Annotated in this window: 53 protein-coding genes (1 of these 53 cut by a window edge); 19 read left to right on the forward strand and 34 right to left on the reverse strand. The window is 71.2% G+C overall.

The window, feature by feature from the left end; genetic code table 11:
- Positions 1-108: 108 nt before the first annotated feature.
- Positions 109-2,511, reverse strand: coding sequence for a transglycosylase domain-containing protein (locus ACF1A1_RS14850; RefSeq protein WP_391999955.1), 2,403 nt, complete (start codon positions 2,509-2,511; stop codon positions 109-111).
- A 275-nt stretch (positions 2,512-2,786) separates the two neighbouring features.
- Between ACF1A1_RS14850 and ACF1A1_RS14855 the strand changes: the two genes are divergently transcribed.
- The 5 genes from ACF1A1_RS14855 (at position 2,787) to ACF1A1_RS14875 (ending at position 7,697) form a co-directional block, all read left to right on the forward strand.
- Positions 2,787-3,767, forward strand: coding sequence for an SPFH domain-containing protein (locus tag ACF1A1_RS14855; RefSeq protein ID WP_391999957.1), 981 nt, complete (start codon positions 2,787-2,789; stop codon positions 3,765-3,767).
- Positions 3,764-4,009 (forward strand): hypothetical protein, encoded by a 246-nt coding sequence (locus tag ACF1A1_RS14860; RefSeq protein WP_391999958.1) that lies wholly within the window; start codon positions 3,764-3,766, stop codon positions 4,007-4,009. Before ACF1A1_RS14855 ends, ACF1A1_RS14860 begins: the two co-directional genes overlap by 4 nt.
- 105 nt (positions 4,010-4,114) lie before the next feature.
- On the forward strand, positions 4,115-4,639 hold the full coding sequence (locus ACF1A1_RS14865) for a PadR family transcriptional regulator (RefSeq protein ID WP_391999960.1): 525 nt from the start codon (positions 4,115-4,117) through the stop codon (positions 4,637-4,639).
- A complete protein-coding gene (locus ACF1A1_RS14870) occupies positions 4,636-5,325 on the forward strand; it encodes an ABC transporter ATP-binding protein (protein WP_391999962.1) in 690 nt (229 codons plus the stop codon). Before ACF1A1_RS14865 ends, ACF1A1_RS14870 begins: the two co-directional genes overlap by 4 nt.
- A 65-nt stretch (positions 5,326-5,390) precedes the next feature.
- Positions 5,391-7,697: an FtsX-like permease family protein gene (locus tag ACF1A1_RS14875; protein ID WP_391999963.1), complete on the forward strand. Its 2,307-nt coding sequence runs from the start codon at positions 5,391-5,393 to the stop codon at positions 7,695-7,697.
- A gap of 354 nt (positions 7,698-8,051) precedes the next feature.
- Here the strand turns inward: ACF1A1_RS14875 and ACF1A1_RS14880 are convergent, their stop codons facing one another.
- Entirely contained in the window at positions 8,052-9,047 is a 996-nt protein-coding gene (locus tag ACF1A1_RS14880) for a LysR substrate-binding domain-containing protein (protein ID WP_391999965.1), read from the reverse strand.
- A gap of 133 nt (positions 9,048-9,180) precedes the next feature.
- Between ACF1A1_RS14880 and ACF1A1_RS14885 the strand changes: the two genes are divergently transcribed.
- Both ACF1A1_RS14885 and ACF1A1_RS14890 read left to right on the forward strand, forming a co-directional pair.
- The gene (locus tag ACF1A1_RS14885) at positions 9,181-9,735 is read left to right on the forward strand and encodes a peroxiredoxin (protein WP_391999967.1); all 555 of its coding nucleotides are present in this window, start codon (positions 9,181-9,183) and stop codon (positions 9,733-9,735) included.
- Between the two features lie 6 nt (positions 9,736-9,741).
- Positions 9,742-10,275, forward strand: a complete 534-nt coding sequence (locus ACF1A1_RS14890; RefSeq protein WP_391999969.1) for an alkyl hydroperoxide reductase — start codon at positions 9,742-9,744, stop codon at positions 10,273-10,275.
- A gap of 77 nt (positions 10,276-10,352) precedes the next feature.
- Here ACF1A1_RS14890 and ACF1A1_RS14895 read toward each other — a convergent pair whose 3' ends face one another.
- The 7 genes from ACF1A1_RS14895 to ACF1A1_RS14925 form a co-directional block, all read right to left on the reverse strand.
- Entirely contained in the window at positions 10,353-11,741 is a 1,389-nt protein-coding gene (locus ACF1A1_RS14895; RefSeq protein WP_391999970.1) for an AI-2E family transporter, read from the reverse strand.
- A gap of 158 nt (positions 11,742-11,899) precedes the next feature.
- Positions 11,900-12,592, reverse strand: coding sequence for a transglycosylase SLT domain-containing protein (locus tag ACF1A1_RS14900; protein WP_391999971.1), 693 nt, complete (start codon positions 12,590-12,592; stop codon positions 11,900-11,902).
- A gap of 419 nt (positions 12,593-13,011) precedes the next feature.
- Positions 13,012-14,337 carry a PhoH family protein gene (locus tag ACF1A1_RS14905; RefSeq protein ID WP_391999973.1) on the reverse strand — a complete coding sequence of 442 codons (1,326 nt, stop codon included), beginning with the start codon at positions 14,335-14,337 and terminating at the stop codon, positions 13,012-13,014.
- Between the two features lie 396 nt (positions 14,338-14,733).
- Complete coding sequence (locus ACF1A1_RS14910; RefSeq protein WP_391999974.1) at positions 14,734-15,507, reverse strand: isoprenyl transferase; 774 nt, start codon at positions 15,505-15,507, stop codon at positions 14,734-14,736.
- 1,320 nt (positions 15,508-16,827) lie between these two features.
- Positions 16,828-17,619, reverse strand: coding sequence for a methyltransferase domain-containing protein (locus tag ACF1A1_RS14915; RefSeq protein ID WP_392000199.1), 792 nt, complete (start codon positions 17,617-17,619; stop codon positions 16,828-16,830).
- Between the two features lie 10 nt (positions 17,620-17,629).
- Entirely contained in the window at positions 17,630-18,508 is an 879-nt protein-coding gene (locus tag ACF1A1_RS14920) for an LLM class flavin-dependent oxidoreductase (protein WP_391999975.1), read from the reverse strand.
- 104 nt (positions 18,509-18,612) lie between these two features.
- The gene (locus ACF1A1_RS14925; protein ID WP_391999976.1) at positions 18,613-18,981 is read right to left on the reverse strand and encodes a DUF192 domain-containing protein; all 369 of its coding nucleotides are present in this window, start codon (positions 18,979-18,981) and stop codon (positions 18,613-18,615) included.
- Positions 18,982-19,063: 82 nt separating this feature from the next.
- On the opposite strand from ACF1A1_RS14925, the gene ACF1A1_RS14930 reads away from it, so the two are divergent.
- The 4 genes from ACF1A1_RS14930 (at position 19,064) to ACF1A1_RS14945 (ending at position 23,180) form a co-directional block, all read left to right on the forward strand.
- Positions 19,064-19,648 (forward strand): dihydrofolate reductase family protein, encoded by a 585-nt coding sequence (locus tag ACF1A1_RS14930; protein WP_391999977.1) that lies wholly within the window; start codon positions 19,064-19,066, stop codon positions 19,646-19,648.
- Between the two features lie 104 nt (positions 19,649-19,752).
- Positions 19,753-20,229, forward strand: coding sequence for a hypothetical protein (locus ACF1A1_RS14935; RefSeq protein ID WP_391999978.1), 477 nt, complete (start codon positions 19,753-19,755; stop codon positions 20,227-20,229).
- Positions 20,230-20,254: 25 nt separating this feature from the next.
- Positions 20,255-22,531 carry a hypothetical protein gene (locus tag ACF1A1_RS14940; protein WP_391999980.1) on the forward strand — a complete coding sequence of 759 codons (2,277 nt, stop codon included), beginning with the start codon at positions 20,255-20,257 and terminating at the stop codon, positions 22,529-22,531.
- Positions 22,532-22,571: 40 nt separating this feature from the next.
- Positions 22,572-23,180 (forward strand): hypothetical protein, encoded by a 609-nt coding sequence (locus ACF1A1_RS14945; RefSeq protein ID WP_391999981.1) that lies wholly within the window; start codon positions 22,572-22,574, stop codon positions 23,178-23,180.
- Positions 23,181-23,228: 48 nt separating this feature from the next.
- Here the strand turns inward: ACF1A1_RS14945 and ACF1A1_RS14950 are convergent, their stop codons facing one another.
- The 14 genes from ACF1A1_RS14950 to ACF1A1_RS15015 all read right to left on the reverse strand — a co-directional run bounded on the left by ACF1A1_RS14950 (position 23,229) and on the right by ACF1A1_RS15015 (position 35,229).
- The gene (locus ACF1A1_RS14950; protein ID WP_391999983.1) at positions 23,229-23,861 is read right to left on the reverse strand and encodes an OmpA family protein; all 633 of its coding nucleotides are present in this window, start codon (positions 23,859-23,861) and stop codon (positions 23,229-23,231) included.
- A 6-nt stretch (positions 23,862-23,867) separates the two neighbouring features.
- Complete coding sequence (locus tag ACF1A1_RS14955; RefSeq protein WP_391999985.1) at positions 23,868-24,449, reverse strand: hypothetical protein; 582 nt, start codon at positions 24,447-24,449, stop codon at positions 23,868-23,870.
- A gap of 34 nt (positions 24,450-24,483) precedes the next feature.
- Complete coding sequence (locus ACF1A1_RS14960) at positions 24,484-25,110, reverse strand: pilus assembly protein TadG-related protein (protein ID WP_391999987.1); 627 nt, start codon at positions 25,108-25,110, stop codon at positions 24,484-24,486.
- Positions 25,107-25,301 carry a hypothetical protein gene (locus tag ACF1A1_RS14965; protein WP_391999988.1) on the reverse strand — a complete coding sequence of 65 codons (195 nt, stop codon included), beginning with the start codon at positions 25,299-25,301 and terminating at the stop codon, positions 25,107-25,109. Before ACF1A1_RS14965 ends, ACF1A1_RS14960 begins: the two co-directional genes overlap by 4 nt.
- A 166-nt stretch (positions 25,302-25,467) precedes the next feature.
- Entirely contained in the window at positions 25,468-26,265 is a 798-nt protein-coding gene (locus ACF1A1_RS14970) for a response regulator (protein ID WP_391999989.1), read from the reverse strand.
- A 34-nt stretch (positions 26,266-26,299) separates the two neighbouring features.
- A complete protein-coding gene (locus ACF1A1_RS14975; RefSeq protein ID WP_391999991.1) occupies positions 26,300-27,790 on the reverse strand; it encodes a sensor histidine kinase in 1,491 nt (496 codons plus the stop codon).
- Between the two features lie 18 nt (positions 27,791-27,808).
- Positions 27,809-28,696, reverse strand: a complete 888-nt coding sequence (locus tag ACF1A1_RS14980) for a DUF5936 domain-containing protein (protein WP_391999993.1) — start codon at positions 28,694-28,696, stop codon at positions 27,809-27,811.
- A gap of 22 nt (positions 28,697-28,718) precedes the next feature.
- Positions 28,719-29,663 carry a type II secretion system F family protein gene (locus ACF1A1_RS14985; protein ID WP_391999995.1) on the reverse strand — a complete coding sequence of 315 codons (945 nt, stop codon included), beginning with the start codon at positions 29,661-29,663 and terminating at the stop codon, positions 28,719-28,721.
- Positions 29,664-29,919: 256 nt separating this feature from the next.
- On the reverse strand, positions 29,920-31,257 hold the full coding sequence (locus ACF1A1_RS14990; protein WP_391999996.1) for a CpaF family protein: 1,338 nt from the start codon (positions 31,255-31,257) through the stop codon (positions 29,920-29,922).
- Positions 31,258-31,282: 25 nt separating this feature from the next.
- Positions 31,283-31,666, reverse strand: a complete 384-nt coding sequence (locus ACF1A1_RS14995) for a TadE/TadG family type IV pilus assembly protein (RefSeq protein WP_391999998.1) — start codon at positions 31,664-31,666, stop codon at positions 31,283-31,285.
- 232 nt (positions 31,667-31,898) lie between these two features.
- A complete protein-coding gene (locus tag ACF1A1_RS15000) occupies positions 31,899-32,291 on the reverse strand; it encodes a TadE family protein (protein ID WP_392000000.1) in 393 nt (130 codons plus the stop codon).
- A 4-nt stretch (positions 32,292-32,295) separates the two neighbouring features.
- Entirely contained in the window at positions 32,296-33,546 is a 1,251-nt protein-coding gene (locus tag ACF1A1_RS15005; RefSeq protein WP_392000001.1) for a CpaE family protein, read from the reverse strand.
- A 13-nt stretch (positions 33,547-33,559) separates the two neighbouring features.
- The gene (gene cpaB, locus ACF1A1_RS15010) at positions 33,560-34,267 is read right to left on the reverse strand and encodes a Flp pilus assembly protein CpaB (protein WP_392000003.1); all 708 of its coding nucleotides are present in this window, start codon (positions 34,265-34,267) and stop codon (positions 33,560-33,562) included.
- A gap of 68 nt (positions 34,268-34,335) precedes the next feature.
- Positions 34,336-35,229 carry a hypothetical protein gene (locus ACF1A1_RS15015; RefSeq protein WP_392000004.1) on the reverse strand — a complete coding sequence of 298 codons (894 nt, stop codon included), beginning with the start codon at positions 35,227-35,229 and terminating at the stop codon, positions 34,336-34,338.
- A gap of 241 nt (positions 35,230-35,470) precedes the next feature.
- Here ACF1A1_RS15015 and ACF1A1_RS15020 point away from each other — a divergent pair, with 241 nt between their 5' ends.
- Positions 35,471-37,168 (forward strand): chitinase, encoded by a 1,698-nt coding sequence (locus ACF1A1_RS15020; protein WP_392000006.1) that lies wholly within the window; start codon positions 35,471-35,473, stop codon positions 37,166-37,168.
- 199 nt (positions 37,169-37,367) lie between these two features.
- On the forward strand, positions 37,368-37,556 hold the full coding sequence (locus tag ACF1A1_RS15025; protein ID WP_392000007.1) for a hypothetical protein: 189 nt from the start codon (positions 37,368-37,370) through the stop codon (positions 37,554-37,556).
- Between the two features lie 101 nt (positions 37,557-37,657).
- Here ACF1A1_RS15025 and ACF1A1_RS15030 read toward each other — a convergent pair whose 3' ends face one another.
- Together ACF1A1_RS15030 and ACF1A1_RS15035 are read right to left on the reverse strand one after the other, a co-directional pair.
- Positions 37,658-38,368, reverse strand: coding sequence for a hypothetical protein (locus ACF1A1_RS15030; RefSeq protein WP_392000008.1), 711 nt, complete (start codon positions 38,366-38,368; stop codon positions 37,658-37,660).
- A gap of 63 nt (positions 38,369-38,431) precedes the next feature.
- On the reverse strand, positions 38,432-38,857 hold the full coding sequence (locus ACF1A1_RS15035) for a hypothetical protein (protein ID WP_392000010.1): 426 nt from the start codon (positions 38,855-38,857) through the stop codon (positions 38,432-38,434).
- 132 nt (positions 38,858-38,989) lie between these two features.
- On the opposite strand from ACF1A1_RS15035, the gene ACF1A1_RS15040 reads away from it, so the two are divergent.
- Positions 38,990-39,502: a SigE family RNA polymerase sigma factor gene (locus ACF1A1_RS15040; protein WP_392000011.1), complete on the forward strand. Its 513-nt coding sequence runs from the start codon at positions 38,990-38,992 to the stop codon at positions 39,500-39,502.
- An 82-nt stretch (positions 39,503-39,584) separates the two neighbouring features.
- Positions 39,585-40,865, forward strand: coding sequence for a hypothetical protein (locus tag ACF1A1_RS15045; protein ID WP_392000012.1), 1,281 nt, complete (start codon positions 39,585-39,587; stop codon positions 40,863-40,865).
- A gap of 125 nt (positions 40,866-40,990) precedes the next feature.
- Here ACF1A1_RS15045 and ACF1A1_RS15050 read toward each other — a convergent pair whose 3' ends face one another.
- The 3 genes from ACF1A1_RS15050 to ACF1A1_RS15060 form a co-directional block, all read right to left on the reverse strand.
- On the reverse strand, positions 40,991-42,316 hold the full coding sequence (locus tag ACF1A1_RS15050) for an Nramp family divalent metal transporter (protein WP_392000013.1): 1,326 nt from the start codon (positions 42,314-42,316) through the stop codon (positions 40,991-40,993).
- A gap of 192 nt (positions 42,317-42,508) precedes the next feature.
- The gene (locus tag ACF1A1_RS15055; protein WP_392000014.1) at positions 42,509-42,982 is read right to left on the reverse strand and encodes an ATP-binding protein; all 474 of its coding nucleotides are present in this window, start codon (positions 42,980-42,982) and stop codon (positions 42,509-42,511) included.
- Positions 42,983-43,181: 199 nt separating this feature from the next.
- Entirely contained in the window at positions 43,182-46,049 is a 2,868-nt protein-coding gene (locus ACF1A1_RS15060; protein WP_392000016.1) for an ATP-binding protein, read from the reverse strand.
- 383 nt (positions 46,050-46,432) lie between these two features.
- Between ACF1A1_RS15060 and ACF1A1_RS15065 the strand changes: the two genes are divergently transcribed.
- Positions 46,433-47,821, forward strand: coding sequence for a M14 family metallopeptidase (locus tag ACF1A1_RS15065; RefSeq protein ID WP_392000017.1), 1,389 nt, complete (start codon positions 46,433-46,435; stop codon positions 47,819-47,821).
- 3 nt (positions 47,822-47,824) lie between these two features.
- On the opposite strand, the gene ACF1A1_RS15070 is transcribed toward ACF1A1_RS15065, so the two are convergent.
- The 4 genes from ACF1A1_RS15070 to ACF1A1_RS15085 form a co-directional block, all read right to left on the reverse strand.
- Positions 47,825-48,448 (reverse strand): hypothetical protein, encoded by a 624-nt coding sequence (locus tag ACF1A1_RS15070; RefSeq protein WP_392000019.1) that lies wholly within the window; start codon positions 48,446-48,448, stop codon positions 47,825-47,827.
- 159 nt (positions 48,449-48,607) lie between these two features.
- Positions 48,608-49,018 (reverse strand): RidA family protein, encoded by a 411-nt coding sequence (locus ACF1A1_RS15075; protein WP_392000020.1) that lies wholly within the window; start codon positions 49,016-49,018, stop codon positions 48,608-48,610.
- A gap of 19 nt (positions 49,019-49,037) precedes the next feature.
- Complete coding sequence (locus ACF1A1_RS15080) at positions 49,038-49,796, reverse strand: IclR family transcriptional regulator (protein ID WP_392000022.1); 759 nt, start codon at positions 49,794-49,796, stop codon at positions 49,038-49,040.
- Positions 49,793-50,872: a sugar kinase gene (locus ACF1A1_RS15085; RefSeq protein ID WP_392000024.1), complete on the reverse strand. Its 1,080-nt coding sequence runs from the start codon at positions 50,870-50,872 to the stop codon at positions 49,793-49,795. Before ACF1A1_RS15085 ends, ACF1A1_RS15080 begins: the two co-directional genes overlap by 4 nt.
- A 145-nt stretch (positions 50,873-51,017) precedes the next feature.
- Between ACF1A1_RS15085 and ACF1A1_RS15090 the strand changes: the two genes are divergently transcribed.
- Together ACF1A1_RS15090 and ACF1A1_RS15095 are read left to right on the forward strand one after the other, a co-directional pair.
- Positions 51,018-52,307 carry an amino acid deaminase gene (locus ACF1A1_RS15090; protein WP_392000026.1) on the forward strand — a complete coding sequence of 430 codons (1,290 nt, stop codon included), beginning with the start codon at positions 51,018-51,020 and terminating at the stop codon, positions 52,305-52,307.
- Positions 52,308-52,422: 115 nt separating this feature from the next.
- A complete protein-coding gene (locus ACF1A1_RS15095; RefSeq protein ID WP_392000027.1) occupies positions 52,423-54,030 on the forward strand; it encodes an amidohydrolase family protein in 1,608 nt (535 codons plus the stop codon).
- 13 nt (positions 54,031-54,043) lie between these two features.
- Here the strand turns inward: ACF1A1_RS15095 and ACF1A1_RS15100 are convergent, their stop codons facing one another.
- Entirely contained in the window at positions 54,044-54,961 is a 918-nt protein-coding gene (locus ACF1A1_RS15100) for a serine protease (protein WP_392000029.1), read from the reverse strand.
- Positions 54,962-55,242: 281 nt separating this feature from the next.
- Positions 55,243-55,887, reverse strand: a complete 645-nt coding sequence (locus ACF1A1_RS15105; RefSeq protein ID WP_392000031.1) for a hypothetical protein — start codon at positions 55,885-55,887, stop codon at positions 55,243-55,245.
- Between the two features lie 125 nt (positions 55,888-56,012).
- Here ACF1A1_RS15105 and ACF1A1_RS15110 point away from each other — a divergent pair, with 125 nt between their 5' ends.
- Positions 56,013-56,378: the start of a pyridoxal phosphate-dependent aminotransferase gene (locus tag ACF1A1_RS15110; RefSeq protein WP_392000033.1), read on the forward strand. 846 nt of this gene lie beyond the right edge of the window; 366 of the gene's 1,212 nt are visible here — the first part of the coding sequence; it begins with the start codon at positions 56,013-56,015; its stop codon lies beyond the right edge, outside the window.

The following is a 56,378-nucleotide window of genomic DNA, read 5'->3' on the forward strand; positions in this document are numbered from 1 at the left end:
CCCGGTATGGGGGTGTGTTGCGCGCGCGCGGGGGGGGGGGGGGCCCCCCGGGGCGGGGGGGGGGGCGCCGGGGGGGGGCGGGCCGCCCCTCCTCCGTGTCCGGTCCGGCTACTGGACCGTTTGCGGATCCAGCGGGTTCTCGGGCTCCGTCGACGGGACCTCCGTGCTCGGTTCCTCCGACGGTTCCTGCGTCGTGGGCGTCTGGGAGGGTTGCTGTGTGGTCGGCGTCTGGGACGGGGTCTGGGTCTTCGGAGGCGCGCTGGTCGTCGGAGCCTGGGTGCTCGGCTCCTCCGACGGCGACGGGGACGGCGACGGGGACGGGCTGGCCGTGACGGTCGGCTGGACCGCCGCGCCCTGGTCGGTCTCCAGGTCGAACCTGGTGACCTTGCCGGAGACCCCGAAGGTGTACGCCGCCCAGATCTGCGCCGGGTAGCCGCCGCCGTTGATGCGGCCCTTGCCGGGGATCAGGCCGGTCGCGCCGGTCAGGGTGACCTGGGGGTGCGGCGGCTTGGCGGACTCGCCGAACAGGCCGACCGAGGTGACCAGGTCGGGCGTGTAGGCGGTGAACCAGGCCGACTTGTTGTCGTCGGAGGTGCCCGTCTTGCCCGCGACCTTCTGGCCCTTGCGCAGGGGGTTGTCCCGCACGGACTTCTGGGCCGTACCGTCGTCGACCACGCCCGTCAGCACCGAGGTGACCGAGTCGGCGGCCTCGCGGCTGATGACCTGCCGGCCGATCGGTTCGGCCGGCTTCACCGCGTGGGCGCTGTTCTCCACCGACTTGATGAGGGTCGGGGTGACCTTCTTGCCGTGGTTGTCGAGGGTCGCGTAGACCCCGGCCATCTGCAGCGGGCTCGCGCCCATGGTGCCGAGGGTCTGCGCGGGCACCGCCTTGAGGTCCGCGGTGTCCATGCCGAGGTCGCCGGCGACGCCGAGCACCTTGTCCATGCCGACGTCGACGCCCATCTGCGCGAAGACGGAGTTGATGGACTTGTTCATCGCCGTCTGGACGGTGACGTCGCCGTAGTCGACGTCGTCCTCGTTCTCCGGGGCGAAGCCGATGTCGCTGCCGACGACCGGGCGCTTGCTGGTGCCGTCGTAGATCGTGTTCGCGGTGATCCTCTCGCCGTCCTGGGTCTCGGCGTCCTGGTCCAGGGCCGCTGCGAGGATCACCGGCTTGAAGGTGGAGGCGGGCTGGTAGTCGGTGCGGGTGGCGTTGTTCGTGTAGTGCTCGACGTAGTTCACGCCGCCGTACATCGCCACGACCGCGCCGGTCTTCGGGTTCACGGAGACCGCTCCGGCCTGGACGTCACCGTCGACCGAGCGCTTCTTCTTGTCCAGCTTGCTGGTCAGCTGCTCCTTGACGGACCGCTCCAGCGCCTTCTGCTTCTTCTTCTCGATGTTGAGCGTGATGTTCCAGCCGCCGGCGTTGACCATGGCCTCGGCCTGCTTGGTGTTCTCCGCGACGCCCTGGGCGATGAGCTGCCGCTCCAGCTCGTTGTTGGCGGCGTCCACCAGGTAGCCGACCTGGCCCTCCTGGCCGGGGGCGGCCTTGGGCCCCTTGGGTATCGGGAACTTCATGGCGTCCCGCTCCGCCTTGTCGAGCCACTTCTCCTCGACCATGTTGTTCAGGACGTAGTTCCAGCGGTTCTGGACCAGCTTCTTGCCGTTCTCCGAGGCGACGGCCCAGTCGTACTGGCTGGGGGCCTGGAGCAGCGCGGCGAGGTAGGCGCCCTGTTCGACGGTGAGCTTGTCGGCGTCGACGCGGTAGTAGGCCTGGGCGGCGGCCTGGATGCCGTAGGCGCCGCGGCCGTAGTAACTGGTGTTGATGTAGCCGGCGAGGATGTAGTCCTTGGACTTCTCCCGGTCCAGCTTCAGAGAGATGACCAGTTCCTTCAGCTTGCGCGTGACGGTCTGTTCCTGGGTCAGGTAGTAGTTCTTGACGTACTGCTGGGTGATCGTCGAACCGCCTTGCGCGCCCTTGCCCATGAGCGTGTTGAGCATGCCGCGGGCGGTGCCCCTGAGGTCGACGCCGGCGTCCCCGTAGAAGGTCTTGTTCTCGGCGGCGACGAAGGCGTGCTGGACGTCCTTCGGGACCTTCGCGAGGTCGACGTTCTCGCGGTTGAGTTTGCCGTCGCGGGTCAGGAGCGTGCCGTCGCTGTACTTGTAGACGTTGCTCTGCAGTTGGGCGTCGGCGTTCGCCGTGTCCGGGATCGGCGTCGTCATGTACAGCACGATGAAGGCGCCGATGGTGAGCACGCACAGGCCGAGGAAGGTGCCGAGCATCTTCTTCCAGGTGAAGAGCCGGCGTATGCGGCCCTTGTCGCCCTTGGCGCTCTTCCTGGCGCCCCTGCGGGCCGCGGCGCGTCCGGCGGGCGCGGAGCCCGTGGCGACCTCGGCCGTCGCCCCCTCCTCGTGGCGCGAGGGGGGAGCCGCCGCCCGCGACGAGCGGTTCCTGGGCGCCGCGCGGCGGCCACCGCGCTGTCGCGCTCGTCTCTCGTCCGCTCGTCCCATGAGTCCGCTCGCTCCGCTTCCTACTCGGCAGTCACACCAGTGCCCGGAGGCAGGTCAGCTCAGAAAGCTAACACCGCTCTCTGTGGCAAGGGGGTCTCGGTTCGGCCCTGTCCGGGCGTGAGAATCAGCACCTCGCTCGATGGAACCGGCACACCGTTCCACCGAAACCGACGTATGAGAGGGGCCGAGGGTTGCCATCCCGCCGTAAAGTGATATCACTTAGCTAGACCAAAGCTAACGCGTGCAGCAGTGCTCGCGAGAAACGGGGGACCCCTGTGTCCACGCACGACCCGCACGGACCGAACGACCCGCAGGCCCCGTCGGCCGCCGCCGAGGCGCCGGTGAGCGTCGACGCGCCCGAGATGCCCGCCCCGCGCGTGCACGAGTTCCCGGCGCACAGCGTGGGCGGCGGACTGGCGCTGCTGTCCGGCCTGGTCGGGCTGCTGGCCGGCGCCGGGATGATCGCGGTCGCCACGGTGGTGGCCGCGACCGGCGCCAAGGCCGCGCTGATCACCGGCGGCACAGCGATCGCCCTCGCCGCGTTCCTCTCGATGTGCGGGCTGAACACGGTGGCGCCGGGCGAGGCCCGCGTGGTCCAGCTCTTCGGGCGCTACCGCGGGACCATCCGCGAGGACGGCCTGCGCTGGGTGAACCCCTTCACCTCCCGGGAGAAGATCTCCACCCGCGTCCGCAACCACGAGACCGCGGTCCTGAAGGTCAACGACGCCTACGGCAACCCGATCGAGCTCGCCGCGGTCGTGGTGTGGAAGGTCAACGACACCGCGCAGGCCTCCTTCGAGGTGGACGACTTCGTGGAGTTCGTCTCCACCCAGACCGAGGCCGCCGTCCGGCACATCGCCATCGAGTACCCCTACGACGCCCATGACGAGGGCGGGCTCTCGCTGCGCGGCAACGCCGAGGAGATCACCGAGAAGCTCGCCGCCGAACTGCACGCGCGCGTGGAGGCGGCCGGCGTGCGGATCATCGAGTCCCGCTTCACGCACCTCGCCTACGCTCCGGAGATCGCCTCCGCGATGCTCCAGCGGCAGCAGGCGGGCGCGGTGGTCGCGGCGCGGCGGGAGATCGTGGACGGCGCGGTCGGCATGGTGGAGGCGGCGCTCGGCCGGATAGCCGAGCAGGGCATCGTGGAACTGGACGAGGAACGGAAGGCGGCGATGGTGTCCAACCTGATGGTGGTGCTGTGCGGGGACCGGGCGCCCCAGCCGGTGCTCAACACCGGGACGCTCTACCAGTGACGGATCCCGCCGGGGGCGGTGCCCCTCAGCGTCGGCCGCAGCAGCGCAAGCAGGTGCTGCTGCGGCTGGATCCGCTGGTGTACGACGCGCTGGCCCGCTGGGCCTCGGACGAGCTGCGGTCGGCGAACGCGCAGATCGAGTTCCTGCTGCGGAAGGCGTTGAAGGAGGCGGGGCGGCTGCCCGGCGAGGCGGGGCCCCTTCCGCGTCGCGGGCGCCCTCCGGGCAAGGACCAGGGCCTGTAGCGGAGCTGTGACAAACGGCCCCCACCTGCGCGGCCCCACACCCCGCCACGTCGCCCGCACTCCACGTATACACACCGCGTATACACCGTGTGTAGAGTCGCCCCCATGTCCATCGGTCACACCCTCCTGGGACTCCTGGAGTCCGGGCCCCGCCACGGCTACGACCTGAAGCGGGCCTTCGACGACAAGTTCGGTCACGACCGGCCGCTGCACTACGGCCAGGTCTACTCGACGATGTCCCGGCTGCTGAAGAACGGGCTCGTCGAAGTCGACGGCATCGAGGCCGGCGGCGGCCCGGAGCGGAAGCGGTACGCCATCACCGACGCCGGGATCACCGACGTGTCCCGCTGGCTCGCCACGCCCGAGAAGCCCGAGCCGTACCTCCAGTCGACGCTCTACACCAAGGTCGTCCTCGCGCTGCTGACCCACCGCGACGCGGCCGACATCCTCGACACGCAGCGCGCCGAACACCTGCGCGGCATGCGGATCCTGACCGACCGCAAACGCAAGGGCGACCTCGCCGACCAGCTGATCTGCGACCACGCCCTGTTCCACCTCGAGGCCGACCTGCGCTGGCTGGAGCTGACCGCCGCGCGCCTCGACAAGCTGCGAGAGGCGGTGACCGCGTGAGCGCTCCCGCGGGATCCCTGCTGGCCGCCGAGAACCTGCGCAAGGCGTACGGGCCCACCGTCGCGCTGGACGGCGCCGAGTTCTCCATCCACCCCGGCGAGGTCGTCGCCGTGATGGGCCCCTCCGGGTCCGGCAAGTCCACGCTGCTGCACTGTCTCGCCGGGATCGTGACGCCCGACTCGGGGTCGATCACGTACGACGGGCAGGAGCTGGCGACGATGAGCGACGCGCGGCGCAGTGCGCTGCGGCGCTCGGAGTTCGGGTTCGTGTTCCAGTTCGGGCAGCTCGTGCCGGAGCTGACCTGTGTGGAGAACGTGGCGCTGCCGCTCAGGCTGAACGGCACCCCGCGCAAGCGGGCCGAGCGGACCGCGCTGGCCTGGATGGAGCGGCTGGAGGTCGACGACCTGCGCGGGAAACGGCCCGGTGAGGTCTCCGGCGGGCAAGGGCAGCGGGTGGCCGTGGCCCGCTCGCTGGTCACCGGCCCGCGGGTGGTGTTCGCCGACGAGCCGACCGGCGCGCTGGACTCCCTCAACGGCGAACGCGTGATGAACCTGCTCACCGACGCCGCCCGGTCCACCAACGCGGCCGTCGTACTGGTCACCCACGAGGCGCGGGTGGCCGCCTACTCCGACCGCGAGATCGTCGTACGGGACGGGAAGTCCCGGGACATGGAGCGGATCGTATGAGCATGCCGACCGGGGACCTCCCGCGCGGGCGAAGCCGGGCGTGGGGCGGATCCAGGGATTTCGCCATGGGGTTCCGGTTCGCCTTCAGCGGCGGACGCGAGGGGTGGATCCGGGCCCTGCTCACGGCAGCCGGCGTGGGCCTCGGGGTGGCCCTGCTGCTGCTGACGACCGCGGTCCCGAACATCCTGGACGCCCGTGACGCGCGCGAGGCCGCCCGCCACGACTTCTCGCTGACACCCGAGGAGATACCGGCGGCCGACGACACGATCGTCGTCGCGCACGCCGGCTCCCTCTGGCACGAGCGGGCCATCCGGGGACGGCTGCTGCAACCGGAGGGCGCGCGGGCGCCGCTGCCGCCCGGGATCGCCAGGTTGCCCGCGCCGGGCGAGATGTACGTCTCCCCCGCGCTGGCCGACGTGCTGAAGTCGTCGGGCGGCGAGCTGCTGCGCGAGCGGCTGCCGGACAAGATCATCGGGACCATCGGGGAGAAGGGGCTGATCGGCCCGGCCGAACTCGCCTACTACGCGGGCGCGGACGACCTCGCGGAGCGGATCGGCCACCACTCGTCCGTCGGACGCATCGACCACTTCGGGGACGCCGACGACCAGGGCTCGGGGGCGTTGGACCCGATCCTGCTGCTGCTCGTCCTGCTCGTCTTCGTGGTGCTGCTGGCCCCGGTCGGCATCTTCGTCGCCACCGCCGTACGGTTCGGCGGCGAGCAGCGCGACCGCAGACTGGCGGCGCTGCGGCTGGTGGGCTGCGACGGCCGGATGACCCGGCGGATCGCGGCGGGCGAGGCGCTCGCGGGGGCCGTGCTGGGCCTGGTGCTCGGCACCGGCTTCTTCCTGATCGGCACCGAGATCGCGGGCACCGTCGAACTGTTCGGCGTCAGCGTGTTCCCGGACTACCTCACCCCGACGCCCGTCCTGGCGGCGCTGGTCGCCGTGGCGGTCCCGGCGGCGGCGGTGCTGGTCACCCTGTTCGCGCTGCGCCGGGTCGTCATCGAGCCGCTGGGCGTGATCCGTACGGCGAAGCCCGCGCGGCGCCGGCTGTGGTGGCGGCTGCTGCTGCCGCTGGGCGGCCTCGCGATGCTCTACCCGATGATCGGGCAGGGCAACGGCAACGGGGACTTCAACCAGTACCTGGTGACCGGCGGGGTCCTGCTCCTGCTCGTCGGCGTCACCGCGCTGCTGCCGTGGGTCGTCGAGGCGTCGGTCGCCCGCCTGGGCCGGGGCGCGGTCTCCTGGCAACTGGCCGTGCGCAGGCTCCAGTTGAGCAGCGGAACGGCGGCCCGGATGGTCAACGGCATCGCGGTGGCGGTGGCCGGGGCGATCGCGTTGCAGATGCTGTTCGCGGCGGTCCAGGAGAACTACACCAAGTCGACCGGCCGCGACCCCAGCCGGGTCCAGATGCAGGTCGAGCTGACGGACCACGTCGATGTCGCGGCGGCCGGGCGGAAGTTCGAGCAGACCAGGGGCGTGCGGGACGCGGTGGCGCTCGCCCGGACGTCGTTCAGCGAACGCCCCGAGGACCCGGAGTACACGCTGGAGATCACCGTCGGCGACTGCGCGGCCCTGCGCGAGGTGGCCAGGATCTCCTCCTGCCGCGAGGGCGACGTGTTCCTGGCCGAGTCCGCGGACTACGACGCGGTCTCGCGCCGGCTGATGGCGCCGGGCGCCACGGTGTGGGTCGACCCCTCCTACACGTACGGCGGGCCGGCGGCCGAGGCCCGCTGGACGCTGCCCGCCACGGTCCCCCCGGTGAGCATCCGCGAGGACTCCCTGCAACCCCACGTGACGGGCCTGCTGGTGACACCGTCCGCGCTGCCCGCGAAGGCCGAGCCGGCGCTCCGGGGCAGCGTGTACCTGCGGGTGGACGAGTCGGTGCCGGACGCCAGGGAGCGCGTACGCAACACCGCCGCCGCGATCGACCCGCTCGTCGACGCCTGGTCGTGGACGTCGACGCAGCGCTCCGAGGAGTACGAGACCATCCGCACCGGCCTGTTCGTCGGCGCGTCGGCCGTCCTGGTACTCATCGGGGCGAGCCTGCTGGTCTCGCAGCTGGAGCAGCTGCGCGAACGCAGGAAGCTGCTGTCGTCGCTGATCGCCTTCGGCACCCGGCGCCGTACGCTCACGCTGTCCGTGCTGTGGCAGACCGCGATCCCGATCACGCTGGGCCTGCTGCTCGCCATGGCGGTCGGTCTGGCGCTGGGGGCGATCCTGATGAAGATGGCCACCGTTCCGCTGAGCGTGGACTGGGCGAGCGTGCTGGCGATGACCGGCATCGGCGGGGCGGTCGTGCTGGTGGTGACGCTGCTGAGCCTGCCGCCACTGCTGCGTCTGATGCGCCCGGACGGACTGCGCACGGAGTGACCCGCCGGCCCCTCCCCCAACCGGGGAGGGGCCGCCCCACCGCCGCGACGAACCGGAGCCGGGCGGGCCCGTGCACCCGTGGGCGAGGAGCCCGGCGGCCGGGAAGGAGACGTCCCACCCTCGCGGCAACCCGGAGCCGGGCAACCCCGCGAACCCGCGGGCAAGGAGCCCGGCGGCCGGGGAGGAGACGTCCCGCCGTCGCGCGACCCGGAGGTACCGTGCGCGATTAGCCCTCGGCCGGTCGGCCGGGCAGGCTACCTCCAGCCGTCACAGCGACCCGGGCGGGCTCCCCCGTATACCCGTAGGCGACAAGCCCGGCGGTCGGCCGGCGCGCACCGCCGGACTCGGCGGGCCTCAGTCGTCGGCGCCGAGTACCCGTACCGGCAACGGCCGCAGCGCCTCCCGCAGGGCGGCCGCCAGTTCCGTGTACTCCGCTCCGCGCGCCGCGCCCGCACGCATGACGAGGGCGATCCGGCGACTGGGGGCGGGGTCGGCGAAGGAGCCGGTGAGGAGCTGGGTGCTCCGGCTGGTCTCGACCGTGACGGCGGTACGCGGCAGCAGGGTGCAGCCCAGGCCGCCGGCGACGAGCTGGACGAGTGTGGACAGCCCGGCGGCGGTCGTGGTCACCGGCGCGTCCTTCCTGCCGGCCTCCCGGCAGATGTCGAGGGCCTGGTCGCGCAGGCAGTGCCCCTCGTCGAGGAGAAGGAGGTTGAGCTCCCTGAGGACCTCGCGCGGGATGCCCTCCCGGCCGCCGAGCCGGTGGTCGAGCGGGGTGACGAGCACGAAGTCCTCGTCGAACAGGGGGACTTCGGCCACCCCCGGCATCCCGAGCGGCACGGCGAGCAGCAGCAGGTCGAGACGGCCGCTGTTCAGACCGTCGACGAGGTTGGCGGTCTGCTCCTCGTGGACCTGGAGGTCGAGGTGCGGATAGCGGTCGTGGACGAGGCGCAGGACGGTGGGCAGGAGGTAGGGCGCGACGGTGGGGATGACCCCGAGCCGCAGCGCCCCGGTGAAGGGCGCCCGCACCGCCTCGGCCTCCTCCATCAGTGCCCCCACCTCCGCGAGCACCGCCTTGGCCCGTACGGCGAGCCGCTCGCCGGCCGGGGAGAGCAGCACCTTGCGGGTCGTCCGCTCGAGGAGGGTCACGCCGAGCGTCTCCTCCAGCGCGGAGACGGCACCGGACAGGGCGGGCTGGCTCATGCCGATGGCGGCGGCCGCGTCCCGGAAGTGCAGGTGTTCGGCGACGGCCGCGAAGGCCCGCAGCTGCGCCAGACTGGGCTGCCGTCTCCGGGCCCCGACACCGGCCCCCACACCGCCCACACCCTTGACACCCGCATTACCCACAGTCACTGATAACGACCTCCGATCAACACAATCGAGTGTAACCATTTCCTGAATCAATGCACCATGTGCCACGATCGACTTCGTCCAACCCATGGGAAACGTCCGCGATCCGGACGCTTCTTCGCTGCAAGGAGAGCGTGTGCTCACTGTTGGTGACAAGTTCCCCGAGTTCGAACTGACCGCCTGCGTCTCGCTGGAGAAGGGCAAGGAGTTCGAGCAGATCCACCACAAGTCCTACGAGGGCAAGTGGCTCGTGGTCTTCGCGTGGCCGAAGGACTTCACCTTCGTGTGCCCGACCGAGATCGCCGCGTTCGGCAAGCTGAACGACGAGTTCGCCGACCGCGACGCGCAGATCCTCGGCTTCTCCGGCGACTCCGAGTTCGTCCACCACGCCTGGCGCAAGGACCACCCGGACCTGACCGACCTGCCGTTCCCGATGATGGCCGACTCCAGGCACGAGCTGATGCGCGACCTCGGCATCGAGGGCGAGGACGGCTTCGCGCAGCGCGCCGTGTTCGTCGTCGACCCGAACCGCGAGATCCAGTTCACGATGGTCACCGCGGGCTCCGTCGGCCGGAACCCCAAGGAGGTCCTGCGGGTCCTGGACGCCCTGCAGACCGACGAGCTGTGCCCCTGCAACTGGACCAAGGGCGAGGACACCCTCGACCCGGTCAAGCTGCTGGCCGGGGAGTGAGCTGACATGTCCCTCGACTCCCTGAAGTCCGCGATTCCGGACTACGCCAAGGACCTGAAGCTCAACCTCGGCTCCGTCATCGGCAACTCCGACCTGCCCGCGCAGCAGCTGTGGGGCACGGTCCTGGCGACCGCGATCGCCTCGCGCTCCCCGATCGTCCTGCGCGAGCTGGCGCCGGAGGCGAAGGCGAACCTCTCGCCGGAGGCGTACACGGCGGCGAAGTCGGCCGCCGCGATCATGGCGATGAACAACGTCTTCTACCGCACCCGTCACCTGCTGTCGGACCACGAGTACGGCAACCTGCGCGCGGGCCTGCGGATGAACGTCATCGGCAACCCCGGTGTCGACAAGGCCGACTTCGAGCTGTGGTCGTTCGCCGTCTCCGCCATCAACGGCTGCGGCATGTGCCTCGACTCGCACGAGCAGGTGCTGCGCAAGGCGGGCGTCGAGCGCGAGGTGATCCAGGAGGCGTTCAAGATCGCCTCGGTGATCCAGGCGGTCGGCGTGACGCTGGACACGGAGGCGGTTCTCTCCGAGTAGGCCGGCTGCTCCCCGGGCCCCGTTCACCTCTGGTGACGGGGCCCTCGGCGTTGGCGTCGCCGTCTCCTTGTCGCCGTCTACCGGGGGCTGCCGCCCCCGGAGCCCCGCTTCGGCTCCGAAGGGGCCTCGTCCTCGGTCGCCGGACGGCCCGGCTCGTCCTCCCCGGCATTCCCCGCCACCGGTGCCACATCCATCGCCGTGGCTCCCCGCGGCCGCGGCGCCTGCCGCAGCGCCGACTCCCGTGAGTACGCGTGCAGATAGCCCACCACGGTGTTCGACACCGCGACCAGCGGTACGGCGACCACCGCGCCGCCGATGCCGGCGACCATGCCGCCGGAGGCGACCGCCAGGACCACCGCCAGGGGGTGGACGCGCACCGCGCGGCCGAGGATGAACGGCTGGAGGATGTGCCCCTCGATCTGCTGGACGGCCAGGACGACCGCCAGGGTCATCACCGCGGTGAACACACCCTGGGTCACCAGCGCGACCACGACGGCCAGCGCACCCGAGGCGACCGCGCCGACCAGCGGGATGAAGGAGAACAGGAAGATGAAGACGGCGAGCGGGACGGCCATCGGCACGTCGAGGAAGTAGATGCCGAGACCGATGAAGATCGCGTCGATCAACGCGACCACCACCGTGCCCCGGACGTACGCCGTGAGCGTCGCCCAGGCGCGCGGACCCGCGCCCGCCACGCCGGGCCGGGCGGCGGCCGGGACCAGCTTGAGGGTCCACTGCCAGATGCGCTTGCCGTCGTAGAGCAGGAACAGCGTCGAGAAGAAGGCCAGCAGGATCCCGGTGAGGGCCTCGACGACGACGGTGACGCCCTCCAGGCCCGCCGAGGTGATCTCGTCGGTGTTGGCGCCGACCGCCTCCCGCAGGTTCTGCGCGATGGCGTTGATCTGCTTGTCGGTGACGTGGAAGGGGCTGTTGAGCAGCCAGCGGCGCAGGTCGTCGATGCCGTCCTGGACCTGGTCGGAGAGGTTGCCGATGTTCTCCATGACCTGCCAGGTCACGAACCAGCCCATCAGGCCGATGACGACGAACCCGAGGATCGCCGTCAGCGCGGTCGCGGGCCCCCGGGGCACGCCCAGGTGCTTGAGGCGGGCGACGGTGGGCTCCAGCAGGGCGGTCAGCAGCAGCGACACCACGAAGGCCAGGACGACGAGCTGGACGGCGCTGATGACCTTCATCAGCACCCAGACGGTCCCCGCGAGAACCAGCAGCCGCCAGCCCGCCTCGGCGGCGACCCGGACACCCCACGGCACGACCTGTGCGGGGTCGGGGCGGGGGGTGGGGGGCGGCAGTTCCTCGGAGGGCGCCCCAGGAGTGTCGGGCGGTGCCGCTTCGGGCCCGTCGTCCGGTCCGCTCTCCCGCCGGGCCTCGGCGCGGCGGGCGTCGAGCCTCTCCCCCATCTTGGTCAGACCGGCACCGAGCCGGCCGAGCCACCCTGGCACTCGCGACATGATCCGTCCTCTTCCCCCGTCTCTCCCCACCACTCCCCCTGGAGTCGTCGGCTCAACGACCGTACAGGGCGAAAGCCCCTCCCCCTAGGACGGGGAGGGGCTGCGCGGAGTTGAGCGGGCAGGCGCGGGCCCAGGGGCCGCACCGCGGTACCGGCGGTCTAGTACCAGTTGTTGGCCTGCCAGAACGACCAGGCGTCGCAGGGACTGCCGTACCGCTCGTTCATGTAGTTCAGGCCCCACTTGATCTGGGTGGCCGGGTTCGTCTGCCAGTCGGAACCGACGGACGACATCTTGGAACCGGGCAGGGCCTGGAAGAGACCGTAGGCGCCGGAGGAGGGGTTGACGGCCCGGTAGTTCCAGTCGGACTCGTGGTCCACGATGTTGCTGAAGCACTGCCACTGGCCGCCGGGAACCATCTGCTGCGCCATCGCCTGGATCTGCGCGATGGTGTAGGAGCCCTGGATCGGGAAGTCGGAGGAGCTGCGGCTCGCCGCGGCCTTGGCCTCGGCGCGTTCCTTGGCTTCCTTGGCCGCCTTGGCCGCCTTCTCGGCGGCTTCCTTCTTCGCGATCGCGGTCTCGGCGGCGGCCTTGCGGGCCGCTTCCTCGGCGTCCTTCTTGGCGCTCTCGTCCGCGGCGATCGCCTGGACGCTGGCCTGCTGCGTCAGGGACGCGGTCTGCACCTGGGCCTGCTGTCCGACAGGGATGTCCGCGAGGAGCGTCGAGTCGCTTGCCGTCGCCTCTGCGTCGTTGGTCTGCGCGGTGCTGCCCGAGGCAACGCCGACGACACTTCCGACAGCGGTGACCGCGGTGGCCGAGGCCACTGCGAGTCCCCGGACCGAGATCCGGCTCACACGGTTTTCCTTCCAGCATCGCCCGCTTCGGTGACCCTGGCGGACGCAATCGTGCCCCTGGCACTGGCCTCCCAACTGCGGGGTCACGGAGGCGCGGGCCCGGTGGGCAACTCCCGCGAGGGAGCGCCGCGTGGTGCTCGGGCGGCATACGACGAAGCTATGGAGTTGGCGGTGACGCTTTTTGTGGTGCCGTACCGCTGGGGGTACAGGTGTGTCGTATGCGGGGCCTGACAGGAGTGAGACTCTGCCGTAACCCGACACCGCAAGGCAATTCCCGGTTGCGTGTGAAAGCTCACATCCGGTTTGACCCCGGGTATTTCATCGTTCAGTCACACGTGAAGGCGCCGCCCGACTAGGCTCACAGCCTTTGTCGGACGGCGCCAACTACCGCGTAACCCCGGTGAACATGGGCAGGGTGGTTAAATCTGCCCGTCCTCCAGCATTTCGGTCACAAGGGCGGCGATCTGGGACCTCTCGGACCGGGTCAGGGTGACGTGCGCGAAGAGCGGATGCCCCTTCAGTTTCTCCACGACGGCGACCACACCGTCGTAGCGACCGACGCGGAGATTGTCCCTCTGCGCCACATCGTGGGTCAGAACGACCCGTGAATTGGCGCCGATCCGGGACAGAACGGTCAGCAGGACGTTCCGTTCCAGCGACTGGGCCTCGTCGACGATGACGAACGCGTCGTGGAGGGAGCGGCCGCGGATGTGGGTGAGGGGAAGCACTTCGAGCATTCCCCGTGCGGTGACCTCCTCGATGACCTCGCGGCTGGTGACCGCCGAAAGGGTGTCGAACACCGCCTGCGCCCAGGGGCTCATCTTCTCGGCCTCGGTGCCGGGCAGATAACCCAGCTCCTGCCCGCCCACCGCGTACAGCGGACGGAAGACCATGACCTTCTGGTGCTGGCGGCGCTCCAGGACCGCCTCCAGGCCCGCGCACAGCGCGAGCGCCGACTTGCCGGTGCCGGCCCGGCCGCCCATGGACATGATCCCGACGTCCGGGTCGAGCAGCAGGTCGAGCGCGATGCGCTGCTCGGCGCTGCGGCCCTTGATGCCGAAGGCCTCACGGTCCCCGCGGACCAGACGGACGGTGCCCTCGGGCGTCACCCGGCCGAGCGCCTTGCCGCGCTCGGACTGGATGGTCAGGCCGGTGTGCACGGGGAGGTCGGCGGCCTCCGGGACGTACACGTGTCCTTCCTCGAAGAGGATGTCCACCTGCTCGCCCGGCAGGGTGAGTTCGGACATCCCGGTCCAGCCGGAGGAGTCCGTGATGGCGAGCTCCGCCCGGTACTCCTCGGCGAGGAGCCCGACGGAGGACGCCTTGATCCTGAGCGGGAGGTCCTTCGATACGACGGTGACGTCGAACCCCTCGGCCTGCAGGTTGCGGGCGACCGCGAGGATGCGTGAGTCGTTGTCCCCCAGGCGGTAGCCGGTGGGCAGCACGCTGGGGTCCGAGTGGTTGAGCTCGACACGGACGGTCCCGCCCAGTTCCCCGATCGGGATGGGGGCGTCGAGGCGTCCGTACCTCACCCGGTAGTCGTCGAGCAGGCGCAGGGCCTGCCGGGCGAAGTAGCCGAGTTCCGGATGGTGCCGCTTGGCCTCCAGCTCCGTGACCACCACGATGGGGAGCACGACCTCGTGCTCCTCGAAGCGGGTCAGGGCGTTCGGGTCGGACAGCAGGACGCTGGTGTCGAGAACGTAGGTGCGCCGGTCGGGCTTGTGGCGCTTTGTGCTGGTCACCACGGAAGGACGTACCCCCTCGGATGAGGTCGGGGAGCGACGGAGTGGAGCTGGACCGGAAGTCGGCCGCCTGCACGGGCCGAAAACCGGCCCTCCGCTGCGTCCGTGCTGACCGCACGATCGGGCTGGTGCAAAGGGCCTCCCGGGCGGACGGCCCCGTGCCGTCCGCTGAGATACGACACCCGTGGTTCGGGCGTCGACCTGCTTGCCTTATGCCCTCGAACACGCGCCGCCATGCCACGGCATATGACGGCGCGCCGGTGAACTCCTTGTTACGTCCGCCCCCACATGGGGTACCCGGAAGCTTTTCCCGGGGGTGCTCACCCGCGCGGTGAGGCGTGTGGCCGCACGCGCGAGGCGGGTACGCGCGACGCGACGCGGCACGGCGCGTCGGGCGCGTCAGCCGCCGTAACGGCGGTGTCGGGCCGCGTAGTCGCGCAGGGCGCGCAGGAAGTCGACCTTGCGGAAGGCCGGCCAGAAGACCTCACAGAAGTAGTACTCCGAATGGGCCGTCTGCCACAGCATGAATCCGGACAGCCGCTGCTCACCGCTGGTGCGGATGACGAGGTCGGGGTCGGGCTGGGCGCCGGTGTAGAGGTGGCGGCCGATCATGTCGACGTCGACGGACTCGGCGAGGTCCTCCATCGAGACGCCCTTGTCCTGGGCGTCGAGGATCATCGAGCGCACCGCGTCGGCGATCTCCTGGCGGCCGCCGTAGCCGATGGCGACGTTGACCAGTATTCCGTCGATGTGGGCGGTGGTCTCCTCGGCCTCCTTCAGCGTGCGCTGCATGCCGGCCGGGAGGAGGTCGAGGGTGCCGACGTGGTGCACGCGCCAGCGGCCGTCGGCGGCGAGGGTGCGTACGACGTCCTCGATGATGCCGAGGAGGGGGACGAGCTCTTCCTTGGCGCGGTCGAAGTTGTCCGTGGACAGCAGCCAGAGGGTGACGACCTCGACGTCCGTCTCGGAGCACCAGCCGAGGAATTCCTCGATCTTCTCGGCGCCGGCCCGGTGACCGTGCACGGTGGTGGAGCCGGCGGCCTTCGCCCAGCGGCGGTTGCCGTCCATGATGACGCCGATGTGCTTGGGCACCTGAGCGTGGTCCAGGTGGCCTTCCACCCGGCGCGCGTACAGCCTCACCAACAGGCCGCGCAGCTTGTCGCGCAGGTTCACGTGAATGTCAGCCCCTCCGTGCGGATGCGGTCCCCGCGAGGCGGAAGCCTACCCCCGCGGGGCTTGAGCCGTGGCCGGTGGGTGTGTTGGGAACGCGCGGCCCCCCGCGGTCGGACCGGTCGGCTTCCCCCCACGAGTCACCCGGACGGGGACGAAAAAACGGGCCGGTCCGTGGGGGGGATACGGACCGGCCCGAGGGGGGGCTTCCACCATAACCCTTCGTAAGGGATGCTGCGTGCATTCGCGCGCCACAATTACTCTCCGGAATCATCCGGCAACGGGGCGCTGGTCACTGGAGCGGCACTTTCGGGCGATTCATGGCCGAAAGACAGCGGATTCACAGGCGAAACAGGTCGCAGAGCGTTGGAAGTGGAGGTATCGACGCCACTTCACCTCTGCCGGACGCCCGTACGGCCGTCCCCCCGACGGGCTACCGCAGACCTCCGTGCCGCCTTGACGCGACCGACACCGCGCAGCCCCCTCCACTGCGCGGTGACGCCCGCGCAGCTTTGCTCACGCGAATTGCCTGGCTTCGAACTTACGTGAGGCGAACGGGTGATACGAGCCGTTCGCGATAACGATGTGGAAACCGTGTGGAGATGGCGTGGCGTTCTGTAGGCGAGTGACCCGGAATGCCCTGTTCCAGAGCCGCACGTTCAGAACGGGTCGCGTCGTCCTCACGTCCCGACCTCACCGGCATGAGAGTGGCGATCGGTGCGAGGAAGGTTGGGAGCGACGGGAACGATGGGCTCGAGGTGAGTGCACGGCGGCTCGGACGACAGTTCCTGGCCAATCCCGCGGCGGGGGTCCAGGGGTTGCCCGCGGAGGCGGCCACCGCGACGCCGACGGCTGGGCGATGCGGACGGGTGCGCGGGGACCTCCGCGCGGCCCTGACCGCCCGTCGACTTCCCGCTCGCGAACTCCCGTGTGGCACCGCGGAGTTGTGGGTGACGGTGGACGACTCGGGCGGGGCGAGCAGGCCCCGCGCACCTTCGTACGGCGCTACCTCGCCGTCCACGGCCCGGCGAGGCTGCGGCACTTCACCAAGTGGGTCGCCGCTTCGGGGGTGGGTCGCCGCTTCGGGGGTGGGTCGCCGCTTCGGGGGTGGGTCGCCGCCGCGCTGTTGGGAGCCGGCGGACCTCGACCCGGACCTCGACCCGGTCCTCGGCCCTGGGCCCTCGGCCCTCCGCCCGGTCAACGGCCCTCGGTCAACGGCCCTGGGTCAACGGCCCTCGACGTCGCGGATGCGGCCGTGCGCGCCGGGCTACGCGCGCTGGACTACGCGCTCCGAGCCGCGCGCGCCGGGCCGCGCGGCCGCCGTCAGCGGCTCGGTTTGCGGGCCTCGAAGAGATGGCGGGTGCTGTGGGCGACGAAGGGCCCCTCGGACTCGATCCGCTCGTGCAGCGCCCGGAGCCGGGGCTCGTACGCCGCCACCGTGAAGCCCGGCACCATCCACACCACCTTGCGCAGGAAGTGGACGACGGCGGCGATGTCGTGGAACTCGACGCGGAGACGTTCCGCCCGCAGGTCGACGACCTCCAGCCCGGCCGCCTCGGCGTCGGCGCGTTCCCGGTCGGGGTGGCGGGCGCTGCTCACCTCCTCCGGCAGGGGCCCGAGGAAGTACTCGACGAGTTCGAAGACACTGCGCGGCCCCACGTGCTGGGCGAAGTACGTGCCGCCCGGCCGGAGGACGCGCGTGATCTCCTCCCACGGGGGCCGGACGGGGTGACGGCTGGAGACGAGGTCGAAGGTGTCGTCCGCGAAGGGCAGGGGCGCGTCCTCGGCCGAGGCGACGACCGCGATGCCGCGCGGGCGGAGCAGGGCGGTGGCCTTGGCGACGTTCGCCGGCCAGCCCTCGGTCGCGACGGTGAGGACGGGCGCCTTCGGGGCGGCCCGGCCGAGGGCGAAGTCCAGGACCTCCCCTCCCCCGGTCTGCACGTCCAGCGCGGCGCCCGCGCCGGCCAGACGCCCGGCGAGGGAGAGGGCGTAGCCCCAGGAGGGCCGCGCCTCGGTGGCCCGCCCCTCGAACCAGGAGAAGTCCCAGCCTTCGGTGGGCACGGCGGCGCCCTCGGCGACGAGGTCCTCGAAGGTGCGGTTGCCGTGGGCGCTCATCGCTGTCACGTCACTTCACCAGGGGGAGTACGCCGTCCCCGACGAACCGTACGAACCCCTCGGGGTCGGGCTCGTCGGCGGTGGGGAGGAGGACGACCGTGTCGGCGCCGGCGTCGGCGAAGCGCTGGACGGTCTCGGCGACCTGGGCGGCGTCGCCGGCGACACCGAGGCCGGAGACGTCGGTGAGGCCGGTCGCGGCCAGTTCCCGCTGGAGGCGGTCGGCGGCACCGGGCCCGGTGGCGGTGAAGACGTAGACGACGATCCTGTGCGGCCGCCCCGTGTCACGTCCGGCCGCCGCCCTGCCCTCGTCGATGGTCCGCCGGGCCTCGCGCACACCGTCCGGGGAGAAGACCTCGTTGAGAAGGGTGCCGTCCGCGACCTCGCCGGACAGCCGCAGGGTGCGCGGCCCGATGCCGCCGACCAGCACCTCGGCACCGCCCTCCGGGGGCCAGCCGAGGGCGACGTCGTCCAGCGTCACGTACCGCCCCTCGGTCGTGATCCGCTCCCCGTCCAGCAGGCCGCGCAGGGCGAGGGTGTACTCGCGCAGCAGGGTCAGCGGGGACGCGGCCCGGACGCCGACCTGGCCCATCCAGTCCTGGACGCCGTGGCCGACGGCGAGGGTGACGCGGCCCGGGAACATCCGGTGCAGCGTCGCGGCCTCCATCGCGGTGAGGGCGACGTTGCGCAGCGGGACCGGCAACAGACCGACACCGACCCGCACCCGCTCGGTCCACGCCAGCGCGGCCGCCGCCGCGGAGATCCCGGCCTCCAGGAAGCAGTCCTCCCACAACCAGAGCTCGTCGAGCCCGGTGGAGTCGGCGAGCCGGGCGATGGTGCGGAGGCGCTCGGGAGGGAGTTGGGGGCGGAAGACGGCACCGAGTTGGGTCATGGGAACTTCCTAATGGGCGACGGTTCCTGCGACAACCGCTTTATCGCCGAGGCCGTGCCGTCGCAGCGAGGTCAGCGGGCACGGGACGCGGGTGTCGAGTGCGGTCATGCCAACGGCTCGACCGAGATCCGCACGCCCGCCTTCACCCCCCACCCCGCCATGGCTCCCGCCTGCGCCTCCAGGACGTGCCGCGCGCGCAGGCGTGGTCGGCCCAGGCGGCCGGGGCGCATCGTGCGGACGGCGAGGACGGTGAGGTCGCGGGTCAGGTAGGCGACGTCGATGGGGATGCGCATGCGGAAGGTGTGGATGCCGGAAGCGGGGGAGAGCAGCAGCGCGCCGTCGATGGAGTCCCGTCCCAGGAGGCCCTTCGCACGGGCACGGTAGGAGGTGGCGACCTCCAACGGAACGGTCACCGCCGTCCCGCCGTCCCCGTGCACCGTCAGTCGGCTCCGTCCGTCACGCCAGCGCCTCATGTCCCACCCTTCGCGCCCTCTCCGGCCTACCCTTCCCTCCATCCGGCGAGTCTGCCGGTACGCCGACACAGCGAGGTGCGTGATGCGGAAGATCGTCCTGATGATGTCGGTGTCCCTCGACGGTTACCTCGAAGGCCCCGACCGCGACATCTCCTGGCACCGGGTCGACGACGAACTGCACCAGCACTTCAACGACACCGTCCGGCACCTCGGTGGCCTGCTCAGCGGCCGGGTCACCCACGACCTCATGGCCGCGTTCTGGCCCACGGCCGACGCCGATCCGGCAGCCACCGCGACGACGGCCGAATTCGCGGGGATCTGGCGGGACACACCGAAGATCGTGTACTCACGCACCCTGCAACACGCCGCCTGGAACACCACGATCGTCCGGGACGTCGTGCCCGACGAGGTCATGGCCCTCAAGGAGCAGCCGGGCGGTGACCTGGGGCTCGGCGGGGCCGACCTGGCCGCGGTCTTCCTCCGGCACGGTCTCGTCGACGAGATCCGGCTCTACGTCCACCCGGTCCTCATCGGCCGCGGCAAGCCCCTCTTCCCCCACGCCGACACGACGACCGCGCTCCACCTCACCGAGTCCCGCACCTTCGGCAACGGGGTCGCCCTCCTGCGTTACGAGGTGGCGGGTACGCCTCCGAACACCGGTGCGTAAGAGCTGAGTTGGCGGCTCAAAAGCCACTACTGCCCTTATGACGCCCGTAGGTTGGGTCCTGGCCAAGGTCCGCACAGGAACCGAACCACGGGAGGGAACGGGGCATGGCGTGGGACGAGTGGGAGAACCTGAAGGCGGACGCGGTCGAGCATCGCTCGACGCAGATGCGTCTCAACCAGCTCCCCGTGGACAGGGGTCCGGCAAGCGTCGACGGTGACCTGGTGGTCAACCAGGACGACCTCGGCGCCGTCGGCCATGACGCGTACATCCTCTACGAGGACCTCCAGGCCGGGGCGGACATCGCCGGCGCCGGTGCGAACAAGGACGGCGTGGGGTCCTCGAACCAGGCGGCCGCCGCGCTGAAGTCGCACGGTTTCGCGTCGGGCGGCGCGCTCGAGACGACGGTCGAGATCTGGACGTCACAGCTCAAGACGGTGCTCCAGGCCTGCGCCCACATCTCCGATCACCTCGACTTCACCAAGAAGCTGCACGCCCAGGAGGACGCCAAGATCGGGACCGTGCTGCTCGGCAGCGACGGCGCCGCCCTGCCCGTGTCCCAGATCAGCAAGTACTTCCAGTAGGAGCAGCCGGGTGGCCCTCACATGCATGGACCTCGTCGAAGTCGATCTCGGCAAGCTCGGCACCGCGGTCTCCGACTGGAAGAAAAGCGTTGACGCGCTCAAGACCGCGGCGGAGAGTGCCCGCGGGGGAATGCAGGCGAAGTCGGACAAGGCCCGGTGGGCCGGTGTGAACGCGACGGTGACAAGGGAGTTCGTCACCAAGACGGCGAAGGAGATCGCCGACCTGCACACCGAGGCCGACAGCATCCACACGGTGCTCGTCGACGGCCACGCTGAACTTCTAGCGCTCCAGAAGAAGATCAGGACCGCGGTCGAGCAGGACGCGTCGAACCTCGGGGTTCGCGTCGAGGACATCGGAGACGGCAAGGTTCGCTGCTTCTTCCCGCACATCCGGGGCGACAGTGACGACCGGACGCCGGAACAGCTCGACGCCAAGCAGGAGCTCGAGGACCGCATCAACCGGCTCGTCGCCCGCGCCTCCGAGATCGACTCGTCCCTGGCCCGCGCGCTGAGCAAGAGCCACGGCGGCGACAAGCACAACGCGGGTCACAAGTCGTACGAGTCCCTCGACGACGCCCAGGCCGAGCGCGCGGCGGAGCTGGCGAAGCTCGGTCCGGAGATGAGTGACAAGCAGTACATGGAACTCAACTCCATCATGAGGTTCAACGCCAGGGACGCGGACTTCTCCACCGACTTCTACAAGTCGCTCGGCGGCCCGAAGGAGGCGCTGGAGTTCTACGGCCGCATGTCGCTGGACGGCACCATGGGGGACAACAAGGAGCGGCTCGCTCTGGCCCGGCAGCTCCAGCGGAACATGGGCCTGGCCCTGGCCTCGGCGACCGACCCGGACAACAAGTCGCACCTGCCGGCGAGCTGGTCGTCGGAGTTCCGCAAGCTGGGCACGCAACGGGTCGAGCTCTACCCCGGGGCAGGGCAGTCCCCGTACGGCTACCAGCTCCTGGGCGGCATCCTGCGCTACGGCAACTACGACGCGAGGTTCATCAACCCCATCGCCGAGCACGTCGTGCAGCTGCACAAGAAGGACCCGTACCGGTTCATGGACAACAAGCCCATCACCGGCGGCTCCGACCTCGACTGGGGTTTCAACCCGTCGGGCAGGACCGGCGCCGGCTACGACCCGCTGACCAGCGTCCTGGAGGGGCTGGGGCACAGCCCTGAGGCCGCGAAGAAGTTCTTCTCCGACGACCCGACGGTCTACAAGGAGGACGGCACGGTCGACAGGAACGCCACGCTCGAACGCGACTACTACTTCGACGAGCTGACGAAGAACGACTTCGAGTGGGCCCCCGACAGCCTGGTCCACCCTGGCAGCGAGGAGGCGAAACACGCCCGCGAGGGCGGCGCGGACGCCCTCGGGCACGCGCTGGAAGCCGCGACGACAGGAGCGGCGTGGGACGCGAATCCGCCGGAGCTCCATCGGGACGAGCAGACAGCGAAGATCATGGAGAAGGTGATCAACCGCTACAACGTCACCGCCGAGCAGGATCCGCCCGAGGTCATGATGGACAGCCTGGCGCAGATGGGCGCGGCGTACATCGACGACCTTAATCACTCCACCTACAACTTCGGCGGGTCGGGGGACGCCCTGGGCCGTAACGAAATGTTCAGAAACAGTAGCGATGGAAGCGCGCGTCACGATTTCGGCGAGACGCCCAGCAGGAATTTCATGATGCTTGTCGCACGCGACGAGGGCGGCTACCAGACTTTGTCTGGCGCACAGCAGGTTTACGAGGCCAGTGGACTGAGCGCCCTCGAAGGCGATAAGGGATCCGGCCTCGCCTTCGCACACAACGCATCCAAGGTTCACGGAATACTCGACGCATCGCGAGAAATCGAAATTCGATCAGAGTTCAAGGACATCGAAGATCAGCGCAATCTGGACCTTGAAAAGCAGGGAGAATGGCGGAAATTCGCCGTCAGTGGTTCGGTAGCAGCAGTTGTAGGTGTGGGGTCAGCCGTTGTCCTTGGCCCTGCGGCCGGGCTGGTCGCCGCTACAGCCGTCCCGCTGGCCATGGAGACGGCAGGTGAAGCAGCCACCACGGCTTACGGTACCCATACTCTCCAATACCTCAAGGACAACGAGTGGAACAACGATGCTGCCGCCCTCCAGGCCACGCAAACGGTGCGTGAAATCGGCGAGCGAGGCGCATGGGTGCCCGTACAAAATTACGGCGATGCGACAGGAATGACCCAGGACGAAATGCGGGACCTTCAGCCGCAGATCTCGGGATCCTACTATGACGGGCGAACGCTCGCCGGAGACCTGGAGAAGGTGGGCTGAAATGCGCGTAAGAGCCGGTGTTATTTCCTGGTGTGGCGCGATGACGGCACTGACTTTGTTGGCAGGGTGCTCCGAAGAGCCAAGCCTGCGCGAAAGTTCACCGATGCAGTGGAAGACTTGCGACGCGCTGTTCGGCCCGAAGAACATGACTTCACTGCGTGATGCGCTGAAATCGGACGATCTCCGTTTCACCAGTGAGGAACTTTCCGTCGACGACCTTCGGAATGGGCTGACCGGAGAAGTACTGGAGTGGTACCCGACCGCGAAGTACTACTCACTCAAGGAGTACATACCGTGCAGCCTCTCGGGCGACACTCAATTTACTTCCACCGTGGAGTGGGCCAAGGACAGCCTTGAGGCAGTCCAGTCTTCATCCCGTTGGCGTCACTCCGGTGGCGACGTCTACGTCGACAACAATTCCGCAGCCTTGGACTGGGACGCTGACGTCATTTTTCCCTGCAGGATCACTGGCGCCCCGAACGAGCAGCAGGACTGGATTCCGCTCGAACTCAGAGTTCAAGTCGGAGCACTCAAGGTGTCATCTGAGCTGTACGAGCGATTGGTGCTCAGCCTGGCCCAGTCCCTGCGCGACGAGTTGAACTGTGCCAATGACCCCGAGATTCCCGCCGACTTGAGAATCGACCGCTGACCATCGCGAGTAGGGCAACGGTCCCGCGGGCCACGCGGACAGCCTTCCTCAGCTCGCCGTCCGCGGGAACGTCACCTCCACTCGGCGGTTCTTCTTGCGGCCGGCCTCCGTGGAGTTGTCCGCGATGGGGTACTGCTCGCCGTAGCCGCGTACCTCGAAGGTGATGTTCGGGTCGTTCAGGTCGCCGGCGAGGGCGGCCTGGACGGCGTCGGCGCGCTGCTTCGACAGGACGTCGCCGTGGGCGGACGAGCCGAGGTTGTCCGTGAAGCCGAAGACTCGGACCCGGGCGGCGTTCTGCGTCTTGATCTCCTGGGCGATCGCGGCGATGCGGGCCTTCGCCGTGGCGCTGAGCTTGGCGCTGTCCTTGCCGAAGAGCACCTCCGCCTGGAGGGCGAACGTCACGTCCGCGTTGGTGTCCTCCCGGCGTTCGTCCCCGGTCTGGTCCTCGACGACCTGCTTGATGTCCAGCACCTTGGGCTCGGCGAGGGTGGCGCCTTCCGGGAGCTTGAGGTCGGGGTCGTTGGGGTCGACTTCGACGGGGGCGGTGGCGGTGGGTTCGGTGCCTGGGGGGACGCTGGGGCCGTCGGCCCGGGCGGGGGGTGGGGAGGTGAGGAGGAGGGTGGTGGCGGCGGCGATGACCGTGAGGCGTGGGGTCAGGCGTCGGGTGCCGGGGTGGGTCATGGTGGATCACCCGGAGATCGTGATCGTGGCCGTAGCGAACGTCGGCAGTTGGAAGGTGACGTCGGCGATGTCGGACGGGGGCGCCGGGAACTGCATGAAGACGGCCAGGCTTTCGCCTGCCTTGACAGTGGAGAAGCCCGTGGTTGTCAATGGCCGACCGTCCGTGTCACGCAGCACGTAGTACCGCTTCTTCCCCTTGGGGTCGACGAGTGTCGCCCCGCCGAGTGACCTGCCGTTCCTGACGATCTCGGTTTCGTTCCCGCTCAGTGCGGCAGGGACCACGATGCTCTTTTCGCCATCGTTCTTCAGATTTCCGTTCACTGTCACGAAGCCGCCCGCATCACGCTGGGCAGAGGTGATCTGGAGGAGCAGTCCGTCCGAACCCTTCGTCTCCGCCAAGGGCGCCTCCGACTGCCCTTCCTGAGCGCTCGGTCGGGATCCGGTCTCCCGGGAAGCGGACGCCGAGCTCTCGGACTTCTTGTCGTCGTCGCCACCACCACCGCAGCCCGCAACACCGACAGCCAGACCGGCCGCAACGGTCACTGCGGCCATCCCCCTGCGGGCCTTCCTAGTGAACCGCATGCTCATGCCTCTGCTTCCTTCGTCGCTCGTCGTTCGCTTGTCAGTCGGCCAAGTGGACGTCGAAGAGGTCCTGTGGCTCCGGTAGATCGGAGAGGTCGTCCGGGTCCAGGGGCCAATCCCGGTCCTCGCAGGTGAGCTGCGGAAGAACCTCGGCCTCGGCCTCGCCCTCACCCTCGCCCTCACCCTCGCCTACGCCAGGGAGGTCGAACGTGCAGAGCGGCTCGATCACGGCGGAGGCGGTGGCCCTGGAACTCACGCTCTCCGTACCGGGCACAACGGAGTTTCCGACGGCCTTGTTGGTCCGCACCGCGACGGTGTAGCCCAGAGGACCGTCAGGATCGCAGCTCTCCACACCGGCGTCGTTCTGGGCGGCCAGCTCATAGGCCCTCCAGCATGACGGCGTGAGCCCTTCGGCGAAGCCGTCGAAGATGGCCTGCCACCGGGTGGGGTCGAGGACGTGCGCCGCCCACGCTCCCGCGAGCTGGTCCCGGGTGTCCTGGGCTGCCGCGAGCGCTGCCGCGTCGGCCGCCGTCTGCGCGCCGTTCCGGTTCGCCGCGGCCTGACCGACCGCGAGGTAGGCGAACGCGAGAAAGAGCAGACCCGCCACCACCGTGATGTAGATGGGGAAAGCCTGCCCTGCGTCGCCGCTCCCGCGCGGCTGCCTCAACCGCCGGTGACCTCGGCGATCTTCGCAGTGATCGCGTCGTAAATCGACTGCCCGATGTCCGTCCCCGTGATCGCCAACACGATCGCCACCACCACCGCGATGATGCCCAGGTACTCCACCGCCGTCTGGCCCTCGTCGCGTGCGGTGCGGGATCGGATGGACGCGACCGTGGTGTTGATCCAGTTGGTCATGCTGTTCCCCTCCAGGTGTCGCGTGACCGGCGTCGGGCGTGCCGGTGCCGCTGTCGGCTGGGGGAACGTATGCCTGGGCGGACCGTCGTGTGGAGGGTCCCAGGGCCCAATCGCGGGCCCAACGGGGGGTTCGGCGGCGGGTCGTCGTCCACTCTGTCACCGGGCGTCACCCCAGTCCTCGGTGGGACGTCGCCGTCGCGCCGAGCCACTTGGCCGCGGCTTGGGAGCGGCTGCTGCTGTGCAGTTTGGCGAAGATGCGGTTGATGTGGTTCTTGACCGTCTTCTCGCTGATGAAGCAGGTGGCGGCGATCTGCTGGTTGTTCATGCCGGATGCGATGAGGTCCATGATCTCCGCCTCCCTCGTGCTGAGTCGGAACTCCCGACGTGACTGTCCCACAGGCGGTTGCAGTTGCGAAAGCTGTTTTGGAGAACTCGTGAAAAATGGGGGTAGTGAGGCTACGTCATTGTGTGCAGTCGCACTCGTACGGAGCTGGGCCAGTACGGCTGTCGCCGCCGTCGGGGTGAGGTGCGCCTTGCCCGCCCCGATGTCCCGCACCGCGGACACCAGTTCCTCGACGGTGAACTCGCCATGGACGAGGTAGCCGCCGGCCCCCCGACGCAGCGCCTCCTCCACGATCCGCGACTCTCCGCTGTACGTGAGCATCATGACCGGGGCGATCGGCACCAGGTGGGGCAGCGCCGAGATGCCGTCCACGCCGGGCATGCGGACGTCCAGCAGGACGATGTCCGGCCGGTGGTGGCGGGTGGCCTCGTAGGCCTCGCGGCCGTCGGCCGCCTCCGCGACGACGGTGATGTCCTCGCGGCCGGACAGCAGGGCCGTGAGGCCGGCGCGGACCACGGGGTTGTCGTCGGCGATCACGACCCGCAGCGGTGTGCGCGGGCCCGGCGGCGGCCGGAGGTCGTCGAAGGGGTTCGGCGGTGGCTGCGGTGATCGGTCCGGCATGGGCGGCCTCCTTTCGTCGTGGGGGAACGGCGCGTCACTCGAGGGCCGACGCGGTTGCCAGGGGCAGTTCGAGGCGGACCTCGGTCCCCCTGGAGTGGGGGCCGCGGCCGATGTGGAGGCGGGCGCCGATGGCGGCGGCCCGTTCCACCATGCCGACCAGGCCGAAGTGGCCGTCGCGGCGCAGTTGTTCGAGCGTGGTGCCGGGGGGCAGGCCGTGGCCGTCGTCCAGGACGCTCAGGCTGAGCAGTTCGCCGCCGTGCACGTCTGCTCGTACCTCGACCCGGGTCGGATCACCGTGACGGTGGGCGTTGTCCAGAGCCTCCGCGGTGATGGTGAGGAGTTGGCGGGCCACCGTGCCCGGGACGGGGAGGGCGGCGCGGTCGGACGGCGGATGGAACGTGGTCGGGCGTCCTGAGCGTGCCGTGAACTGCTGGGCCAGGGAGGACAGTTCGGGCAGGGCGTCGATGTGCGGCGCCGGGGCCGGGTCCCGGCGCAGGTCGGTGAGGAGTTCCCGGGATTCGGCGGCGGCTCGGCGTGCGGCGCGGGCGACCAGTTCGGCTTGTTGCCGCAGGCGCGCCGGGTCCGTGGTCGTCGCTCCCGCCGAGCGGGCCAGGCCCTCCGCCGCGAGGGCCAGGCCGTGCAGGGTCTTGGCCACGGAGTCGTGCATCTCGCGGGCCAGCCGGGCGCGTTCGGCCGCGACCGCCTCGGTGGCGGCGAGGCGGGCCCTGACGGTGCTCAGAGCGTGGGTGGCCGTGCCGAAGCGGAGCATGAGGTTGCGCAGGGTGGAGCCCATGGCGCCCGTGATGACGCACAGACCGGGCAGCAGCAACCGCTCCGCGAGGCTCACCTGCGAGGCGTCTTCGAGGGCGGCGTGGACCAGCAGGAGGATCAGCGACTGGAGGGAGGCGAAGCAGGCGGCGCCCCGCCAGCCGTAGACGATGCCGGCGAGGAGGGGGGTGCAGACGCTGACGTAGGCGAGGGTCGTGTCCGGGCCCGCGGAGACCAGCAGCAGCGAGCCGAAGAGGGTGTCCACGGCCAGGAGGGTGGGGTGGCGCAGGAGGAGGGGGCCGAAGCGTTCCCAGTCGCGGAAGAGGACGTACGAGCCCATGAAGGTGACGACCACGGCCGCGCCCACCAGACGGGCGCCCAGGCCCGGGGAGGCGTTGAGGAGGGCGGCGGGGGCGGCGAGGGCGATCATGGCGAGGCGGAAGCCGAAGACCTGACGGCACATCGCCTGGAGGGCGTTGACCTGGAGCGGGATGGGCGTGTCGGAGCGCGGTGAGGCGGAGGCGTCCTGGCTCGTGGCGGTGTCGTCCGGAGCGCCGTCGATCACGGGTGGGTCGATCGCGGGTGAGGCGATCGCGGGTGAGGCGATCGTGGAGTCGACAGCGGGTGAGTCGTCCTCGTACGCGGGGTGCGCGGGTTGTGGCTCGCGCCGTGTGACGGGGGTCGCGCGGGCCGCCGGTGCGGGGGGTCGCGCGCGACGCCTCCGCAGGCCGCCGCGTCCCCTCGTGAGCGTCGTCATCACCGTCACACCGTCCTCCTAGTCGCCCGTGAGTGGGCTGAAGTCCGTGCCGGAGCCGAGCAGCAGGCCCGCGCCGAGGAGGAGCATCGTGGCCGGGACCATGAACGTGGTGATCATCAGCGTGGCCCGGGGCACCGCGCGGGCCGCCCGGCGGCGTGCGTTCTGGGCGTCCGTACGCCGCATGTCCTTGGCGATCGCGACCAGCGTGTCGACGATCGGCGCGCCCAGTTCCTCGCCCTGCTGGAGTGCCGTCACGAACATGGCGACCTGCTCCGAGTCGTTGCGGCGGCGCAGCTCGGCGAAGGCCTCACGGCGGCTCACGCCCAGGTCCATCTGCCGGAGCGTGATGCGGATCTCGTCCGCCCAGGGGCCTTCGTACTTCGACGCCACCCGGTCCAGCGCCTGCCGGAAGCCGAGGCCCGCGCTCACCACGACCGCGAGGACGTCCAGGAAGTCCGGCAGGGTCCGTTCGATCACGTCCTTGCGGATACGGATCGCCGACCAGATGCCGACCTCGGTCCAGAACACGCCGAAGGCGAAGAGGAGGAGGGCCAGGACGACATCGCCCCGCAGCAGGAACACGACGCCGCCGAAGCCGCCCAGGGCGCCGTACACCGCCCGGCGGGCCGCGTAGCGGTCGATCGTCAGGCCGCCCGGGTTGCCCGCCAGGTCGATCCTGCGGCGGTACTTGGCGACCTGCTTGGGCCCCATCATGCGCAGGACGGCGGGCGCGTACCGCATGCCCAGACGGTCGACGAGCGAGTCGACCGCGCCCGTGCGCGTGGAACCGACCTCCAGCGCCAGTGCCAGGTCGGCGGGCAGTCGGGCGTCCGCCCGGTACATGCGGATGCCGGTGAAGACGCCCCAGACGCTGAGGCCCATGACGAGTGCGAGCAGGATTTCCATGGTCCGTGTCCTCCCAGGCCGCTCAGACGTCGATCCGGGACATACGGCGGATGAGGAGGAAGCCGACCGCGTACAGGCCGAAGGCGATGATCACGGCGGCCTGGCCGAGCGGCGAGCCGGTCATCCGGTCCAGGGCGCCGTCCTTCACGCCGTTCATGAGGAAGAGGGAGCCCACTCCCAGCACCGGCACCGCGTACGACGTCATGCTCACCTGCGACAACTGGGTCCGCACCTCCCGCCGGGTCTCCTTCCGCTCCTCCAGCGTCTCCGTCAGGTTCCGCAGCGCCCCCACGACCTGTCCGCCCGCCCGGTTGGAGAGGACCAGCGTCGTGACGAGGACGACGAGTTCCCGGGAGGGGAGGCGGTCGGCCAGTTCTCCCAGGGCGTCGTCCATGGAGTGTCCGATGGCCAACTGGTCCGCGACCTTGGCCAGTTCCTCACCGGCCGGAGCCTCCAGTTCTTCCGCCGCCATGCCGATCGCGGTGCGCAGGGCGAGGCCCGCGTGGGTGGCGTTGGCCAGGATGCGGGCGAGTTCGGGGAGCTGGTTGATGAACCGCTCGATGCGTTTCTGACGTTGCCAGTTGAGGAACTGCCATGCCGCCCAGATGCCGAGGAGGCCGGCCAGGGGGCCGAAGAAGGGGGCCAGGGTGGCCTGGCCGATCAGCCACAGGGCCACGACCGTCGCCAGCATGTAGGCGAAGAACTCGCCCGGCGTCACGTCCAGGCCCGTCGCCTGGAGTTTCCGTTCGAGTGCGCGGCCCAGGGTCGTACGGCGCAGGCGGCGGTCCAGGGTGCGGAAGCGGCGCCGACGGCCGGTGAGCACGGTCTGGCCGGTGGAGGACAGGCGGTCGACGAGGGCCGCCCGCTGGGCCCGGCCCCGCGCGTAGGTGTGCAGGCCCGCGACGGCCAGGACGCAGGTCAGCAGGGTCACGCCGGTGGTGAGGGTGATCAGGGTCTGAAGATCCATGGGGCCGTGTCCTGTCCGTCCTGTCTGCCTGTCAGTCCTGCCTGCGGGTTCCGCCGGGGGGCGGGGCCACCTGCCTACTCGGCCCGGTCGGCCTGCGTGCCTGTTCGGTATGCGTGCCTGTTCGTATGCGTGCTTGTTTCGGTATGCGTGCTTCTCGGTCTGCCTGCCTGTTCCGTCTGCCTCCCTGTTCTGTCTGCCTGTTCCGTCCGGGTGCCTGCTCCGTCCGGGTGCCTGCTCCGTCCGGTGCCTGTTCGGCCTACCTGGCTTCTCGGGTCGTGAGTTCGTCGAGTGTGCGGGCGACTCCGAAGGCCTGGGGAATGGGCTGGCTCGCCATGTAGAGGCGGTCCGCGGCGCGGCGCGGGAGCGGGAAGTACTCGAAGGCGCCGTGGATGCGGCCGTCCGCCGCCATCGGCCGGGCGTTGAAGCGGGCGATCGTCGCCAGGCGGTACGGCTCTCCGCCGTGGCTGTCGAGCAGCGCGATCTCCGTCACCCGGCGCGCCCCGTCCGCGAAGCGGGTGAGCTGGACGACGACGTCCACGGCGCTGTTGATCTGGTCGTGGAGGGCAACGAAGGGGATCTCCACGTCGGACATGGAGGCCAGGGTCTGCAGACGCATCAGCGCGTCCTCCGCGCTGTTGGCGTGGACCGTGGCCAGGGAGCCGTCGTGGCCCGTCGACATCGCCTGGAGCATGTCGAGTGACTCGCCGCCCCGGACCTCGCCGACCACGATCCGGTCGGGGCGCATCCGCAGCGAGTTGCGGACCAGGTCGCGGATGGTGATGCGGCCGTTGCCCTCCACGTTCGGGGGGCGGGACTCCAGGCGGATCACGTGCGACTGCTGGAGCTGGAGTTCCGCCGAGTCCTCGATGGTGATGATGCGTTCGCCCTCCGGGATCAGGCCCGAGAGCGCGTTCAGGAGGGTCGTCTTCCCGGTGCCCGTCGCACCGGAGACGATCACGTTGAACTTCGCCTGCACCAGGCCCGCCAGCAGGTACAGCATGGGCTCGTCCAGCGAGCCGAAGCCGATCAGTTCGTGCAGGGTGAAGGAGCGCGGGAAGCGGCGGATGGTGAGGGTGGGGCCGGTCAGCGACAGCGGGGGGATGATGACGTTGACGCGTTCCCCGGAGGGGAGACGGGCGTCGACCATCGGGTTCGTCTCGTCCACCCGGCGGTTGACCGTCGAGACGATGCGTTCGATCGTCTGCATCAGCTGGTCGGTGGAGGCGAAGCGGAGAGGCAGCTGCTCGACCCTGCCCGCCCGTTCGACGAAGATCGCGTCCGGGCCGTTCACCATGATCTCCGTGATCGACGCGTCCTCGAGGAGCGGCTCCAGGATGCCCAGGCCGAGGGCCTCGTCGACCACCCTGCGGATGAGCTGCGAGCGTTCCACCGTCGACAGCACCGGGCCCTCGCGGCTGATGATGTGCCCCAGCACCCGTTCCAGGCGCGCCCTGCGCTCGGCCGCCGCCAGCGAACTCATCTCGGCGAGGTCGATCTCCTCCAGCAGCTTGGCGCGGTACGAGGCGACCAGGTGGCCGTCCTCGCCCCGGCCGCCGTTCTCCTCGGGGGAGGTGATGCGTGCGCGCAGGCTCATGTCCGGTGCCTTCCTTCACGGGCCTTCAGTGGTCGACCGGCATCGTGGCGGTCTTGCGGGCCTGGCCGAAGTCCCCGACCCCGGGGATGACGGACGGGATCGTGACGCTGGAGGTGACCCGGACCTCGTCGCCCAGGTCGGCGGGCGAGCAGCTCGTGCCGTCGGCCAGCCAGTCGCTGACCGCGTTCTGGCAGGCGCCCTGGACGCCCTCGTCGAGAGACGCGCTGCGGGCGCCGGCCCGGGCCGCCGTCCCCGCCTGCTGGGCCGCGTACGCGACCAGGCCCAGTTGTACGGCGGCCAGCGCGACGATCAGCAGGATCGGCAGGAAACCCAGGTACTCCAGAGCCACTTGACCCCGGTCCCGGCCCGCTCGCCCCCGCCCCTGCCCCCGGACCGCCGACTCCCCCATCCGGCCCACCAGACCCCGGCCCCCGACCACCCGGCCCCGATCCCGGCCCGCTCGCCCCCGGACCGCCGTCTCCCCCATCCGGCCCCGGTCCCAGCCCGCTCGCCCCGGCCCCCGCCTCCGGACCGCCGGCTCCCCCGCCCGGCCCACCAGACCCCGGCCCCCGACCACCCGGCCCCGACCTCGGACCGCTCGCCCTCGACCCCGTCGGCCGGCACCCCTCCCGTACGCCATCTCAGTCGTCCTCTTCCTCTACGGCGCCCGCGTGGCCGTGCACCGTGAACGGGAAGGCGATCGTGCCCGGGAAGAGGACGGGGACGCGCAGCCGGACGTCCGCCGTCACGTACCCCGCCGACGACGAGCAGCTCACCTCGGCGCCCGCCTGCCACGCGTCCGACAGTTTCTCCGTGCCGGCCTGTTCGCACACTGCCTGCCGCTCCCCCCGGTGCGCCGCGGTTCCCGCCCGCACCGCCTCGTCGGCAGCATTCCCCGCGAGCGTGAAGGTGTACCCCAGCAGCACGAACTGCCAGACCAGCACCAGGGTCACGATGATCAGCGGGGTCATGCCGAGGAACTCGATCGTGACCTGGCCCCGGTCCCGGGCTCCGCGCACCGTTCGTAAGGACATCCCCTCAGTCCTTCCTCCGTCGGAGCACCACCGAGCCCCGGTCCCCGCCCCGGCCCCGTCCGCCCCGGCGCTCGGCGCCCTCCGGTGTCCTCACCAGGCCCAGCTCGCCGGCGAGCGCCCACATCGCCTGGCGGACGGTGCCCTTGGCGTCGAGGGCGTGGACGCGGCCGGCGTCCACGGCGGCCTGGAGTTCCTTGAAGTGGGCGGGGATCGTGGTGGTGGCGACGGCCGTGCCGGTGATCTTCCGGATGAGCGTGGGCTGGATCTCGGTGGCGCGGCTGTGGCGGTTGACCACGACCGTGGTCTCCTCGGCCTTGCGGATCTGGAGGCGGTCCCACATGCGGACCGTGCGCTTGGCGCCCCGCACCGCGACCACGTCCGGGGTGGTGACGAGCAGGGCCGTGTCGGCCATCTCGACGGCGGTCGCGCCCGCGCCGCCGAGCTGCGCGCCGCAGTCGACGACGACGACCTCGTAGCGGGAGCGCAGGGCGCTGACGATCTGCCGGGCGGCGCGGTCGGTGACCTCCTCGCCGCGTTCCCCCTCGCCGGGGGCGAGGAGCAGGGCCACGCCGGTGTCGTGGCGGAAGACGGCCTCGGCGAGGATGCGGGGCGAGATGTCGGCGATGGCGGCGAGGTCGACGACCGAGCGGCGGAACTGGACGTCCAGGTAGGAGGCGATGTCGCCGGTCTGGAGGTCCAGGTCGACCAGGGCGGTGGGGCGGCCGGACGCCTGGGCGGCCAGGGCGAGTTGGACGGCGATGAGGGTCGCGCCCACGCCTCCCTTCGCGCCGCTGACGGTGACGACGGTGCCGCCGACGCCGGTGAACACGTCGCCGCCGTGGCCGAGATGACGTCGTACGCCGACCGACCACTGGGCGACCGCCTGGACGCGGTTGGCCAGTTCCTCGTAGTTCAGGGGCAGGGCGACCAGGCCGCGGGCGCCGGAGTCCATGGCCGCCGCGAAGAGGCCGGGGCTCGCGTCGGTGGTGACGAGGATGACGCCGACCGCGGGGAAGCGCAGGGCGACCTCGCGGACGAGTTCCAACGCCGGTACGGGGCCGACGCGCTCGTGGACGATCACGACCTCGGGCAGTTCGTCGACCGACTCGGCGGCGAGTCGGGCGAGGGTGTCGACCAGCTGGGTGGAGTCGGCGACCGGGGTGACCGGTTCGGCGTCCGGGAGCTGGCTGAGCAGGGTGGTGAGGGAGCGGACCGCGTCCGCGTCGCCGACGGCCGGGAGGATCCTCGTGGGCATGGGCGGCGGCCTCTCACTTGTCCGTGGCGAGTTCGTACGTACGGTCCTGTTCGGGGACCGCGGTGTCGGTGCCGGGCGCCACCAGCGCCAGCCGGACGCGCTTGGCGAACGACTCGGCGTACGTGATGCGCTGGGCGTCGAGGGTGGACAGCGCGAAGGTGATCGGGACCGCGTCGGTGGGCTGCCGTCCGCGGGTGTCGGCGTCGGGTTCGAGGGCGGTCAGCTCGCCGACGTCGAGGACGCGGGCGTTGGTGACGATGATCTTCGACTGGTCGGGGTCGCTCTCCTTGGCGCCCTCGAAGGTGGCGTAGACGTTGACCGAGGAGCCCGGGGTGATCTTGCCGGCGACGCCCGTCGCCGCGTCGATCATGATGGCGACCTCCTGCTGGCCGGGCTGGAGGGCGGGCTGGGCGACGATCATGTCGCTCTGGAGCAGGGAGCCCTTTCTCAGGGTCGTCACGGCGATCTTGCCGCGGATGGCGGCGAGATCGGTCACCGCGTTCTCGGAGAGCCAGCGCTCGGGCATCTCGATCTTCTCGAACTGGCCCGTGGTGAGCGGGGTGTAGGGCGCGATGTCCGACCTGAGCCGGTACGCGGCCACCTCGGGGCCGACCTTGGACTCCACGTCGTTGATGACGGAGAGGACGCCGGCGAAGGCGCCCAGGGCGCACAACACCGACAGGAGCAGGAGAATCACGCCGCGGCGCTGACGGGAGTTCATGAGCCGTGCAACCTCGTTGGGGGTCGGGTCGAGCGGACGACGGGTACGGGCAGTGCGGTGGACCGGGGTCAGCCGCCGGCGGTGAGCGCGCGGCTGTGGCGGCCACCCGCGGTGAGCGCGCGGACGGGGCCGGTCGTCTCGTGGGCGGGCGGCGGGGTGGCGGAGCAGAAGACGCAGCGGTCGCCGATGACGTCGATGCCGCACCAGTGACAGACCGTCTGCCGTACGGAGGTGACCAGTTGGTAGAGGACCGACAGGTCGGGCAGGTAGGCGCAGAACTCGACGAGCTTGCCGGTGCCCCACCAGTCGGCGGACTCGGCGGGCAGCTCCGTCTCGCGCAGGCCCTGCACCTTCCAGGCCGGGGCGAGGGTGCCGGTGACCCAGTCGGACTGGAGCTGTCCCCGGGCGACCAGCATCCAGGTGCCGAACTCGGGTCCCGGCAGGGTGGTCTCGGGGGTCACCTTCACCAAGTGCGGCTGCGGGTGGGCGAGGACGCCGAACTGGCTGCCCGGGACCCAGGACCGGGCGTGCGACTTCAGGCCGACGGGGATCCGGTCGAGACGGGCGACGGAGGCGAGCAGGGCACCGGTGTGGATGTAGTGGATGAGCAGCCGTCCGGCCGAGGCGAGGACGCCGGGACTGAGGTCGCAGGAGGCGAGCTGGCGTAACTGGCGTGCCAGGACGGCGAGTCCGAGCGGGGGCAGTTCGGGCCGGAACAGGGCGATGCGGTCGCTCTCCAGGAGGGAGCGGATGGTGTACAGCCGGTGTTCGACGGCCGCGGGGACGGCCCGCGAGTAGAGGACGATCAGGTACCCGTGCTGCTCGACGAGCATCTGGACGTCGGCGACGGCCTGGTCGAGGGGCCGGCGGTCCAGGCCGTCGAGGACGGCGGCGGGCACGGTCCGCTCGTCCTGCGGCGGCAGCGCCAGGTCCGCACCGGTCACGGCAATGGCAGTTGGCACGCGCAGCTCCCCGATTCCCGCGGTCCGGCCCACCGGTGTGTTACTCCGGCGCACCGAGGTGACTTCATTGCGTGACTACCTCAGCACTGTATCCACGCCCCTGTGGCCGGAGAACCACTTTCCGTGGCTGCGCAACAACTGCTCTTCCCTCAACCCAGGACAGAACGGGGCAGGTTACGCACACGCACCCTCCACGGGCCGACACCTTGACAACACAATTGGTCTGGACCAACTTGTTGTCATGTCCCCACACAAAAGATCGACACGGTTCTGGTCCGGAGCGGTGACCGCCGCCCTGACCCTCTTCCTGTCCCTGGCGGGCGCGGCTCAGGCGTCCGCCGCGGACGTCAACAACGCCAAGAACGCCGGCTTCGAGTCCGGCCTGACGAACTGGACCTGCTCGGCGTCGAGCGGTACGGCCGTCTCCTCCCCCGTGCACGGCGGCACCGCCGCCCTCAAGGCGACCCCGGCGGGCCAGGACAACGCCCGCTGCACCCAGACGGTCGCCGTCACACCCAGCTCCACCTACACCCTGAGCGCCTGGGTGCAGGGCGGCTACGCCTACCTGGGCGCGACCGGCACCGGCACCACGGACGTCTCGACCTGGACCCCGGACTCCACCACCTGGAAGCAGCTGTCGACGAGGTTCACCACGGGCGCCTCGACGACCTCCGTCACGGTGTACCTGCACGGCTGGTACGGCCAGGCCGCCTACCTCGCCGACGACGTCTCGGTGCACGGCCCCGACGGCGGCGGTGGCGGCGACCCGGCCCCCACGATCCCTGCCGCACCGAGCGGACTCGCCGTCTCCGGTACGACCTCCTCGTCGGTGTCCCTGACATGGAACCCGGTGTCGAACGCCACCGGCTACAACGTCTACCGCGACGGCACGAAGGTGACGGCGGCGACCGGCACGTCCGCGACCGTGACCGGCCTCGCGGCCGCCACGTCGTACGGCTTCCAGGTCACGGCGACGAACGCGGCCGGCGAGTCGGTGAAGTCGGCGGCGGTGACGGGCAGGACGGCCGTGACCGGTGGAGACGGCGGGGGCTCGCTGCCCAAGCACGCCGTGACGGGCTACTGGCAGAACTTCGACAACGGCGCCACGGTCCAGAAGATCTCCGACGTCCCCGCCCAGTACGACATCATCGCCGTCGCCTTCGCGGACGCCACGACCACGCCGGGCGCGGTGACCTTCACCCTGGACTCGGCCGGGCTGGGCGGCTACACGGTGGACCGGTTCAAGGCGGACGTGCGGGCCAAGCAGGCCGCGGGCAAGAAGGTCATCATCTCGGTCGGCGGCGAGCGCGGCACGGTGACCGTGAACGACGCGGCGTCGGCGGCGAACTTCGCGAACTCGGTGTACGCGCTGATGCAGACGTACGGCTTCGACGGCGTCGACATCGACCTGGAGAACGGCCTCGACGCGACGTACATGACGCAGGCGCTGCGGGCGCTGTCCGCGAAGGCGGGTCCGTCCCTGATCATCACCATGGCACCGCAGACGATCGACATGCAGTCGACCTCGAACTCCTACTTCCGCACGGCCCTGAACATCAAGGACATCCTCACGGTCGTCAACATGCAGTACTACAACAGCGGTTCGATGCTGGGCTGCGACGGCAAGGTCTACAGCCAGGGCTCCGTGGACTTCCTGACCGCCCTGGCCTGCATCCAGCTGGAGAACGGCCTCGCCCCGTCCCAGGTCGGCCTCGGCCTCCCCGCCTCCACCCGCGCCGCGGGCGGCGGGTACGTCTCGCCGACGGTGGTCAACAACGCCCTCGACTGCCTGACGAAGGGCACGGGCTGCGGTTCGTTCAAGCCGCCGCGCACCTATCCCGAGCTGCGGGGCGCGATGACGTGGTCGACCAACTGGGACGCGACGGCGGGCAACGCGTGGTCGAACGCGGTGGGGGCGCATGTGCACGGGTTGCCGTAAGCCCTTCCGGGGGTGAGGCCGGACGACACCTGGTTGCCGTCAGCCCTGCCTAGGGAGCCCGGACGACGCCTGGTTGCCGCTGCGGGCGGCACCGGTTGGTTGCCGCTGCCGGCACGCGCCGGCGACCAGGCGTCGGGATCACGCCACACCCGAACAGCGCGGCGAACGTCCGCGTTGCATCGGGCAAAGCACTGATGTGGTGATCGACTTCACCTACGACGAGGCGGGCCGTGAGTTGGCCCGCCGGGTCGGCGAGACGGTCACCCTGAACCACGCCTTCGACGCCGTCGGCCGCCCGCCGCCTGACGACGCAATCAGTGCGGCAGCGGGCGGCCGCACGATCCGTTCGACTGCACCGACCCCGACGGCAACGCCTACATCGCCATAGCCGGCGCCGAGGACGACTACCTCGCCGACTCCCGTGACGCGCTCCGCACCATGATCCTGGACATCAAGGTGGGGAAGGCCGACCACCTGCTCTGAGGGAGGTCACTTCAGAGGCCGCAGGCACAAGCTGGTCGTGCCGGCCTCGCTGTACTCGAGGGACGCCAGGAGGTCGCCCTCCTCGCAGCCCGTCGGTCCGGGGTTCGTGACCTCGAACTGGGCGTCCGTCGAGCCGCACGGGACGGTCTTCAGGTCCTGGTCGCTCCAGGAACCGTCGTTGCGGGCGCACGAACCCACAGTGAGCGGTTGGGGGTCGCTGTCGCCGCTCACCGCTCCGACGACCATCAGCACGGGGGCTGCCACGACCAGCAGACCGAGCAGGGAGAGGGGGACGAGGGCGATCATGCCAGCCGGGCGTTTCATCACCGGCTTGCCCGGGTCGAGGGGTGGCCGGCCGCCCCAGGCCGTGGGCTGGGGGAGGCTGAGGAGGGCGGAGCGGGCGCCGAGGTTCATCAGCAGGACGGCGGCGGTGATGAGTACCGACAGCGGGCTCCACCAGCCCAGCAGCATGGTGTTCGCCTGCATCTCACGGAAGACGGCCAGCCCGCAGATCCGGCAGAACACGCCCTGCCGCCGCAGGTTGCGCATGATCACGATCATGCCCTGATGGCCTCGGACCGTCACCGGCGCGGCGGGGGCGGCTCCGCACACCTGGCAGGTGAGGGCGGGTGCCGGTCCGGCCTGTGGTGGGTACGGTGCCGACGCGTACGCCGGGTGGCCGACGGGCGGCTGGTGGGGAGGTGGGGGTGTGCTCACGAGGACTCCGTTGTTGATCAAGCAGCCGGGCAGCACCCTATCCCGCGCCCACTCCCAACTTCCCTACCCCGTCGGCCGGTAGTGGCCCAGCACCCACGCCAACTGCGCGAACCAGCCCGGCAGGACGTCCCGCGGCCTGGCGTTCACCACGCACTCGTAGACCCTGCCGTCCAGGTGGACCACGGCCACCATGAGGGCCTTGCCGTTGGGGCCGGCCTTGTAGTGGACGCTGCGGATCTCCGGCCAGTCGAAGTCGGCCGCCACGCCGTACATCTCGAAGGCGATGCCCGAGGCGTCGACGACGATCGAGTTCTGCTTGTCGACCGCCAGGAACTCCGGCGCGGGCCGCCCCGCCGGGGCTGCATGCTGGGGCGCCTGGGGGGCGTACCGGGGCGCCTGGGGGATCTCGTACCGGGGTGGCGGCTGGGCGGCGTACTGGGGTGGGGGCGGGCCGAAGCCCGGGGGTGGGGGCGGGGGCTGGTGGGTCATCCGGAGGCTCCTCGTGCGGCGCGGTGAACGAGACTGTGCACATTCTTTCCGTCGCCCCTGAAACATTTCCCGCACCCCGCCCCATCAATGAGGTGAGGACAGTGCGGACGGACACACCAACTGGGGGAGCACATGAGGCAGGCAGCCCGCGTGGATGAGTACGCGGAGTTCGCTGCGGCGCGCGCCGGGCAGTTGTACCGGTCCGCCTGTCTGCTCACCGCCGGGGACACGCACCTCGCCGAGGATCTGGTTCAGGAGACCCTCGGCAGGCTGTACCTGCGCTGGGGTCGCGTCTCCCGGGCGGACAACCCCGCCGGGTACGCGCAGACCGTCCTCACCCGCACCTTCCTCGCCCATCAGCGCCGGCGCAGCAGCGGCGAGCGTGCCGTGGACGTCTTCCCGGAGCGGGCCGACAGCGCGGGTGCCGACGTACCACTGCGGCTCACGCTGGTGCAGGCCCTCGGCCGGCTGCCCGCGAAGGACCGGGCCGTCCTCGTACTGCGGTACTGGGAGGACCGGTCCGTCGAGGAGACCGCCGGCGCGATGAACGCCAGCTCCGCCGCCGTACGGACACGGTGTGTGCGGGCCCTCGGACGGCTGCGGGAGCTGCTGGGCGAGGACATCGGCGAGTACGCCAGACCGTAGCCCCGCCGCCCGCGACGCCCGCCTCACCCACCCACACACGACGTCTTCTTTCACTTCGAACCCCGGGAAACGGTGGTGTGCCATGCCCGTCGAACAGCCCAACGACCCCTTCGAGGACCGGTTCTCCGCCGCCCTGCACCAAGCGGGCGGCACCTTCGACACCGACCGCGCGGCGCTCGTCGCCGCGGGACAGGCGCACGGGCGCCGGCTGCGGCTGCGGCGGCGGGCCGCCGTCGCGGGGGGTGCGGCAGGCCTCGCCCTCGTGGGGGTGGGCGGGGCTCTGCTCGTACCGTCCGAGGGAGAGGCGAGCACCGCGCGGCGCACCTCCGTCGCCGCGAACGGGTCCGGCAGGCCGGGTTCCGTCTCCGCCGACGAGATGGTCCGCACGCTCGAGAAGCTGCTCCCCGAGGGCAAGGTCAGCGGGACGCAGGGTCGCGGGACGGACGATCCGCTGCCGCCGTTGGCGTACGTCGTGTTCGACGACGGCAAGGGCGCGGGGGCCGTCTCGCTGTCCGTGGACCGGATCCCGCGCTCCGGCGGCGCCGGGGCCTTCGTCCCGGCCCGTGAGGTGATGCCGTGCCCGGACACGGACGCGCCGACGTCGGGCCTGGACCACTGCTTGACCGAGACCCTGCCCGACGGCTCCGTGGTGACGCTCTTCCAGGGGTACGAGTACCCCGACCGTCGCGCCGAGACCAAGGCGTGGGGCGCGGACCTGGTCACGCCGGCCGGGCAGCACGTGAGCGTGAGCGAGTGGAACTCCCCCGCCCAGAAGGGGGAGCCGGTCAGTCGGTCCGAACCGCCGCTGTCGCTGGCCCAGTTGAAGGCGCTGGCCGCGGCCGAGGAGTGGCGCGGGGTCGCCGACGCCCTCCCGGAGCCGAGCCGGCAGCCGGCCCCCTCGAAGACCGGGGCCGCCGAGGACGCCACGGGCATCGGGGGCCGGCGGATCCTGGCGATCCTCACCGCTGCGCTCCCCGACGGTCTGAAGGTCGTCTCGCGCGGCGCGCAGGACACCGAGTTCGCCTACGTCGTCGTGGACGACGGCAAGGGCAGGAGCTACGTCCAGATCAACGTGCAGGCGGACATGTCCGACGTCGCCCACCAGCTCTACGGCCCCGACTCCCAGACCCTGCCCGACGGCACGCGGGTCGCGACGCGCCAGGGGCCGGGCGAGAAGGGCGGCGAGGGGGTCGTGATGTGGACGGTCGACACGATGCGCGCGGACGGCAGGCGCGTGGTGATCAGCGCCTTCAACTCGGGCCGGCAGGACACGGCCGCGACCCGCGACCAACCGGCCCTGAGCATGGCCCAGTTGCGGGAGATCGCCCTCAGCCCGCGGTGGCTGGTGATCGAGGGCGGCTGACCGATGGCGGACCGGCCCTCAGCGGCGGGCCGGGCGGGCCGGGGCTCTCCTCGGCCCGCCGGGGCTCTCCTCGGCCCGCCGGGGCTCTCCTCGGCCCGCCGGGGCTCTCCTCGGCCCGCCGGGGCTCAGAAGAACTCCGACCACGGCTGGTCCCAGATCTGCTTCACGCACAGGACCAGGAACAGCACCCCGGACAGCGCGAGCATCCCGTTGCTCACCCACCCGTTGCGCCACTCCCGGGGCGTGCGCGAGGAGTTGAGGAGCAGCATCAGGGTCACCGCGAGGAACGGGAGGAAGGCCGCGCCCAGCACGCCGTAGAGGATGATCAGGCGGAAGGGCTGGCCCTGGAAGAGCAGGACCATCGGCGGGAAGGTCAGCCACAGCAGGTAGGCGCGGAACGGCCAGGAGCGCTCGCGTGCGCCGGAGGCGACCTCCGCGCCGGTCGCCCGCTCACGGCTGCGGTAGCGGGCGACGAAGTCCGCGAACATCAGGCTCACTCCGTGCCAGACGCCGATCAGGGAGGTGAAGGAGGTGGCGAAGAAGCCGATCAGGAAGAACTTGGCCGTCGCGGTGCCGTACTCCCGCTCCAGGATGTCGCCGAGCTGGATGAGGCCCTTGTCGCCGGCGGCGATGGCCACGTTCGCCGAGTGCAGCAGTTCCGCGCCGACGAACAGCATCGCGATGACGAAGATGCCGGTGGTGGCGTAGGCGACGCGGTTGTCCAGGCGCATCACCTTCATCCAGCCGGTGTTGGTCCAGCCCTTGGCGTTGACCCAGTACCCGTAGGCCGCGAGGGTGATGGTGCCGCCGACGCCGCCGATCAGGCCGAGGGTGTTGAGGATCGAGTCCTTCTCGTCGGGGAGGACGGGCAGGAGGCCGGCGAAGGCGTCCGGGAGGTTGGGGGTGACCCGGATCGCCAGGTACACCGTCACCAGGAACATGACGCCGACCAGGACCGTCATGACCTTCTCGAAGACCGCGTACTTGTTGAACCAGACGAACACCAGGCCCACCAGCCCGCAGGCGACACCCCACCACTCGAGGTCCATCACGTCGGGGAACAGCGCCTGCAGGGGCAGCGCGCTCGACGACATCGCCGCCGCGCCGTAGACGAAGCCCCAGACCACGGCGTAGACGACGAAGAAGTACGTCGTCCAGCGGCCCAGGCCGGCCCAGCCGTCGAACAGGGTGCGGCCGGTGGCGAGGTGCCAGCGGCCGGCCGCCTCCGCGAGGGAGATCTTCACCAGGCAGCCGAGGACCGCCGCCCAGAGCAGCGTGTAGCCGAAGTTGCTGCCGGCGATGAGGGTGGCGACCAGGTCGCCGGCGCCGACGCCGGTCGCGGCGACGACGATGCCGGGGCCGATGTAACGCCAGCTGGACTTGTGGGGGGTCGGGTGGGTGCTGCCGGATGGTGCCTCGGTGTCGGTGGGGTTTCCCGTGGTGTCCGCCATGAGGGTCAAGAAAGCCCAACGGAGGCGGTCCGGCAAGAGGGTGTGCCGCGATCTCCTCCGGATGTGCTCACCTGGCGGTCACGCGCCGAGGGGCGCCGGCACCCACGCGCCCCCGCGACGCGCCGCCGCGACGCGCTGCCGGGGACCGGCCTCCGGCCCCCGGCGGCCGGTTCGGGCGGGGCGCCACGGCTGTCACCGACCGCAGCCGTCGCACCCGCACGTGCCCAGCTCGAACCACACGGTCTTGCCCGACGCGTCCTGGTGGCAGCCCCAGCGCCGGGCGAGCGCCTCCACCAGGAACATGCCCCGGCCGCTCTCCGCGCAGCCCGCCTCCAGGACCTGCGGGGTGCGGCGGCCGGTGTCGGTGACCTCGCAGCGCAGGATGCCGTGCGCGGCGGACAGGGCGAGCCGGAAGTGGCTCGCGGAGTGCAGCAGGGCGTTGGTGGCCAGTTCGCTGACGAGCAGGACGGCCGTGTCCACCAGGTCGCCCCGGTCGGCCAGCCCCCACCCCTCCAACTGGCGGCGCACCTCGGCACGGGCCTCGCCGACCGCGGACGGCCGGGGGTCGTACCCGACGCTCAGGTTCCCCGCCCCGAGGGGCGGTTGCAGACAGGCGCCGTACGGAGGGTCGAGGTCCTGTAGGCGCCCACCGGAGAGTTCCAGCATGGCTTCAGGATGACCTCCCCGGACGACCCGTACACGGGGAGGACTACCTGATTCCGCACCTGTGGATACCTGCGTACACCCATGAGGTCTACGGGGCGCCTCGCGAGGTCCACGGATCGCCTCGCGAGGTCCACCGGTCACCCGTGCGGGAGGCGTACGGCCGTACCCCCGCCGACGGGACGGCGCAGGGGGGTGGGTGTCACCGCTGGGCCGTCACCCAGGCGGCGATCTGGCTGCGGTTGCTGAACCCGAGCTTGCTGAGGATGCGTTCGACGTGGCCTTCGGCGGTACGGCGGGCGATCACCAGGCGGTCGGCGATCTGCTGGTTGGCGAGGCCCTCGGCGACGAGTTCGGCGACCTGGGCCTCGCGGCGGGTGAGGCGGACGGCCGGGCCGTGCGGTGAGGGCGCGGGGCTCGCGCCCGGCTCATGGGGTGGGAGCAGGGGGGTGGCGGCCGAAGCGTGCGCCGGGGATGTGCGGCTCGGGGTCGCCGCGGGGCCGTCGGCCGGTTCGTGCGCGGGGGATGCCGGGCGCGGGAACTGCTCGCGCGACGGAGCGGGACGGCGCCGAGCCGCCTCGCCGTCGACGTCGCCGTCGCCGTCGCTCAGGGCGTGGGCGACGAGGTCGGTGAGGGCGAGGGCGGCGCCGCGCTCGTAGGCCCGGCGGAAGGCGGTGCGGCCCAGCGCCCGGCGGGCCCGTTCCTCGCTGCCGCGGCGGCCGGAGTTCAGGGCGGCCGAGCCCCAGCGGCTGCGGTCGACGTCGGCCCAGACGCGGTCGGCGCCGCCGAGCAGGACGGCCGCGTGCTCGTGGGCGCCGCCCTCGGCGGCGATACGGGCCAGCAGGTCGAGGGTGAGACCCATGCCGAGCACGTCGTGCACCGCGAGCTTCAGGCGCAGTGCCTCGCGGCCGTGCCGCTCGGCCTGCCGCCAGTCGCCCTTCACGGTGTGGGCGAGGGCCAGCATCCGCTCCACGTACGACAGCACCCACCGCTCGCCGTGCTCGGCGCACAGCCGGCGGGTCTCCTCGCAGACCACGATGGCCTCGTCGGCGCGGCCAAGGAGGCTCAAGGCGCACGCGAGTTCGACGCGGTCGAGGCCGACGAGGCTGAGGTGCTGGCCGGGGACGCGGCCGCGTTCGACGCCGGCCCGGAAGTGGTGCAGGGCGCCGGCGAGGTCGTCGCTGAAGAGGCGGATGACGCCGACGACGTACTCGGCGTGGGCCGCCTCGGCCGCGTCGCCGAGGCGGCGGGCCAGGTCCCGGGCCTGTTCGGCGCGGCGGCGGCCGCGGGTGAGGTCCTCGGGGCAGCCGGCGAGGAGCCCCGCGGCCCACAGGGCGCGGGCGCGTTCGCGGGTGGGTTCGGGGTTGGCGTCCAGGGCGCGGTCGAGCCAGTAGCGGCCCTCGCGGGGGGCGCCGCAAGCGTGCCAGTGGAACCACAGGGTGCCGGCCAGGCGCAGGCCGGCGAGGGCCTCACCGGGGGCGGTGAGGCTGAAGTCCAGGGCGGCGCGGAGGTTGTCCTGGTCGGCGCGGAGGCGGGCGACGATGCCGGGCTGGTCGGGGCCGAACCAGTCCCGCTCGCAGGCGGCGGCTCGGTGCTGCATCCAGTCGCGCAGCCGGATCCGGACGGTGTGCTCCTCACCGGGGTACTGCCTCAGCCGCTCCAGGCCGTAGTCCCGGAGGGTGTCCAGGAGGCGGTAGCGGACCTCGCCGGTGGGGGTGGTCTCACGCCCCAGGACGGACTTGTCGACAAGGCCGGCTACGGCTCCGAGGACGTCGTGCGGGGGGAGGGGGGAGGGGGCCGGTGCGGGAAGTGTGGGGAGTGTGCGGAGTGCCGGTGTGGTCGGAGGTGGTCCCGCGGGCACGGGCGGTGCGGCGGGCGCGGCCGACACGGCGGGCGTACGGCCCGGCGCGGCAGGCACGGCGAGCGCGGTCGACACGGCGAGCACGGCGGGCGCGGCAGACACGGCAGACGTGGCGGGCGCGGCAGGCACGGCGGGTGGCGCGGCAGACGCGGCAGGCACGGCAGGCGCCGGGGACGTTCTCGCTCCCGCCGCTGCTGCCCGTCTCCCCTCCGGGGACTCCGGGGATTCCAGGTGCTCCGCGGACTCCAGGCGCTCCCCGGACTCCAGACACTCCACGGACACCAGGCGCTCCGCGGACTCCCAGGGTGGGTCCCCGCACACCGCCTCCGCCGTTTCCAGGTCGAAGCTGCCCGGCAGGACCGACAAGCGGGCCCAGACCCGTTGTTCCGCCTCGCTGCACAGGTCGTGGCTCCAGTCGACCGCTGCGCGCAGGGTCTGGTGGCGCGGGGCCACCGTGGGGCTGCCGGCGGTCAGGAGGTGGTAGCGGTCGTCGAGGCGGCGCAGGAGCTGGTCGACGTCGAGGACGCGCATGCGGACCGCGGCCAGTTCGATGGCGAGGGGGAGGCCGTCGAGGCGGCGGCACAGGCGGGCGACGGAGGCCCGGTTCGCGGCGGTGAGGCGGAAGCCGGGGACGACGGCGGCGGCGCGGTCGGCGAAGAGGGCGAGGGCCGGGGAGCCGTCGGCGGCGGAGAGGTCGCCGTCCGGGTCGGGGACGGGCAACGGCCGTACGTCCAACAGGTGTTCCTCGGTGAGGCCGAGCCGGTGGCGGCTGGTGGTGAGGAGCCGGATGCCGGTGGTGCCGTGCAACAGGGCGCCGGCGAGGGCGGCGCAGGCCGACAGCAGGTGCTCGCAGTTGTCGACGACGAGGAGCAGCCTGCGTTCCCGTACGCGCTCCACGAGGGCGTCCAGCACCGGGCGGTCGGAGTAGTCGCGCTGGCCGAGCGCGTCGGCGACCGCGAGCGGGACGAGGGCCGGGTCGTGCAGGCCGGAGAGGTGCACGAAGCGCACGCCGTCGGGGAAGGCGCGGGCGACCCCGGCCGCGATCCGCCCGGCCAGGCGGGTCTTGCCGACGCCGCCGGGGCCGGTCAGGGTGACCAGCCGGGCCCTGGCCAACAGCTCGCGCCCTTCGGCCAGTTCACTCCGCCGGTCGACGAAGCTGGTCGTCTCCACCGGCAGGTGACAGTCCCGTCGTGGCGCTGATCCGCCCATGATCAGCCAGTCCTCTGGGGGTGTGGTCGGAGGAGCGAGCCGGAGGGTGCGGCTCCTCTTTTTGTGCCGGTCCTTACCCTTCCCCGGTCCGTACATATATGCACGCGCGCCTCACACCCGCGGGTGACCTTTGTCGAGGGCCGTGCCCGGGGCGTCGGTCCTGCGTACACTGCGCGGCCGTCCGTGACGGCGAACTCCGTTCCCTCGCGGTCCGGTCGGCGTATGAATCCGGCCAGCCCGGCGCTTTGTTCGCTCTTGACCTGACCATGACATGAGTCGACGATGAGCGGCACCCCGCACAGGCACGTCGCAAAGCACCACCCCCCGCTCCACTCCCCCACACGTCCGGTGACCCCGGACTTCTGGAGAACCAAGGAGAGTTCATGCGACTCCGCATACGCGGCTCAGGCGTCCGCGGCTCCGGCACACGCGGCTCCGGCGGCGCCCGCAGCGGCAGACGGACCGCCGCCCTCGCCGCCCTGATGGCCCTCGCCCTCGCGGCACCGCTCTCGGCGACCGCCACGGACGCGGCGGCGGGCAGCGCCCCGAAGGCGGCCTCCACGGTCGACGACATCCGCCAGTACGAGATCCACGTCCACCACAGCACGCCCCAGATGCGCACCGCGATCGCCGCGTCCGGCGTGAGCGTCGACGAGGCCGACGAGGAGACCGTCGTCGTCTCCGGCCGCGCCGACCAGATCAAGAAGCTGCGCGCGCAGGGCTACGAGATCGCGCCGGTGGGCACCGCGCCGGACCGCACCGCCGAGGGCGAGGTGCGGCTGTACGACTTCCCGTCCGCCGACGCGCGGTACCACAACTACGCCGAGATGACCGCGGAGATCGACCAGCGCATCGCGGCCCACCCGAGCATCATCAGCAAGCGGGTGATCGGGAAGTCGTACCAGGGCCGGGACATCGTCGCCATCAAGATCAGCGACAACGTCGGCACGGACGAGGCGGAGCCGGAGGTGCTGTTCACCCACCACCAGCACGCCCGTGAGCACCTGACCGTGGAGATGGCCCTGTACCTGATCCGCGAGCTGGGCGCCGGATACGGCACCGACTCCCGCGTCACCAGCATGGTGAACAACCGCGAGATCTGGATCGTCCCCGACATCAACCCGGACGGCGGCGAGTACGACGTCGCCACCGGCTCCTACCGCTCGTGGCGCAAGAACCGCCAGCCCAACTCCGGTTCCTCGTACGTGGGTACGGACCTCAACCGCAACTGGGCCTACCGGTGGGGCTGCTGCGGCGGCTCCTCGGGCTCCACGTCCTCCGAGACGTACCGGGGGACGGCGGCCGAGTCGGCGCCCGAGGTGAAGGTCGTCGCCGACTTCGTGCGCAGCCGCGTCGTCGGCGGCAGGCAGCAGATCAAGGCCGGCATCGACTTCCACACGTACAGCGAGCTGGTGCTGTGGCCGTTCGGGTACACCACCGCCGACACCACCACCGGGATGACGGCGGACGACCGCAACGCCTTCGCGACGGTGGGCCGGTCGATGGCCGCGAGCAACGGGTACACCCCGGAGCAGTCGAGCGACCTGTACATCACCGACGGGTCGATCGACGACTACCTCTGGGGCACGCACAAGATCTTCGGCTACACCTTCGAGATGTATCCGGGCTCCGCGAGCGGGGGCGGGTTCTACCCGCCCGACGAGGTGATCGAGCGGGAGACCGCGCGGAACCGGGACGCGGTGCTGCAGTTGCTCGAGAACGCGGACTGCATGTACCGGTCCATCGGCAAGCAGGCCCAGTACTGCGCCTAGGACCTACTCGGCGTCCTTGACGTCCTTGACGTCCTGGGTGTCCTTGGCGTCCTCGGTGTCATCGGCGTTGCCGGTGTCCTCGGTGTCCTCTTCGAAGTAGGCGTCGAGCACCTCGTCCAGTTGCTCGTCCCACTCCTTGAAGCGCCCCCTGGCCGTCGCCTCGATCTCGATCGGGTACCAGCGGCGGTCGGGGGTGTGCACCGTGACGGTGAACCGCTTGCCGAAGCGCGGCGCCTCCGTCTCGATCGCGCCGATCTCGTCCCAGCGGAACTCGCACTCCTCCTCGTCGAGGCGGAGACGGACCCCCCTGGCGTCGGCGACGATCCGCGCCCGGCGGTCGGCGGCCTCGAAGACGGGGCCGTCGGGGGTCTCCTCCTCCGGCTCCTCCTCGGCGGCGTCGGCCGGTCCGGCCTCGGAGGCGGTGTCCTTCTCGACGACCGCCTCGTCGTCCTCCGTCTCCGGACTCTCCGCCTGCGGATCCTTCGCCTTCGGATCCTTGGCCTTCGGGTCCTTCGCCTTCGCGTCCTCCGGCTCCGCGGTCACGGGCGAGGTGAGCCCGGGGATGAATGCCGGGTCGAATCCGGCGCCCTCCAGGGGCTGGCTGCTCGAACCTATGCGCTGCTCCACAGCGGGCAGTATGGTCGAAGATCCTGTGCCGTACACAGCCAGCCCCTGACTTCGTTATCAGACGCCTACCTACGGCCCGACGCGCACGCTCGACACGGCGGCCGCCACGAACGGGGCACCGGTGGCGCGTTCTTGACGCTGTTCCGGGAAGTCGGTCGCTCAGTCGAGGACGGCGAGAGCGTCGATCTCGATCAGCAGGCCCCGCGGGAGCCCGACGTACACCGTGGTGCGTGCGGGTGCGGCCTGGGTGAGCCCCTGCTCCTCGAAGTAGCGGTCGTAGATCTCGTTGAACTCGGCGAAGTGCCCTGTGTCCGTCAGGTAGACGCGGATCATCATCACGTCGTCCCAGCTCGCGCCGCCCTCCTCCAGGATCGCCTTGACGTTGGCGAGGGTCTGGAGGGTCTGCTCGCTCAGGGTGGGGCCGGCGGGTGTGGGGGGCTTGCCCTCCTCTGCGGGCAGGAAGCCGACCTGGCCGGCGACCTGGAGGATGTTGCCCTTCCGGACGCCGTGCGAGAACTTCGCGGGCGGGGTGGTGTGGGTCCTGGGGGTGAGCGCGGTCTTCTCGGTCATGCGGCGCCTTTCCTGCGGTTCATACGGGGGTCACCGGCGTTCTGCCGGAGTACTCGCCGCTGATGTCGTCCGCCGTGCGGCGCACCTGCGGGAGGAGGGTGAGGAGTTCGTCGGCGGTGACGACGACGTTCGGCGCGGAGACCGACATCGCGGCGACCACCCGGCCGTCGGCGCCGCGGATCGGCGCGGCGACGCAGTTGATGGACTCCTCGTGGCCGCCGAGGTCGGTGGCCCAGCCCTGTTCGCGCACCTTGTCCAGCTCCCGCAGGAAGGCGGGGGCGTTGGGGGTGGAACGGGCGGTGTACAGGGGATAGTCGAGCTTCTCGGCGACCGCGCGCCGCTCGGGCCCGGGCAGGTCGGCGAGCAGCAGCTTGGCGACGGCGGCGACGGTGATGGCGACGGGCTTGCCGATCCGCGAGTACATCCGCACCGGGTACCGGCTCTCCACCTTGTCGATGTAGAGGACCTCGCCCTCCTCGTACACCGCGAGGTGGACGGTGTGTCCGCACCGCTCGTTCAGCCGCACCAGGTGGGGGTGGGCGATCTCGCGGATGTCGAGGTTCTCCATCGCCTCCTGGGCGAGGGCGAAGAGGCGGGCGCCGAGACGGTAGCGCTGGTCGGACTGGCGGTAGACGAGCCCGTGCTCGTGGAGGGTGCGCAGGAGGCGCAGGGCCGTGGACTTGTGGACGCCGAGGCGGTCGGCGACCCGTCCGAGGTCGGCGGGTCCCTCGGCGAGCAGCGGCAGGATGCTCAGGGCGCGGTCGACGGTCTGGCTCATGGGGTGCGTACCTCCTCCTCGGCCCGGTGCGCGGCCGGGGTGGTCCAGCCGGGGCCGAGTCGAAGTGTCCCCCACGCCTCGTCGTCGAGGGCGGCCAGACGGTCGGCGTGGTCACGGGTGGGCGGTGCGGCGAGGTCGCCGGGGGCGGTGAGGGCCGCGGCGGCCGTGAGGTGGCCGTGGCGCAGGCGGTCGCGGACGGGGAGGTCGCGCAGGGTGGCGGAGAGGAACCCGGCGGCGAAGGCGTCACCGGCGCCGACGGCGGCGACGACGTCGACGCGCAGGGCGGGCACGACGGTGGCGGTGCCGTGGGCGTCCCCCGGACCGTGGGCGTCGGCGTCCTTGGTGAACGCGACGGCTCCACCCCCGCCCTGCTTGACGACCACGAGGTCCGGCTCGGGCAGCGCGCCCGCGACGGCGCCCGCGCCGTGCAGCCCCCAGGCGGCCCGTGCCTCGTCGGCGCCGACGAAGACGAGGTCGGCCCGGCGGGCGAGGTCGAGCAGGACGCGGGGGCCGTCGGCGTCGCGCCACAGCCCCGGCCGGTGGTTGACGTCGAAGGAGACGAGCGGCCGCCCCGGCCGGGGCTCGGTCAGCTCCCACAGGAGGTCGAGGCAGTCGCCGGACAGCGCCGCCGTGATCCCGGACAGATGCAGCACGCGGCCCGCGTACACCGCCTCCAGGTCCACGTTCCCCGACGACATCACCGAGGCCGCCGAACCGGCCCGGTAGTACGCCACCTCGTGGGTGTCGGTGGCCCGGTCCCCGGCGGTGCGGAAGTAGACGCCGGTCGGCCGCGCGGGGTCGCGCCGGACGGCCGAGACGTCGACGCCGTGGCCGCCGATCGCCTCGACCAGGTGGTCGCCGAACCCGTCGGCGCCGACCCTGCCGACCCACCTGGCCGAGTGACCGGCGGCGGCCAGCGTGCAGGCCACGTTGGACTCGGCGCCGCCGATGGCCCGGTCGAAGGAGGGGACGTCGGCGAGGCGGCCCGGCCGGGAGGGCAGGAAGGTGACCATGGACTCGCCGAGCGCGACGACGTCCACGACGCCGGGGGCATCGCGGGGCCCGGTGGTGGTCACGATGGTCGTAGCTCCCCGTCTCGGCCGGTCCGGTGCGGGGGTGGCGGCTCCGTTGACCCCGCGTTGGCGGAGATGTTAGACAGCACCGAGCGATATACGCAATGACCATTGCATATAACACAACGCTCCACTTCAGGAGGCTCGCATGGCCTGGGAAGCAGACACCGACACCGGCTCGGAAGCCCTCGCGCGGCTCGCCGAGGAGCGCGTCGACCACCGTTTCAAGGGCCTCCCGCCGGACGCCGACGGGCTCACGGTCGGGGAACTGGCCGCCCAGCGCCGCAACCTCTTCACCGGAGGCTTCACCACCCCCGTCCTCGCCCTCTCCGCGGAGCGCCTGGAGCACAACCTGGAGCTGATGGAGACGTACGCGACCCGCCACGGCCTGGCCTTCGCCCCGCACGGCAAGACCTCCATGGCCCCGCAGCTCTTCCGGCGCCAGATCGACCGCGGCGCGTGGGGCATCACCGTCGCGGTCCCGCACCAGGTACGGGTGGCGCTGGCCTACGGCATCCGGCGGATCTTCCTCGCGAACGAGGTCGTGGACCCGGCGGCCCTGCGCTGGATCTCCGCCCGGCTCGACGCCGACGACGCCTTCCGCCTCGTCTGTTACGTCGACTCCGTGCGCGGGGTGGAGCTGATGGACGCGGCCCTGCGCGGGGCGGCCCGTCCGCTGGACGTGGTCGTGGAGCTGGCCGCCGGCGAGGGCGCCCGCACCGGGGTCCGCACGGAGGCGGAGTGCGCGGCGGTCGCGGACGCGGTGGCCGCCGTGCCGACCCTGCGGCTGGTGGGCGTGGCGGGCTACGAGGGCGAGATCCCGCAGGCCGACCCCGGACGCGTGCGGGCCTGGCTGCGCCGGCTGGTCGCCCTGGCCGTCGGCCTCGACGAGGCGGGGCGGTTCGCGGGCGTCGAGGAGATCGTCGTCAGCGCGGGCGGCAGCGCCTGGTTCGACGCGGTCGCCGACGTCTTCGCCGAGATCCCCGGCCTCTCGGTCCCGGTGCTGAAGCTGCTGCGCTCGGGTGCGTACGTCTCGCACGACGACGGCCACTACCGCAAGCTCACGCCCTTCAACCGCGTCCCCGAGGAGGGCGCCCTGGAGCCGGCGTTCCGCCTGTGGACCCAGGTGGTCTCCCGCCCCTCCCCGGAGCAGGCCTTCGTCAACGCGGGCAAGCGCGACGCGGCCTACGACCTGGACCTGCCGTTCGCCCAGGTGGTCCGCCGGGACGGCACGGAACGCCCCGCCACCGGCGTCTCGGTCACCGCCCTGTCCGACCAGCACGCCTGGCTGCGCACGACCGGCGAGGCGGACCTGGAGGTCGGCGACTGGGTCGGCCTGGGACTGTCCCACCCGTGCACGTCCTTCGACAAGTGGCCGCTGATCCCGCTGGCCGAGGCGGACGGCACGGTCGTCGACTACATCCGCACGTTCTTCTAGAACCCGCGGGAAGTCCGACGGGGAACCCGACGGGAAGCGCGAGGGGACACCCGGCGGCAAGCCCGGCGGGAAGTCCGACAAGGCGGACCGGCATGGAAGACCAGGAGGGACCGGCATGGAAGACCTCGTAATCCGGGACGCGGACGTCGTCGACGGCACCGGCGGACCGTCGTACCGCGCCGACGTGGTGATCGACGACGGCAGGATCGTCGCGATCGTCCAGGAGGCCGCGGCGGCGGGCTGTCAACGTCCGAGGGCGACACGGGAGGTGGACGCCGAGGGCCTGGTCCTCTCCCCCGGCTTCATCGACATGCACGCCCACAGCGACCTCGCCCTCCTGCGCGACCCCGACCACAGCGCGAAGGCCGCGCAGGGCGTGACGCTCGAAGTCCTGGGCCAGGACGGCCTGTCGTACGCCCCGGTCGACGACCGCACGCTCGACGGGGTGCGGCGGGCGATCGCCGGCTGGAACGGCTACGGCGACGACGTCGACTTCGACTGGCGGTCGGTGGGCGAGTACCTGGACCGCCTGGACCGGGGCATCGCGGTCAACGCGGCCTATCTGGTGCCCCAGGGCACCGTCCGCGCGCTCGCCGTCGGCTGGGAGGACCGGGAGGCGACACCCGAAGAACTGGACCGGATGCGGCGGTTGGTCGCCGAGGGGCTGGAGCAGGGCGCGGTCGGCATGTCCTCCGGGCTCACCTACCCGCCCGGCATGTACGCCGGGGACGCCGAACTGACCGAGTTGTGCCGGGTGGTGGCGTCGTTCGGCGGCTACTACTGCCCGCACCACCGCTCCTACGGCGCGGGGGCCCTGGAGGCGTACGCGGAGATGGTGGCGCTGGCCCGGGAGGCGGGCTGCCCGCTCCATCTCACCCACGCCACGATGAACTTCGGCGTGAACGAGGGCCGCGCCCCCGAGCTGCTGGCCCTCCTCGACGACGCGCTGGCCGCGGGCGCCGACATCACCCTCGACACCTACCCCTACACCCCTGGCTGCACCACACTGGCCGCCCTGCTGCCGGGCTGGGCGAGCGAGGGCGGCCCCGAGGAGATCCTGCGGCGGCTGACGGACGAGGAGGCCGCCGAGCGGATCCGCCACCACCTGGAGGTCGTCGGCTCGGACGGCTGCCACGGCGTGCCCGTCGAGTGGGACACGATCGAGATCTCGGGCGTCGGCAACCCCGCCCTCGGCGCGTACGTGGGCCGCACGGTCCAGGAGTCGGCGGACCTGCGCGACGAGGCTCCCTGGGCCACGGCCCGCCGCCTCCTGCTGGAGGACCGGCTGGCCCCCACGATCCTCCAGCACGTGGGCCACGAGGAGAACGTGCGGGCCATCATGGGCCACCGGGTCCACACCGGCGGCTCGGACGGCATCCTCCGGGGCGCCAAGCCGCACCCGCGGGCGTACGGCACCTTCCCGCACTATCTCGGCCGCTATGTGCGGGAGTTGGAGGTGCTGTCGCTGGAGGAGTGCGTCGCCCACCTCACGGGACGCCCGGCGGCCCGGCTGCGGCTGCCGGACCGCGGGCTGGTCCGCGAGGGGTACCGGGCCGACCTGGTCCTGTTCGATCCGCGGACGGTCGCGGCGGGCTCCACCTACGACGCCCCGCGCACGCCGCCCACCGGCATCCCGTACGTCCTGGTCGACGGCCGGTTCGTGATCGAGGACGGGCGGCGGACGGACGTGCTGGCGGGGCGGGCGGTGCGCAGGACCCCGTAGGCCCTCGGCCCGGTTACGGCTTGGGCAGGGTGCAGCCGGCGGCGCTGAGGTTCAGCTGGTTGCGGGTCGTGAAGCAGGCCGGGAACTGGTAGGTCTGCTGCGCGTAGTTGATGCCCTGGCGGACGGTGACGTTGCCGCCGGCGTCGATCTCGCAGGGGTTGTTCACCGTGCAGCTCTGGCCGTCCTCGTTGCCGGTGTTGTTCACGGCGACGACGTTGCCGGTGGCCTGGTCGATGACCGGTGAGCCCGAGGTGCCGCCGATGGTCTGGCAGGCGGAGGTGTAGCGGACCGAGTCCTTCCAGGTCCAGTCGCCCTCCTTCATCCGGTACACGAACCCGTCGATGTTGCAGCTGTAGAGCCGCTTCCAGTAGCCGGAGGCGACGGTGATCGCGGTGCCGACGGTGGGGTGCGTGTTCTGCACGGTGAGCGGGCTGATGCCGTAGGAGCTCCGGATGGCCCCGTAGGTGGTGGTGAGCTGGTAGATCGTGGCGTCCGTGTCGGTCATCGTCGAGTAGGCGATCTTGCTGGCCCGCAGGGTCGCGACGCGGGTGCCGGCGGAGTTGAGCAGGCCGAAGGTGCGGCTGGACGCCCGGTTGACGATCACCTCGCCGGGCTCCGGGAACCCGGTCTCCAGGCAGTGGCCGTTGGTCAGCACGAGCGCCGGGTCGGTGTCGAGGGAGTTCGGGAAGCGCACGACGGACCCGGAACAGTTGCTCAGCGCGACGGTCCCGGCGAGGGTGACGGCCTGGAGCGTCGGCGACGCGGCCTTGGCGTCGGCCTTCGCTGCGCCCGCCTTCAGCGCGTCGGCCTTCAGCGCGTCCGCCTTCTCCGTGGCCGCCGGAGCCGCGGTCACGGGCGCCGCGACCGCGGGTGCCGCGCCCGCTCCGGCGATCGCCAGGGCGAAGAACGCGGCAACGAGAGGCTTTCTCATGTGGGGGTCCCCTCTTACGACGAGGCGACCGGAGATCTTCCGGCCGCCCGCTGATTTGTCATGCGCATTGTCAGTGCAGAGAGGGGAGAGAACAAGCAGTGCTTTTCAGCCGGGGAGGGCGGGCGCGTTCCGGCAGGACGCGTTCCGGCAGGACGCGTTCCGGCAGTACGCGACCCGGCAGGACGCGACCCGGCAGGGCGCGACCGGCCACCCGCGCGGGTCCGCCGCCCCGTCGCGGAACCCCCGGCGCGGCAGGCGCCACCCCGGGAGGCGTCACCCGCCTACCGAGGCCCTTTGGAAGCCCCCGGCCCGCGCCCCTTGCCGTTCTCCTTGGCGGAGGACTCCGGCGAGGACTGCGGGGATGCCTCGGCGGACGTCACGGCAGCCGACGGGGACAGCGTGGCCACCGTGGCCGACGGCGTGGCCGCGGGCGCCGAGGACACCGTGGCCCCCGCCGAAGGGGCCGCGCCCGCCCCGGAGGACGCGCCCGCCGTCGACGCCGCGCCAGCGCTCGCGGAACCGGACACGGACGGGGACACCGGCTCCCCGGAGCCGGCCGGCCCGGCGGGCTCCGACCGCGCGCCCCCCTGCTTCTCCTGCCGGCCGCCGTCCTCGGAGGACCCGGAGAAGGCCAGCCCCGCGACCACCGCGGCCAGGGACACGGCCCCCACCGCCCCGACGGCCATCGCCACCCGGCGCGGCCTACGGGCGGCACGGCGCCGGTCCGCGCGCCCGCCGCCGGGCATGTCCGGATACGGCCCCCGCGACACCCGGGGCAGCTCCGTCGTCTCGTCGTACGCGTTCTCCCACCCGTGGGCGGCCGCCGGATCGGCGTACTCCTCGTACGACGACGGGTCGGTCGCGGCGTACGGGAGGTACACGTTCGGCTGCACCTCGGGCACCGCACTCTCACCTGACCTGGACATGGCCGCGGATTGTAGATACCCGTGGGACGCCTGGGACAGCGGACGGCGATAACCACCCAAACCGCGCGTCTCACGTGGCGGAAAACACCCCCCGGGAGGCGTTACCGAGCCGTAAGCTCCCAGACATGCAGGTGATCCAGTCGACCAAGCTCGCCAATGTCTGTTACGAGATCCGGGGTCCGGTTCTCGAGGAGGCGATGCGCCTGGAAGCGGCGGGACACCGCATCCTCAAGCTGAACACCGGGAATCCGGCCGCGTTCGGCTTCGACTGCCCGCCGGAGATCCTGGAGGACATCCTCCGCAACGTCTCCTCGGCGCACGGCTACGGCGACGCCAAGGGCCTGCTGGCCGCGCGCCGGGCGGTCGTCATGCACAATCAGACCCTGGGCATCGAGACGGACGTCGAGCACGTCTTCATCGGCAACGGCGTCTCCGAGCTGATCGTGATGGCGATGCAGGGCCTGCTGGACGACGGGGACGAGGTCCTCGTA

It is taken from the genome of Streptomyces sp. NPDC014995, assembly GCF_043080745.1.
Classification (GTDB): Bacteria; Actinomycetota; Actinomycetes; order Streptomycetales; family Streptomycetaceae; genus Streptomyces.

Bases quoted from the DNA above. Each gene is read 5' to 3' on its own strand.
- ACF1A1_RS14865 (WP_391999960.1), top strand. From the start codon at position 4,115: ATGTCCATCGGTCACACCCTCCTGGGACTCCTGGAGTCCGGGCCCCGC.
- cpaB (WP_392000003.1), bottom strand. From the start codon at position 34,267: ATGAACTCCCGTCAGCGCCGCGGCGTGATTCTCCTGCTCCTGTCGGTG.
- ACF1A1_RS14995 (WP_391999998.1), bottom strand. From the start codon at position 31,666: ATGGGGGAGTCGGCGGTCCGGGGGCAGGGGCGGGGGCGAGCGGGCCGG.
- ACF1A1_RS15045 (WP_392000012.1), top strand. From the start codon at position 39,585: ATGCCCGTCGAACAGCCCAACGACCCCTTCGAGGACCGGTTCTCCGCC.
- ACF1A1_RS14955 (WP_391999985.1), bottom strand. From the start codon at position 24,449: ATGAGCATGCGGTTCACTAGGAAGGCCCGCAGGGGGATGGCCGCAGTG.
- ACF1A1_RS14970 (WP_391999989.1), bottom strand. From the start codon at position 26,265: ATGCCGGACCGATCACCGCAGCCACCGCCGAACCCCTTCGACGACCTC.
- ACF1A1_RS15050 (WP_392000013.1), bottom strand. From the start codon at position 42,316: ATGGCGGACACCACGGGAAACCCCACCGACACCGAGGCACCATCCGGC.
- ACF1A1_RS14990 (WP_391999996.1), bottom strand. From the start codon at position 31,257: ATGAGCCTGCGCGCACGCATCACCTCCCCCGAGGAGAACGGCGGCCGG.
- ACF1A1_RS15040 (WP_392000011.1), top strand. From the start codon at position 38,990: ATGAGGCAGGCAGCCCGCGTGGATGAGTACGCGGAGTTCGCTGCGGCG.
- ACF1A1_RS14930 (WP_391999977.1), top strand. From the start codon at position 19,064: ATGCGGAAGATCGTCCTGATGATGTCGGTGTCCCTCGACGGTTACCTC.
- ACF1A1_RS14920 (WP_391999975.1), bottom strand. From the start codon at position 18,508: ATGACCCAACTCGGTGCCGTCTTCCGCCCCCAACTCCCTCCCGAGCGC.
- ACF1A1_RS15100 (WP_392000029.1), bottom strand. From the start codon at position 54,961: ATGAGAAAGCCTCTCGTTGCCGCGTTCTTCGCCCTGGCGATCGCCGGA.
- ACF1A1_RS15090 (WP_392000026.1), top strand. From the start codon at position 51,018: ATGGCCTGGGAAGCAGACACCGACACCGGCTCGGAAGCCCTCGCGCGG.
- ACF1A1_RS14890 (WP_391999969.1), top strand. From the start codon at position 9,742: ATGTCCCTCGACTCCCTGAAGTCCGCGATTCCGGACTACGCCAAGGAC.
- ACF1A1_RS15095 (WP_392000027.1), top strand. From the start codon at position 52,423: ATGGAAGACCTCGTAATCCGGGACGCGGACGTCGTCGACGGCACCGGC.
- ACF1A1_RS15005 (WP_392000001.1), bottom strand. From the start codon at position 33,546: ATGCCCACGAGGATCCTCCCGGCCGTCGGCGACGCGGACGCGGTCCGC.
- ACF1A1_RS14895 (WP_391999970.1), bottom strand. From the start codon at position 11,741: ATGTCGCGAGTGCCAGGGTGGCTCGGCCGGCTCGGTGCCGGTCTGACC.
- ACF1A1_RS15075 (WP_392000020.1), bottom strand. From the start codon at position 49,018: ATGACCGAGAAGACCGCGCTCACCCCCAGGACCCACACCACCCCGCCC.
- ACF1A1_RS14925 (WP_391999976.1), bottom strand. From the start codon at position 18,981: ATGAGGCGCTGGCGTGACGGACGGAGCCGACTGACGGTGCACGGGGAC.
- ACF1A1_RS15080 (WP_392000022.1), bottom strand. From the start codon at position 49,796: ATGAGCCAGACCGTCGACCGCGCCCTGAGCATCCTGCCGCTGCTCGCC.
- ACF1A1_RS15060 (WP_392000016.1), bottom strand. From the start codon at position 46,049: ATGGGCGGATCAGCGCCACGACGGGACTGTCACCTGCCGGTGGAGACG.
- ACF1A1_RS14850 (WP_391999955.1), bottom strand. From the start codon at position 2,511: ATGGGACGAGCGGACGAGAGACGAGCGCGACAGCGCGGTGGCCGCCGC.
- ACF1A1_RS15105 (WP_392000031.1), bottom strand. From the start codon at position 55,887: ATGTCCAGGTCAGGTGAGAGTGCGGTGCCCGAGGTGCAGCCGAACGTG.
- ACF1A1_RS14935 (WP_391999978.1), top strand. From the start codon at position 19,753: ATGGCGTGGGACGAGTGGGAGAACCTGAAGGCGGACGCGGTCGAGCAT.
- ACF1A1_RS14945 (WP_391999981.1), top strand. From the start codon at position 22,572: ATGACGGCACTGACTTTGTTGGCAGGGTGCTCCGAAGAGCCAAGCCTG.
- ACF1A1_RS15055 (WP_392000014.1), bottom strand. From the start codon at position 42,982: ATGCTGGAACTCTCCGGTGGGCGCCTACAGGACCTCGACCCTCCGTAC.
- ACF1A1_RS14940 (WP_391999980.1), top strand. From the start codon at position 20,255: ATGGACCTCGTCGAAGTCGATCTCGGCAAGCTCGGCACCGCGGTCTCC.
- ACF1A1_RS14950 (WP_391999983.1), bottom strand. From the start codon at position 23,861: ATGACCCACCCCGGCACCCGACGCCTGACCCCACGCCTCACGGTCATC.
- ACF1A1_RS15020 (WP_392000006.1), top strand. From the start codon at position 35,471: ATGTCCCCACACAAAAGATCGACACGGTTCTGGTCCGGAGCGGTGACC.
- ACF1A1_RS14875 (WP_391999963.1), top strand. From the start codon at position 5,391: ATGGGGTTCCGGTTCGCCTTCAGCGGCGGACGCGAGGGGTGGATCCGG.
- ACF1A1_RS15000 (WP_392000000.1), bottom strand. From the start codon at position 32,291: ATGTCCTTACGAACGGTGCGCGGAGCCCGGGACCGGGGCCAGGTCACG.
- ACF1A1_RS15035 (WP_392000010.1), bottom strand. From the start codon at position 38,857: ATGACCCACCAGCCCCCGCCCCCACCCCCGGGCTTCGGCCCGCCCCCA.
- ACF1A1_RS15065 (WP_392000017.1), top strand. From the start codon at position 46,433: ATGCGACTCCGCATACGCGGCTCAGGCGTCCGCGGCTCCGGCACACGC.
- ACF1A1_RS14975 (WP_391999991.1), bottom strand. From the start codon at position 27,790: ATGACGACGCTCACGAGGGGACGCGGCGGCCTGCGGAGGCGTCGCGCG.
- ACF1A1_RS14965 (WP_391999988.1), bottom strand. From the start codon at position 25,301: ATGACCAACTGGATCAACACCACGGTCGCGTCCATCCGATCCCGCACC.
- ACF1A1_RS14985 (WP_391999995.1), bottom strand. From the start codon at position 29,663: ATGGATCTTCAGACCCTGATCACCCTCACCACCGGCGTGACCCTGCTG.
- ACF1A1_RS14915 (WP_392000199.1), bottom strand. From the start codon at position 17,619: ATGAGCGCCCACGGCAACCGCACCTTCGAGGACCTCGTCGCCGAGGGC.
- ACF1A1_RS14980 (WP_391999993.1), bottom strand. From the start codon at position 28,696: ATGGAAATCCTGCTCGCACTCGTCATGGGCCTCAGCGTCTGGGGCGTC.